57 protein-coding genes and 1 tRNA gene (2 of these 58 running past the window's edge) are annotated in these 55,851 nt (G+C 68.1%); 36 read left to right on the plus strand and 22 right to left on the minus strand.

All coding sequences use genetic code 11. The features are described from left to right. A protein-coding gene (locus FHU38_RS05790; protein WP_167167298.1) for an amidase crosses the window boundary here: on the plus strand, positions 1–503 show its 3' end. Its footprint begins 907 nt before the window's first position; the window shows 503 of its 1,410 coding nt (coding positions 908–1,410); its start codon lies beyond the left edge, outside the window; the stop codon is at positions 501–503. On the opposite strand, the gene FHU38_RS05795 is transcribed toward FHU38_RS05790, so the two are convergent. Continuing rightward, positions 504–1,874, minus strand: a complete 1,371-nt coding sequence (locus FHU38_RS05795) for a WS/DGAT/MGAT family O-acyltransferase (protein ID WP_167167300.1) — start codon at positions 1,872–1,874, stop codon at positions 504–506. A 79-nt stretch (positions 1,875–1,953) separates the two neighbouring features. Here FHU38_RS05795 and FHU38_RS05800 point away from each other — a divergent pair, with 79 nt between their 5' ends. The 6 genes from FHU38_RS05800 (at position 1,954) to FHU38_RS05825 (ending at position 8,353) form a co-directional block, all read left to right on the plus strand. Beyond that, positions 1,954–2,955, plus strand: a complete 1,002-nt coding sequence (locus tag FHU38_RS05800) for a glutathione S-transferase family protein (RefSeq protein ID WP_167167302.1) — start codon at positions 1,954–1,956, stop codon at positions 2,953–2,955. Positions 2,956–2,977: 22 nt separating this feature from the next. Further along, a complete protein-coding gene (locus FHU38_RS05805) occupies positions 2,978–4,609 on the plus strand; it encodes a thiamine pyrophosphate-binding protein (protein ID WP_167167305.1) in 1,632 nt (543 codons plus the stop codon). 66 nt (positions 4,610–4,675) lie between these two features. Further along, on the plus strand, positions 4,676–5,110 hold the full coding sequence (locus FHU38_RS05810) for a CoA-binding protein (protein WP_167167308.1): 435 nt from the start codon (positions 4,676–4,678) through the stop codon (positions 5,108–5,110). Further along, on the plus strand, positions 5,111–6,316 hold the full coding sequence (locus tag FHU38_RS05815) for an MFS transporter (RefSeq protein ID WP_167167312.1): 1,206 nt from the start codon (positions 5,111–5,113) through the stop codon (positions 6,314–6,316). 74 nt (positions 6,317–6,390) lie between these two features. Then, on the plus strand, positions 6,391–7,530 hold the full coding sequence (locus FHU38_RS05820) for an MFS transporter (RefSeq protein WP_167167315.1): 1,140 nt from the start codon (positions 6,391–6,393) through the stop codon (positions 7,528–7,530). A 43-nt stretch (positions 7,531–7,573) separates the two neighbouring features. Next, positions 7,574–8,353 carry a crotonase/enoyl-CoA hydratase family protein gene (locus FHU38_RS05825; protein ID WP_167175598.1) on the plus strand — a complete coding sequence of 260 codons (780 nt, stop codon included), beginning with the start codon at positions 7,574–7,576 and terminating at the stop codon, positions 8,351–8,353. Between the two features lie 9 nt (positions 8,354–8,362). Here the strand turns inward: FHU38_RS05825 and FHU38_RS05830 are convergent, their stop codons facing one another. Continuing rightward, a complete protein-coding gene (locus FHU38_RS05830; RefSeq protein ID WP_167167318.1) occupies positions 8,363–10,672 on the minus strand; it encodes a beta-xylosidase/alpha-l-arabinosidase in 2,310 nt (769 codons plus the stop codon). An 11-nt stretch (positions 10,673–10,683) separates the two neighbouring features. Beyond that, positions 10,684–11,670, minus strand: coding sequence for a LacI family DNA-binding transcriptional regulator (locus FHU38_RS05835; protein WP_167175601.1), 987 nt, complete (start codon positions 11,668–11,670; stop codon positions 10,684–10,686). A 196-nt stretch (positions 11,671–11,866) separates the two neighbouring features. On the opposite strand from FHU38_RS05835, the gene FHU38_RS05840 reads away from it, so the two are divergent. The 3 genes from FHU38_RS05840 to FHU38_RS05850 are packed head-to-tail and all read left to right on the plus strand — an operon-like array spanning position 11,867 to position 14,932. Beyond that, positions 11,867–13,174: an extracellular solute-binding protein gene (locus FHU38_RS05840; RefSeq protein ID WP_167167322.1), complete on the plus strand. Its 1,308-nt coding sequence runs from the start codon at positions 11,867–11,869 to the stop codon at positions 13,172–13,174. A 32-nt stretch (positions 13,175–13,206) separates the two neighbouring features. Continuing rightward, on the plus strand, positions 13,207–14,097 hold the full coding sequence (locus FHU38_RS05845) for a carbohydrate ABC transporter permease (RefSeq protein ID WP_167175604.1): 891 nt from the start codon (positions 13,207–13,209) through the stop codon (positions 14,095–14,097). 1 nt (position 14,098) lies between these two features. Then, a complete protein-coding gene (locus FHU38_RS05850; protein WP_167167325.1) occupies positions 14,099–14,932 on the plus strand; it encodes a carbohydrate ABC transporter permease in 834 nt (277 codons plus the stop codon). Here FHU38_RS05850 and FHU38_RS05855 read toward each other — a convergent pair. The 6 genes from FHU38_RS05855 to FHU38_RS05880 all read right to left on the minus strand — a co-directional run bounded on the left by FHU38_RS05855 (position 14,910) and on the right by FHU38_RS05880 (position 20,318). Beyond that, positions 14,910–15,497, minus strand: coding sequence for a TetR/AcrR family transcriptional regulator (locus FHU38_RS05855; protein ID WP_167167328.1), 588 nt, complete (start codon positions 15,495–15,497; stop codon positions 14,910–14,912). The genes FHU38_RS05850 and FHU38_RS05855 overlap by 23 nt on opposite strands. A gap of 9 nt (positions 15,498–15,506) precedes the next feature. Next, on the minus strand, positions 15,507–16,202 hold the full coding sequence (locus tag FHU38_RS05860) for an ABC transporter ATP-binding protein (RefSeq protein ID WP_167167331.1): 696 nt from the start codon (positions 16,200–16,202) through the stop codon (positions 15,507–15,509). Continuing rightward, a complete protein-coding gene (locus tag FHU38_RS05865; RefSeq protein ID WP_167167334.1) occupies positions 16,199–17,329 on the minus strand; it encodes an FtsX-like permease family protein in 1,131 nt (376 codons plus the stop codon). Before FHU38_RS05865 ends, FHU38_RS05860 begins: the two co-directional genes overlap by 4 nt. A gap of 90 nt (positions 17,330–17,419) precedes the next feature. Next, the gene (locus tag FHU38_RS05870) at positions 17,420–18,853 is read right to left on the minus strand and encodes a glycosyltransferase family 2 protein (RefSeq protein WP_167167337.1); all 1,434 of its coding nucleotides are present in this window, start codon (positions 18,851–18,853) and stop codon (positions 17,420–17,422) included. Then, positions 18,850–19,944 (minus strand): HEAT repeat domain-containing protein, encoded by a 1,095-nt coding sequence (locus FHU38_RS05875; RefSeq protein ID WP_167167340.1) that lies wholly within the window; start codon positions 19,942–19,944, stop codon positions 18,850–18,852. The genes FHU38_RS05870 and FHU38_RS05875 overlap by 4 nt, the downstream gene beginning before the upstream one ends. Then, on the minus strand, positions 19,941–20,318 hold the full coding sequence (locus FHU38_RS05880; protein WP_167167343.1) for a response regulator transcription factor: 378 nt from the start codon (positions 20,316–20,318) through the stop codon (positions 19,941–19,943). Before FHU38_RS05880 ends, FHU38_RS05875 begins: the two co-directional genes overlap by 4 nt. 193 nt (positions 20,319–20,511) lie before the next feature. Between FHU38_RS05880 and FHU38_RS27905 the strand changes: the two genes are divergently transcribed. Then, positions 20,512–21,729, plus strand: a complete 1,218-nt coding sequence (locus FHU38_RS27905; protein WP_167167346.1) for a sensor histidine kinase — start codon at positions 20,512–20,514, stop codon at positions 21,727–21,729. A gap of 93 nt (positions 21,730–21,822) precedes the next feature. Here the strand turns inward: FHU38_RS27905 and FHU38_RS05890 are convergent, their stop codons facing one another. After that, positions 21,823–22,269, minus strand: a complete 447-nt coding sequence (locus FHU38_RS05890) for a hypothetical protein (protein ID WP_167167349.1) — start codon at positions 22,267–22,269, stop codon at positions 21,823–21,825. A gap of 186 nt (positions 22,270–22,455) precedes the next feature. Continuing rightward, positions 22,456–23,055 carry a carboxymuconolactone decarboxylase family protein gene (locus FHU38_RS05895; RefSeq protein WP_167167352.1) on the minus strand — a complete coding sequence of 200 codons (600 nt, stop codon included), beginning with the start codon at positions 23,053–23,055 and terminating at the stop codon, positions 22,456–22,458. A 110-nt stretch (positions 23,056–23,165) separates the two neighbouring features. Between FHU38_RS05895 and FHU38_RS05900 the strand changes: the two genes are divergently transcribed. Continuing rightward, the gene (locus FHU38_RS05900) at positions 23,166–24,053 is read left to right on the plus strand and encodes a PhzF family phenazine biosynthesis protein (protein ID WP_167167355.1); all 888 of its coding nucleotides are present in this window, start codon (positions 23,166–23,168) and stop codon (positions 24,051–24,053) included. A gap of 82 nt (positions 24,054–24,135) precedes the next feature. Here the strand turns inward: FHU38_RS05900 and FHU38_RS05905 are convergent, their stop codons facing one another. From FHU38_RS05905 to FHU38_RS05920, 4 genes are all read right to left on the minus strand, one after another. Beyond that, positions 24,136–24,927: an ABC transporter permease gene (locus FHU38_RS05905; RefSeq protein WP_167167358.1), complete on the minus strand. Its 792-nt coding sequence runs from the start codon at positions 24,925–24,927 to the stop codon at positions 24,136–24,138. Continuing rightward, positions 24,924–25,886, minus strand: coding sequence for an ATP-binding cassette domain-containing protein (locus FHU38_RS05910; protein ID WP_167167361.1), 963 nt, complete (start codon positions 25,884–25,886; stop codon positions 24,924–24,926). The genes FHU38_RS05905 and FHU38_RS05910 overlap by 4 nt, the downstream gene beginning before the upstream one ends. Positions 25,887–25,916: 30 nt before the next feature. Further along, the gene (locus FHU38_RS05915) at positions 25,917–26,768 is read right to left on the minus strand and encodes a DUF4097 family beta strand repeat-containing protein (RefSeq protein ID WP_167167364.1); all 852 of its coding nucleotides are present in this window, start codon (positions 26,766–26,768) and stop codon (positions 25,917–25,919) included. Between the two features lie 76 nt (positions 26,769–26,844). Next, a complete protein-coding gene (locus tag FHU38_RS05920; protein ID WP_167167367.1) occupies positions 26,845–27,363 on the minus strand; it encodes a hypothetical protein in 519 nt (172 codons plus the stop codon). A gap of 146 nt (positions 27,364–27,509) precedes the next feature. Between FHU38_RS05920 and FHU38_RS05925 the strand changes: the two genes are divergently transcribed. Then, positions 27,510–27,968 carry a nuclear transport factor 2 family protein gene (locus tag FHU38_RS05925; protein WP_167167370.1) on the plus strand — a complete coding sequence of 153 codons (459 nt, stop codon included), beginning with the start codon at positions 27,510–27,512 and terminating at the stop codon, positions 27,966–27,968. A 10-nt stretch (positions 27,969–27,978) separates the two neighbouring features. Here FHU38_RS05925 and FHU38_RS27910 read toward each other — a convergent pair whose 3' ends face one another. The 3 genes from FHU38_RS27910 to FHU38_RS05940 form a co-directional block, all read right to left on the minus strand. Then, entirely contained in the window at positions 27,979–28,476 is a 498-nt protein-coding gene (locus FHU38_RS27910; protein ID WP_167167373.1) for a YcxB family protein, read from the minus strand. 94 nt (positions 28,477–28,570) lie between these two features. After that, entirely contained in the window at positions 28,571–29,113 is a 543-nt protein-coding gene (locus FHU38_RS05935) for a hypothetical protein (protein WP_167167376.1), read from the minus strand. 211 nt (positions 29,114–29,324) lie between these two features. After that, positions 29,325–29,397 (minus strand) — tRNA-Arg (locus FHU38_RS05940). Positions 29,398–29,622: 225 nt separating this feature from the next. Between FHU38_RS05940 and FHU38_RS05945 the strand changes: the two genes are divergently transcribed. Beyond that, entirely contained in the window at positions 29,623–30,537 is a 915-nt protein-coding gene (locus FHU38_RS05945) for a cation diffusion facilitator family transporter (RefSeq protein ID WP_167167379.1), read from the plus strand. A gap of 6 nt (positions 30,538–30,543) precedes the next feature. On the opposite strand, the gene FHU38_RS05950 is transcribed toward FHU38_RS05945, so the two are convergent. Both FHU38_RS05950 and FHU38_RS05955 read right to left on the minus strand, forming a co-directional pair. Continuing rightward, a complete protein-coding gene (locus tag FHU38_RS05950) occupies positions 30,544–31,269 on the minus strand; it encodes a DUF305 domain-containing protein (RefSeq protein ID WP_208416001.1) in 726 nt (241 codons plus the stop codon). A gap of 9 nt (positions 31,270–31,278) precedes the next feature. Next, entirely contained in the window at positions 31,279–32,112 is an 834-nt protein-coding gene (locus tag FHU38_RS05955; protein WP_167167385.1) for a DUF3105 domain-containing protein, read from the minus strand. Positions 32,113–32,213: 101 nt separating this feature from the next. Here FHU38_RS05955 and argS point away from each other — a divergent pair, with 101 nt between their 5' ends. The 9 genes from argS (at position 32,214) to prmC (ending at position 43,425) form a co-directional block, all read left to right on the plus strand. Continuing rightward, complete coding sequence (argS, locus tag FHU38_RS05960; protein ID WP_167167388.1) at positions 32,214–33,869, plus strand: arginine--tRNA ligase; 1,656 nt, start codon at positions 32,214–32,216, stop codon at positions 33,867–33,869. 19 nt (positions 33,870–33,888) lie between these two features. Continuing rightward, positions 33,889–35,328, plus strand: a complete 1,440-nt coding sequence (lysA, locus tag FHU38_RS05965) for a diaminopimelate decarboxylase (protein WP_167167392.1) — start codon at positions 33,889–33,891, stop codon at positions 35,326–35,328. Positions 35,329–35,348: 20 nt separating this feature from the next. Then, positions 35,349–36,644, plus strand: coding sequence for a homoserine dehydrogenase (locus FHU38_RS05970; protein WP_167167395.1), 1,296 nt, complete (start codon positions 35,349–35,351; stop codon positions 36,642–36,644). Beyond that, positions 36,641–37,723: a threonine synthase gene (thrC, locus tag FHU38_RS05975; RefSeq protein WP_167167398.1), complete on the plus strand. Its 1,083-nt coding sequence runs from the start codon at positions 36,641–36,643 to the stop codon at positions 37,721–37,723. The genes FHU38_RS05970 and thrC overlap by 4 nt, the downstream gene beginning before the upstream one ends. Then, positions 37,720–38,616, plus strand: a complete 897-nt coding sequence (gene thrB, locus FHU38_RS05980) for a homoserine kinase (RefSeq protein WP_313886670.1) — start codon at positions 37,720–37,722, stop codon at positions 38,614–38,616. Before thrC ends, thrB begins: the two co-directional genes overlap by 4 nt. A 320-nt stretch (positions 38,617–38,936) precedes the next feature. Beyond that, positions 38,937–40,880: a transcription termination factor Rho gene (rho, locus tag FHU38_RS05985; RefSeq protein ID WP_167167401.1), complete on the plus strand. Its 1,944-nt coding sequence runs from the start codon at positions 38,937–38,939 to the stop codon at positions 40,878–40,880. A 160-nt stretch (positions 40,881–41,040) separates the two neighbouring features. Then, positions 41,041–41,271: a 50S ribosomal protein L31 gene (gene rpmE / locus FHU38_RS05990; protein WP_167167404.1), complete on the plus strand. Its 231-nt coding sequence runs from the start codon at positions 41,041–41,043 to the stop codon at positions 41,269–41,271. 95 nt (positions 41,272–41,366) lie between these two features. Beyond that, entirely contained in the window at positions 41,367–42,437 is a 1,071-nt protein-coding gene (gene prfA / locus FHU38_RS05995) for a peptide chain release factor 1 (protein ID WP_167167408.1), read from the plus strand. 124 nt (positions 42,438–42,561) lie between these two features. Beyond that, positions 42,562–43,425 (plus strand): peptide chain release factor N(5)-glutamine methyltransferase, encoded by an 864-nt coding sequence (gene prmC / locus FHU38_RS06000; RefSeq protein ID WP_167167411.1) that lies wholly within the window; start codon positions 42,562–42,564, stop codon positions 43,423–43,425. Here the strand turns inward: prmC and FHU38_RS06005 are convergent. Then, complete coding sequence (locus FHU38_RS06005; RefSeq protein WP_167167414.1) at positions 43,422–43,787, minus strand: hypothetical protein; 366 nt, start codon at positions 43,785–43,787, stop codon at positions 43,422–43,424. The two genes, prmC and FHU38_RS06005, sit on opposite strands and share 4 nt — an antisense overlap. Before the next feature lie 100 nt (positions 43,788–43,887). Between FHU38_RS06005 and FHU38_RS06010 the strand changes: the two genes are divergently transcribed. From FHU38_RS06010 to FHU38_RS06065, 12 genes are all read left to right on the plus strand, one after another. Next, on the plus strand, positions 43,888–44,538 hold the full coding sequence (locus tag FHU38_RS06010; RefSeq protein WP_167167417.1) for an L-threonylcarbamoyladenylate synthase: 651 nt from the start codon (positions 43,888–43,890) through the stop codon (positions 44,536–44,538). 70 nt (positions 44,539–44,608) lie between these two features. Beyond that, on the plus strand, positions 44,609–45,772 hold the full coding sequence (locus tag FHU38_RS06015) for a glycosyltransferase family 4 protein (protein ID WP_167167420.1): 1,164 nt from the start codon (positions 44,609–44,611) through the stop codon (positions 45,770–45,772). Next, positions 45,769–46,236: a hypothetical protein gene (locus tag FHU38_RS06020; protein WP_167167424.1), complete on the plus strand. Its 468-nt coding sequence runs from the start codon at positions 45,769–45,771 to the stop codon at positions 46,234–46,236. The genes FHU38_RS06015 and FHU38_RS06020 overlap by 4 nt, the downstream gene beginning before the upstream one ends. Before the next feature lie 202 nt (positions 46,237–46,438). Continuing rightward, positions 46,439–47,221: a F0F1 ATP synthase subunit A gene (gene atpB / locus FHU38_RS06025; RefSeq protein ID WP_167167427.1), complete on the plus strand. Its 783-nt coding sequence runs from the start codon at positions 46,439–46,441 to the stop codon at positions 47,219–47,221. 88 nt (positions 47,222–47,309) lie between these two features. Beyond that, positions 47,310–47,561, plus strand: coding sequence for an ATP synthase subunit c family protein (locus FHU38_RS06030; protein ID WP_009155686.1), 252 nt, complete (start codon positions 47,310–47,312; stop codon positions 47,559–47,561). Positions 47,562–47,589: 28 nt separating this feature from the next. Then, positions 47,590–48,150: a F0F1 ATP synthase subunit B gene (locus tag FHU38_RS06035; protein ID WP_313886671.1), complete on the plus strand. Its 561-nt coding sequence runs from the start codon at positions 47,590–47,592 to the stop codon at positions 48,148–48,150. 7 nt (positions 48,151–48,157) lie between these two features. Further along, on the plus strand, positions 48,158–48,979 hold the full coding sequence (locus tag FHU38_RS06040; protein WP_167167430.1) for a F0F1 ATP synthase subunit delta: 822 nt from the start codon (positions 48,158–48,160) through the stop codon (positions 48,977–48,979). A 60-nt stretch (positions 48,980–49,039) separates the two neighbouring features. After that, positions 49,040–50,686 (plus strand): F0F1 ATP synthase subunit alpha, encoded by a 1,647-nt coding sequence (gene atpA, locus FHU38_RS06045; protein WP_167167433.1) that lies wholly within the window; start codon positions 49,040–49,042, stop codon positions 50,684–50,686. A 6-nt stretch (positions 50,687–50,692) separates the two neighbouring features. Continuing rightward, positions 50,693–51,625 carry a F0F1 ATP synthase subunit gamma gene (locus tag FHU38_RS06050; RefSeq protein WP_167167436.1) on the plus strand — a complete coding sequence of 311 codons (933 nt, stop codon included), beginning with the start codon at positions 50,693–50,695 and terminating at the stop codon, positions 51,623–51,625. Between the two features lie 3 nt (positions 51,626–51,628). After that, entirely contained in the window at positions 51,629–53,062 is a 1,434-nt protein-coding gene (gene atpD / locus FHU38_RS06055; RefSeq protein WP_167167439.1) for a F0F1 ATP synthase subunit beta, read from the plus strand. A 123-nt stretch (positions 53,063–53,185) separates the two neighbouring features. Beyond that, positions 53,186–53,551 carry a F0F1 ATP synthase subunit epsilon gene (locus FHU38_RS06060; protein WP_167167442.1) on the plus strand — a complete coding sequence of 122 codons (366 nt, stop codon included), beginning with the start codon at positions 53,186–53,188 and terminating at the stop codon, positions 53,549–53,551. 23 nt (positions 53,552–53,574) lie between these two features. Continuing rightward, entirely contained in the window at positions 53,575–54,009 is a 435-nt protein-coding gene (locus tag FHU38_RS06065; protein ID WP_167167446.1) for a DUF2550 domain-containing protein, read from the plus strand. 6 nt (positions 54,010–54,015) lie between these two features. Here FHU38_RS06065 and FHU38_RS06070 read toward each other — a convergent pair whose 3' ends face one another. Beyond that, on the minus strand, positions 54,016–54,588 hold the full coding sequence (locus FHU38_RS06070) for a cob(I)yrinic acid a,c-diamide adenosyltransferase (protein ID WP_167167450.1): 573 nt from the start codon (positions 54,586–54,588) through the stop codon (positions 54,016–54,018). Positions 54,589–54,750: 162 nt separating this feature from the next. Here FHU38_RS06070 and murA point away from each other — a divergent pair, with 162 nt between their 5' ends. Beyond that, positions 54,751–55,851, plus strand: the 5' portion of a protein-coding gene (murA, locus tag FHU38_RS06075) for a UDP-N-acetylglucosamine 1-carboxyvinyltransferase (RefSeq protein ID WP_167167453.1). It continues 192 nt past the right edge of the window; the window shows 1,101 of its 1,293 coding nt (coding positions 1–1,101); the start codon lies at positions 54,751–54,753; the stop codon falls past the right edge of the window.

A 55,851-nucleotide genomic window follows, 5' to 3' on the forward strand; every position in this document is an offset into this window, starting at 1 on the left:
TCTCCGACCCGGTCGAGCCGTTCCAGGTGCTGTGGTCCACGGGTGCGGCCAAGTGGCTCGACACCTTCCCCGGCGACTGCGCCGACCAGGTGGACCCCGGGCTGCGGAAGGTGTGGGAGCAGGGACACACCTACTCGGCGTCCGACTACCTTGAGGCCAGCGCGGCGCGCGCCGCGCTAGGCATCCACATGGGCGAGTTCCACACGCGCTACGACGTGCTGCTCACCCCAACCATGCCGATCTCGCCGTTCGAGGTAGGCCACGACGTGCCGCCGGGAAGCGGGCTCGACTCCTGGCCACAGTGGACACGGTTCTCCTACCCGTTCAACATGACGGGGCAGCCGGCGATCACGGTGCCGGCCGGGTTCACCTCCCACGGCCTGCCGGTCGGGCTGCAGATCGTGGGCCCCCGCCACTCCGACGACCTGGTGCTGGCCGTGGCGAAACTGGTGGAGGAGATCCGCCCGTGGCAGACCGACAGGGCCGCGGGCACGCCACGCTAGCTACCTCGTCGCCGACTCCAGTTCGGCCAGCGCGGTGTCGAGGTGTATCAGCAGCCGTTGCAGGTGCGGGACGCTGCGGCGGCAACCGGTGATGCCGAAGTCCAGGTTGTCGCCGTTGTTGGTGAGCGTGATGTTCAGTGCCTGACCGTCCAGCAGGACGGAGGCGGGGTAGATCCCGTCGAGACCGGCGCCGTTCCAGTACATCCGCCGCGTCGGCCCCGGTACGTTGGAGATCACGATGTTGAACGGCGGAGGGGTGTTGTTCACGAATCCCGGCACCGGCGAGGCCGCCAGTGGTGCCACGTTCATCGCCGAGAGCAGCAGTATCTGCAGCGGCGACAGTTGCCGGAACAACCGCTTGCCGTCCGACATGGAGCGGGAGATCACGGCGAGCCGTTCGGCGGGGTCGGACAGGTTCGTACCGAGGTCGCACAGCAGCGCACCGATCTGGTTGCCGTGGGCCTCGCCGTGGTCGGCGCGGCTGCGCAGTGAGACGGGGACCATCGCCACCAGCGGCGAGTCGGGAAGCGAGCGCTGCTCGATGAGGTAGTCGCGCAACGCGCCCGCGCACATGGCCAGTATGACGTCGTTTCTGGAGGCGCCGGAGGCGGTGGCGATGTCACGGACCCGCTCGAGCGGCCACGACTGAGCCGCGAACCGTCGGGCGCCCCCGATCGGTACGTTCAGCATGGTTCGCGGTGCCTGTAGCGGCAGGGTGAGCCGCTGCTCGAGCAACGCTTCCGACGCGATCTTCACCGCGGCCGGCGCCAGTCCGGCCAGTTGCCGCACCACACCGGTGGTGCCCTTCAACAGAGCAGACGGGCGCGTTGGCATGCGGCGCCCCTCGACCTGCGGCCTGCGGGAACCCCACGGGGGAGGGCAGTCGAGGTCAGCCGCCTCGTCGCTGAGGATGCTCTGCAGGTGCCGCAACGCCGAGACACCGTCGAGCAGGGCATGGTGAACCTTGCTGTACATCGCGAACCGGCCGTCGTTGAGGCCCTCGACCAGGTGCACCTCCCACAGCGGCCGGTGCCGGTCCAGCAGTGTGCTGTGCCAGCGCGAGGTCAGTTCGAGCAGTTCTCTGATCCGGCCCGGTCGCGGCAGCGCGGAGTGGCGGAAGTGGTAGTCGAGGTCGAGGGCGCCGTCCTCGGCCCAGCCGAGGTAGCCCATCGTGTTCACCGGCCGGGCCGGGCGCTGCCGGAACAACGGACGCACACCGGTGTTGCGCAGCAGGTCCTCCCGCAACGTTCTGAGGTAGTCCGGGCCCGCGTCCTCGGGTGGGGTGAACAGTTGCAGCCCGCCGACGTGCATCGGATGCTCGCGGGTCTCGATGAGCAGGAACATCGAGTCGGTCACCGGCATCATCGGCATCAGCGCCTCACCTCGCACCTCGGTCCTACCGGTGCTCGCACACCCCGGACCCGCGAGTCTACGTACTAGGGTCGGGGTCATGACCATCCCGACGGACCCGGAAACCGGCGAGTTCCACCGGGCGCCCAACAGGTTCACCGACCGGATCACCGCGGACGGTCGCGACGGTTGGCCCGTCGAACCCGGCAGGTACCGACTCGTCGTCAGCCGAGCCTGCCCTTGGGCCAGCCGTGCGCTCGTGGTGCGCAGGCTGCTGGGGCTGCAGGACGTGCTGTCCGTGGCGGTGGCCGACCCGATCCAGGACGAGCGCAGTTGGCGGTTCACCCTCGACCCGGAGGGGCGCGACCCGGTGCTGGGTATCCGGTTCCTCGCCGAGGCGTATCACAAGACCGATCCCGACTACACCGGCGGCATCAGCGTGCCCGCGATCGTTGACGTCCCCAGCGGCAAGCTGGTGACCAACGACTATCCGCGGATCACGCTCGAGCTGTCCACCGAGTGGACGGCGTACCACCGCGACGGCGCGCCCGACTTGTACCCCGAGCCGCTGCGCGAGGAGATCGACCGGGTCAACGACGAGGTGTACGCCGACGTCAACGCGGCGGTGTACGAAGCGGGATTCGCGACCAGGCAGGCGGCCTACGACGACGCCTACCAGCGGCTGTTCTCCCGCCTAGACCGGCTCGCCGAGCGGCTCGCGGGCAGCCGGTACCTCGTCGGTGACACCATCACCGAGGCGGACATCAGGCTGTTCACCACACTGGTCCGGTTCGACGCCGTCTACCACGGGCATTTCAAGTGCAACAGGAACAAGCTCACCGAGTCGCCGGTGCTGTGGGCCTACGCGCGTGACCTGTTCCAGACCCCCGGTTTCGGCGACACCGTGGATTTCGACCACATCAAGCGGCACTACTACCAGGTGCACGAGCAACTCAACCCGACGCGGATCGTGCCGAAAGGTCCGGACCTCTCCGGCTGGCTCACCTCACACGGGCGGGAATCCCTTGGTGGCAGGCCATTCGGTGACGGTACGCCGCCTCCGCCACCACCACGGCAGGAGACCCTGCCGCCGCAGTGGTGACACTCCTCGTATTCTCGCCCTCGTGCCACAGACCGGAGCCCGCAGCCTCGTCGACGCACTTTCCGAACTCGGTGTCGAAGTAGTCTTCGGCCTGCCCGGCGTGCACAACCTGCCGATCTGGGACGAGCTGGAAAGCACCGGAATCCGGCTCATCGGTGTGCGCCACGAGCAGGCGGCGGGCTATGCGGCCGACGGTTACGCCCGTACCACGGGCAAGCTCGGCGTCGCGCTGGTGACAACGGGTCCCGGAGCCGCGAACACGCTCGCGGCGGTCGGCGAGGCCTACGCGTCCGCCTCCGCCGTGCTGGTCATCGCGACCGACATCCCCTCGACCCTGCGCAGGAAGGGAACCGTTCGGGGGGTGCTGCACGAGACGAGTGATCAGCGGGCACTGTTCGCCCCGATCACCAAGGGCGCGATCAACGTCGACCACCCCGACGCCATCGCGGCGGCGGTGCGCAGGGCGGGACGGCTGGCGCGGCGCCCGCAGAGCGGACCCGTCTACCTCGGCATTCCCACCGATTTCCTGCGCGAGCAGGTGGTGCGCCGGCACGACGTCGAGCCGACCGAGCGACTGCCCGCGATCGCCTTCGAGGATCTCGACGCCGCGCGCGACGTGCTGTCCTCGGCGGCGCACCCACTGATCTGGGCAGGCGGGGGTGCGCTGCGTGCCGGCGCGGGCGAGGTGATCGGGAAACTCGCCGAACGACTCGCCGCGCCCATCGTCACCACGTTCGCCGCGCGCGGGCTGGTGCCGCCGGACCACCCGTGCCTCGCCCCCAACCCGGTGCACACCCCGGAGGTCGGCGCGCTGTGGGACGAGGCCGACGTGGTGCTGGCCGTCGGAACCGACTTCGACGGCCTGATGACCCAGAACTGGCACATGCCCCGGCCGGGCAGGCTCATCGCCGTCAACGTCGACGCGGCCGACGCGAAGAAGAACTACCCGCCCGACTTGCTGCTGCAGGGCGACGCGCGGGACGTGGTGGAGCAGTTACTCGTCGGCCTCGCACCGAGAAGTGGCATCAACGAGTTGACCCGCCGCCTCGACGAGATCGAGTCGCGGGTGCGCAGGCGGGTGCGTAAGGAGGAGCCGCAGGCCGCCGAGTTCCTCGCGGCATTGAAGGAGACCCTTCCGGAGGGCGCCGTGCTCGTGGCGGACATGTGCGTGGCGGGGTACTGGATCGGCGGCTTCTACCGTGTGGCTGGACCCCGGCAGCTGGCCTACCCCATGGGCTGGGGCACGTTGGGCTTCGCTTTCCCGGCCTCACTCGGCGTTGCGGCTGCCGGGGCGAGCAGGGCGGTGTGCGTCACCGGCGACGGAGGGTTCCTGTTCGGCTGCGCCGAGTTGGCCACCGCGATCCAGGAGAAGCTGCCCATCACGGTGGTGATCGTCGACGACGGCGGTTACGGGATGCTGCGTTACGACCAGACCCGCGAGGGACTTCCGCACCGCGGTGTCGATCTGGCCACACCGGACTTCGTCGGCCTCGCGAAGTCGTTCGGTGTCTACGCCGACCGGGTCGACGGCTTCGGCAGGGCGTTTCGCAGACTGCTGCGTGAGTTCAGCAGGACCGACGAGCCGAACGTGCTGGTTGTCAGCGCGGAGCTGAGCCCACCGCTGAACACCTCGCCCCGCTGGTATCGAAAATAGGCTCCGCGCGGTTGCAGGGTGTGGGCGAGTTTGGAGAACGCCCTCGCTGACCCGGAGGATACGCGCATGGAGAGCATGGACGCCGAGTTGGATGTCGAGGCGGTTCGGATACTTCGCGAGTTCAGCACCATCGCGGTGGTCGGTTGCAGCAGGGACCCGGCCAAGGCCGCGCATTCGGTACCCGCCGCGATGCAGGCCGCGGGTTTTCGGATCATCCCCGTCAACCCGGTAGCCGACACCCTGCTGGGCGAGCGCGTGTATCGCGACCTCACCGACCTCGACGGGCCGGTGGATGTAGTGGAGGTGTTCCGGCCGGGAAGGGAAGCGCCCGCGATCGCTGAGCAGGCGGTGCGGATCGGGGCCAAGGCATTGTGGCTGCAACAGGGCATCACCTCCTCCCGAGCCCGTGAGATCGCGCGAGAGGCGGGGCTGGCCTACGTCGAAAACCGCTGCATGGCCGTGGTGCGCGCCGTCAACGGCATCCGCAAGGACGCCGGGTAGATGGCGGTCACCACGCAAGGCGGACCCGAGGCGGCGGGAAGGGTGCACACGGCCGCGTTCTGGCTGGTCGCGGTAGCGCTGTTCCTGCTCATGTTCGCCGCGAGCGCGCCCTCGCCGCTATACGTCGTTTACCAGCGGATGTGGGGCTTCACGCCCGCGACGCTGACCGCGGTTTTCGCCGTGTACGTGCTCGGCCTGCTGGTCATGCTGGTGTCGGCCGGTGCGCTGTCGGACTACGTCGGCCGCAAACCAGTGCTGGTCAGCGCCATCGTCGCCGAAGCGGGCAGCATGCTGCTGTTCGTGCTCGCCAGCGATGTCGGTTGGCTGTACGCGGCGCGGATTCTGCAGGGCCTCGCCACCGGTGCGGCGACAGGAGCCATCAGCGCGGCACTGATCGACCTCGAGCGCAAACCGGGTACGGGCGCGCTGGTGAACAGCGCGACACCCACCGCGGGCCTTGCCGTCGGCGCACTTGGGGTGGGGTTGCTCGTACAGTTCGCTCCCGCCCCGACGAAGCTGGTGTACATCCTGCTGCTGGTGGCGTTCATCGGCACGGTCATAGCGCTGCTGTTCATCCCGGAACCCGTGCGTCGAAAGCCCGGCGCGCTGCGTTCGCTTCGCCCTCGGCTCGGGGTTCCACCCGGCAAACTGCGTGCTTTCCTTGTGGCGCTGCCCTCGCTGGTGGTGCCGTGGATGCTCGGTGGCCTCTACCTGTCGCTCGGCCGCTCGCTCGTGGTCGACATTCTCGGCATCGCCAACCCGGTGGCGGGCGGGCTCGTCGTGTTCCTGCTCACCGGCACCGGTGCGGTGGCGTCCGTGCTGGCGAGGAACTGGGCACCGCAGGCCGCGATGACCGTGGGCGCGAGCGCGCTGGCGATCGGTGTGGCCGCGGTGCTGATCGCGCTCGCGGTGGCCTTCGCGCCGCTGTTCTTCGCCGCCACCGTACTTGGCGGGTTCGGCTTCGGTGTCACGTTCCTCGGCGCGTTCCGCACCGCCACCGGACTGGCCGAGCCCGGTGGCAGGGCCGCGCTCGTGGCGACCATCTACACGGCCTGCTACCTGTCCTTCAGCCTGCCCTCGCTCGCGGCCGGGCTCGCGGCCACCCACGTCGGCCTTCCGGCGACGGCCACCTGGTACGGGCTCATGGTGATCACCTTTGCGGTCGTCGCGATCGTGGCGAGGCGGTTCTCCCAGAGGGTACGGTAGGGCACATGCCGTTTCTTTGACGTCCGGTACCTGAGACCGCCCGGCCGCTCACCCGGCTGATCCGGCTGTGGGCGGTGCTGGCCGACGCCGTACCGCTGTACACGCTGCTCTTCGCCGAAACCGGGCTCACCGAGGCGCAGATCTCGGCGCTGTTCGCCCTCTGGTCCGTTGTGGGCGTGCTGGGGGAGGTGCCGACGGGGGCGCTGGCCGACCGGTTCTCCCGCAGGACCGCGCTCGTGGCTGGGTCCGTGGCGCAGGCCGCCTGCTACGCGCTGTGGACCGCCTACCCCGGGTTCCTGGCATTCGCCGCCGGTTTCGTGTTGTGGGGACTTGGCGGCACTCTCGTCTCAGGGGCGCTCGAGGCGCTGCTGTACGACGGGTTGACCGCCGAGGGGGCGGGTGAGCACTTCGCCCGCGTCTACGGCGACGTCCACGCCCTGGGGTTGGTCGCGCAGTTGCCCGCCGCCGTGGCCGCTACGTTGCTCTACCCGGTCGGCGGTTTCGCGCTGGTCGGCTGGGCCAGTGTCGGTATGTGCCTCGCCGCCGCGTTCGTCGCCTCTCGGCTGCCGGAGCCGCCCAGGGCCGTTGCCGAGCCTGTTGCCGAGCCTGCTGCCGAGCAGCGGACCCGGTACCTGTCCACCCTGCGCACGGGCATGCGGGAGGCGTTACGCCGTCCGCTGGTGCGTGGCGCCGTGCTCGCGGTCGCGTTGCTGGCCTCGCTCGACGGGGTGGAGGAGTACTTTCCGCTGCTGGCCGGGCAGTGGCAGGTGCCGGTGACGTGGATTCCGCTTGCGGTGGTGGCCATCCCGCTGGCTGGCGCGGCGGGTTCGGCGCTGGCAGGAAGGCTGGGGCTGTACCGGCTGCGGGCAAGCAGGCTGGCGCTGCTGCTCGCGGCGTCCGTACCGCCACTGCTGGTGGCATCGGTGCTGGCGCGGCCAGGGGGCCTGGTCGCGGTGGCGGCCTGCTACGCCGTCTACCGTGCCGTGCTGGTGGTTGGCAGTGCCCGGCTGCAGGAGCGAATCGAGAGCACGTCGCGAGCCACCGTGACCTCCGTCGCCGGGCTCGGCACCGACCTCGCCTCGCTGCTGCTGTTCGGCGCGTGGGCGCTGGCAGGCCTGCCAGCCGTGGCCGTACTGGCGCTGCTGGTGGCGGCCGCGCTGCCGTACGGATTGCGGACGGTGGGCTCGAGAGTCCGCGGCCGGGCGCCAACGTGAGATCATGCTCCGGTCGGCGCCGTTCCGGGAGGAGGCAGCAGCGATGTCCGATGATCCGGTACGGGTGGAACGGCAGGGACAGGTGGCGACGGTGATCCTGTCGCGGCCGGGGGCGCGCAACGCCGTGGACGGACCGACCGGCGCCGCGCTCGCCGACGCGTTCGCCGCTTTCGAAGCCGACGACTCGTTGTCGGTGGCCGTGCTGTGGGGCGAAGGAGGCACCTTCTGCGCTGGGGCCGATCTCAAGGCCATCGGCACACCTAGTGGAAACCGGGTGGAGCCGGACGGTGCGGGTCCGATGGGGCCGACAAGGATGCGGCTGAGCAAGCCGGTGATCGCGGCGGTACGTGGTCACGCCGTCGCGGGCGGGTTGGAGCTCGCGTTGTGGTGCGACCTGCGGGTGGCCTCGGAGGACGCGGTCTTCGGGGTGTTTTGCAGGCGCTGGGGTGTGCCGCTCATCGACGGCGGGACGGTGCGGCTGCCGAGGTTGATCGGCGCGAGCAGGGCGATGGATCTGGTGCTCACCGGCCGTGCCGTGGACGCCGATGAGGCGTTGCGCATCGGGCTGGTCAACCGGGTCGTGCCGGACGGCGAGGAGCGGGCGCGGGCCGAGGAGCTTGCCGCCGAGCTGGCCCGCTTCCCGCAGACCTGCCTGCGAAACGATCGGCTTTCCCTCCTCGAGCAGGAGGGCCTGCCGCAGCAGCAGGCGATGGCGGTGGAGTGGCGGCACGGGATGACCTCGCTCGCCGCCGACGCCGAGGCTGGAGCTCGCCGGTTCGCATCCGGCGCGGGAAGGGGCGGCTCGTTCTCCGACCTCGGCTGAGCACCGGCTTCAGCCGGAAAGCACCGTCACCTCGGCTGGGGTTGTCAGCACCCGGTCGGGCCCGACCTGACGCAGTGGACCGGTCAACTCGAACCGGCCCGAGCACGGCAGGTCCGCCACGGAGGCACCCACGAAGACCTCCACCGTGCCCGGTTCGACAATCCTGCGAAGGTCGGCCCCGGTGAAGCTGGTTCGGTCGGCGTGCAGCCGGAAGGTCACCCTGGCCAGCCCGCCCGCGGGCAGGCGCAGCCGCGCGTACCCCGCCAGTTGTCGCACCGGCCTGGTCACCTGTGCCAGCACGTCCCGCAGGTACAGCTGCACCACTTCCTCGCCCGCTCGCTCACCGGCGTTGCGGACCTCCACCGAGATCAACACCTCGCCGTCGGTGGGCACGCGTTCCGCGCTCAGCCGCAGCCGCTCGTAGCGGAACTCGGTGAACGACAGCCCGTGCCCGAAGGGGAACAGCGGGGTGGGGTCGAGGTTGCTGATGCCCTGACTGTTGCCGCCGAGCGGCGGGTGCAGGTAGGTGGCGGGCTGGCCACCAGGGTCGCGGGGAAGCTGCACCGGAAGCCTGCCGCTCGGGTTGATCCGGCCGCTGAGCACACCCGCCACGGCGGGGCCACCCTCCTCGCCCGGCAGGAACGCCTGCACCAGCGCGGCCGCGCGGTCGGTGTACCTGCCCAGCGCGTACGGCCGCCCCGAGACCACGACCACGACAACCGGTGTTCCGGTTGCCAGCAACTCGTCGAGCAACCGGTCCTGCACACCGGGAAGACTCAGGTCGGCTGCGTCGCAGCCCTCCCCCGAGGTGCCGCCGCCGAACATGCCCGCCCTGTCGCCCACCACGGCCACACAGATGTCGGCCTGCTTCGTCACCGCGACGGCATCGGCGATACCGGAGGTGTCGGCTTCGCTGACCGGGCAACCCAGGCTCGCGGTGACGTCGGCGTCAGGTAGCTCCGCCCGCAGCGCCGCGACCAGTGAGGGCACTTCGACACCGAGGTCCAGTTCCGGATACCTCGGCAGCACGTGGTTGGGGTAGGAGTAGCAGCCCAGGAACGCCTGCGGGTCATCGGCGCAGGGTCCCACCACGGCGACGCGCCCGGACTCGGCCGCCAGCGGCAGCGTGCCGTCGTTGGCGAGTAGCACCACGCAGCGTTCGGCGAGCTGCCTCGCCAGTTCCCGGTTACGCGGAGAGTCCAGGTCCACGCGAGCGCCCGGGTCCGGTTGCGGGGCCCAGTCGGGGTCGAGCAGGCCGAGCTGTGCCTTCTGCCGTAGCAGGCGCGACACCGAACGGTCGACGACGTCCTCGGCGAGTTCCCCGGAACGCACCAGTTCGAGCAGTTCCTTGCCGTAGCACAGGGTGTGCGGCAGCTCCACGTCGATGCCCGCAGCCAGCGCGAGCGCGCCCGCGCCCGCGGAGGTGTCCGCGACACCGTGCATGGTCCGCAGAAACGGGATCGCCCAGTAGTCGGACACCACGACGCCGTCGAAGCCCCACTCTTGCCGCAGCACCGTCGTCAGCAACTCGCCGCTGGCGGCGACGGGCACACCGTCGAGGTCGACGTATGCGTTCATCACCGAGCGTGCGCCGCCGTCGCGGATCGCCAGTTCGAAGGGAGGCAGCAGCACGTCGCGAAGCTCACGCGGACCGATCGACACCGGGGCGTGGTTGCGGGCGGCGCGGGAGGCGGAGTAGCCGACGAAGTGTTTCAGGGTCGCGATGATCCCGCCGTCCTCCAACCCACGCACATACGCGGTGCCCATGGTGGCCACCAGGTACGGGTCCTCGCCCATGGTCTCCTCGACGCGTCCCCACCTCGGATCGCGCACGACGTCGAGTACCGGCGAAAGACCTTGGTGCACTCCCACTGATCGCATGTCCTCGGCGATGGCTGCCGCCATCCGCTCGACAAGGCCGGGGGCGAACGTCGCGGCGCAGGCCAGCGGGGACGGGTACACGGTGGCGCCGTAGGTGGTGAACCCGGTGAGGCATTCCTCGTGCACGATCGCGGGGATGCCCAGCCGCGTGTTGTCGACGACCTCGCGCTGCAGGGCGGCGATCCGGTTCACCCCCTGTGCCGCGCTGACCGGCGCGGTGCCGAACACGCGGGTGAGGTGACCGAGGCCGTGCTCGCCGTTCGATCCACCGCGCGCGAACACTTCCTGCATGGGTGCGACGTTGCCGCTGATCTCGTCGTTGCCCGGCCACACGCTGCCAAGCTGGGCCAGCTTCTCCTCCAGCGTCAGCTCGGCCAGCAAGGCTTCCGCGCGCCGCCACGCGGGCAAGGAAGGGTCGCGCCACGTCGGTTCCGTCATCGTTCTCCCTGTCATGAGATGGCTGCCGTCGAGTCGCGCACGACGAGTTTCGTGGCGAGTTCGACGTGGTGAGAGTCCAGACTTTCGCCGTCGATCAGGCGCAACAGCGTGCGCAGCGCGACCCGGCCCATGTCCGGCAGCGGCTGCCGGACGACTGTCAGCGCGGGTGTGGCGAGCGTGGCCAGGATGGTGTCGTCGAAGCCGACGACGCTGAGGTCTTGCGGCACCCGCAGGCCACGCCGTCTGGCGGCCTCCATGACTCCCACCGCCGTCGCGTCGCTGGCCGCGAACACGGCGGTTGGTCGTCGTGACAGATCCAGCAGCCGCCCGCCCATCTCGAGGCCGTCCGGGTAACCGAACGCGCCGTGCAGCACGAGCGAGTCGTCCGCGGCGACCCCGGCCTTCTCCAGCGCGGCGCGGTAGCCGTGCAGCCTCGCGCGTGCGCAGGACGCCTGCCGCGGTCCACCCGCGAACGCGATGCGCCGGTGCCCGAGCGAGAGCAGGTGTTCGGTAGCGGCCAACCCCCCTGACCAGTTGGTGGCTCCGACACTGGTCACCTCTACCCGCGGCAGGTTCAGTGGGTCGATCACCACAAGCGCGATGCCCGCCTTGGCGAAGGCCTCGACCTGTTCCAGGCTCAGCTCGGAGGTCACCACGATCAGGCCCTCACGCCCGCCTGTCCTCAGTTTGCCTGCCCAACTCGCCGCTTCGGCCGCCTTGCCTGTGGGCGCTCTGCCGACGACCACGTCGACCCCCGCCTCCGCGCCCGCCTGCGTGACCCCGCGCAACACCTCGAGCGAGTAGGGGCTGACCAGATCGTCGAAGACCAGGTCCACGATCCGGTTCTGGTTCGCGTTGCGGCGACCGGACGCGGGCACATAGCCCAATTCCCTCACCGCCTTCTCCACCCTGCTGCGGGTGGCCGCGGCGACGTCTCCCCTGCCGTTCAGCACCTTCGACGCCGTCGGCAGCGACACGCCCGCGGCTTCGGCCACCATGGCCAGGGTTGTCCGCTGCCCGGCACCAGCTCGCACAGCAACCTCCGCAACTATTTCTCGAAAACTTGCGGCCACTATAGCCCGAGTTCGCTGCCTGGCCAGTGTCTTGACTGGCGCGTTTCCTCGCCATATGGTGCGCTGCAACTCTTTTGGACTTTTCCGAAAAGTTTCGATCCTTCGATGAGGAAGGAACACCATGAGACTGGGCAACCGGCGCTCGGCGTTACTGGCGGGGGCTGTGACCGTGCTGCTGACGCTGGTCACCGCCTGCGGTACGAGTGGTCCCGGCGCGAATTCCGGTGCGTCGGCGTGGGCGCTCACCGGCGGCGACGAGCAGACCATCCGCACGTCGTTCGAGTCGTGGAACGAAGGTCACCCCGACTCGGCGATCAACGTGGAGTTCTTCGCCAACGACGCCTACAAGCAGAAGATCCGCACGGCGATCGGCGCGAACGACGCACCGACCCTGATCTTCGGCTGGGGCGGCGGCACGCTCAAGGAGTGGGTGGCGGGCGGCAAGGTCGCCGACCTCAGTGCCGAGATCGACAAGTCGCCGCAGCTCGTGGACAAGTTCCTGCCCTCGGTACTTGAGACGGGCAAGGTGGAAGGCAAGACCTACGCGTTGCCCAACAACGGGATGCAACCCGTGCTGCTGTACTACAACAAGGACGTCTTCGCCAAGGTTGGTGCCGAGCCGCCGAGGACATGGCAGGACCTGATGGCGCTGGTGCCGAAGTTCAAGCAGGCAGGCATCGCCCCGCTGGCGATAGGTGGGCAGAGCAAGTGGCCGCAGCTGATGTGGGAGGAGTACCTCGTCGACCGCATCGGTGGGCCCGAGGTGTTCAACGCCATCGCGGCCAACGAGCCGGGGGCGTGGTCGCATCCCGCGATCAAGCAGGCGAACCGCATGATCCAGGAACTCGTCGCCGCCGGCGGTTTCGTGAAGGGCTTCAACTCCATCGCCTCCGACAGCGCCGCCGACTCCGCACTGCTCTACACCGGGAAGGCGGCGATGCTGCTGATGGGCTCCTGGGCGTACCCCACGATCAAGGAGTCGGCGCCGGACTTCATCGCCGAAGGCAAGCTGGGTTACACCACCTTCCCGACCGTCGAAGGTGGTAAGGGCGACCCCGCGAACATCGTGGGTAACCCCGCCAACTTCTGGGCGGTTTCGGCGCAGGCCAGCGACGAGGACAAGCGCGTGGCGCTGGAGTACCTCAGCAACGGCATGATGAACGACGCCTATGTGGACACCCTGCTCTCTGGTGGTTCAGTGCCGCCGGTCGCGGGCATCGAGGACAAGTTCGCCGGTACCGACGAGCCGGAATACCTCTCCTTCGTCTACGAGTTGGCCAGCGATGCGCCGAGTTTCCAGCTGTCGTGGGACCAGGCACTGTCGCCGAAGCAGGCTGACGCGCTGCTGAACAACCTGGAGCGACTGTTCCTCAACGAGATCACACCGGAGCAGTTCTCGGCGAACATGGACAAGACGATCGAACGGTGAGCGCCGTGGTCGACCACTCCCCGGCGGTGGGGATGAAAACCGGTGCGGTCGAAACCGGCCGCACCGGGCCTCACCCGGTCATGGCGGCGCCCGCGCTGGCGTTCTTCGCGGTCTTCGCGCTGGTGCCACTCGGTGGGGTTGTCGTGTTGAGCATGCTGAACTGGGACGGCATCGGCGCGATGACCTGGGCGGGCCTGGCGAACTGGGCGAGCGCGCTACGCGACCCCGGCACCTACCACGCGCTCTGGCTGTCCGTGCAGGTGATGGTGCTGAGCTGGCTGGTGCAGACCCCCATCTCGTTGCTGCTCGGCGTGCTCGTCGCGGCGCGTGGCCGCTACCGTGCCGTGCTCGGAGTGCTGTATTTCCTGCCGATGCTGCTGTCGTCGGCCGCGATCGCCATCGCCTTCAAGGCACTGCTGGACCCCAACTTCGGGATGAGCCTGGCCTTCGGTGCCGAGTGGCTGTCGCAGGACTGGCTGGGTGGCGCCGATCTCGCACTCTACGTGGTGGTGTTCGTGATCGCCTGGCAGTTCGTGCCGTTCCACACCCTGCTGTACCAGGCGGGTGTGCGGCAGATCCCGCGGTCGTTGTACGAGGCGGCGGAGATCGACGGCGCGGGCCGGATGAGGCAGTTCCTCCACATCACCCTGCCGCAGCTGCGCTACACGATCATCACCTCGTCAACGCTCATGCTTGTCGGTTCGCTCACCTACTTCGATCTGGTCTACGTGCTTACCGCGGGTGGCCCTGGCGAGGCGACCCGCATCCTGCCGCTCGACATGTATCTGCACGGCTTCTCCGCCAACCAGATGGGGTTGGCGAGCGTGCTCGCGGTGATCCTGGTCGGCGCCGGGCTGGCGCTGGCGCTGGGACTGTCCAAGCTGGCGAGTTTCGGTCGCGGCAGTCAACTGGAGGGTGCCTGACATGGCGGCGGCGCGGGCCTCGAACCGGCCCAACGTCCTCGGCGGGCTCGGCGGCCTGCTGTGGCTGCTGATCGTGCTGCTGCCGGTCTACTACGTGGTACTCACCAGCCTGCGCAGCCAGACTGGCTTCTACAGCTCGAACCCGCTGCTGCCGCCCGATGAGCCCACATTGGACAGCTACCGGCTGGTGCTGGAGAACGACTTCCTGCGCTACCTGTCGAACAGCCTGGTCGTGACCTTCGCCACTGTCGCCATCACGGTGTCGGTCTCGCTGCTGGCCGCGTACTACGTTGTGCGGGGCAGCGGGCGGATCGCCGGTCTTACGTACAAGGTGTTCCTGCTCGGTCTGGCCATCCCGTTGCAGGCCGTGATCATTCCGGTGTACTACCTCATCACGCGGGCCAGGCTCTACGACACACTGCTGGCGATCATCCTGCCCTCCGCCGCGTTCGCGATCCCGCTCACAGTCGTCATCCTGGCCAACTTCCTGCGCGATGTGCCCGGCGAGCTGTTCGAGTCGATGCGGCTGGACGGCGCGGGCCACTGGCGGATGCTGGTGAGTCTCGTGCTGCCGCTGGTCCGGCCAGCGGTGATCACCGTTGCTGTCTACGACGGGCTGACGGTGTGGAACGGCTTCCTGTTTCCGCTGATTCTCACGCAGAGTCCCGACCAGCGCGTGCTACCGCTGGCGTTGTGGAGTTTCCAGGGACAGTTCCAGGTCAACATTCCGGCGATCCTCGCCGCCGTGGTGCTGTCCACGCTGCCGGTACTGGCGCTGTACATCCTCGGTCGCAAGCAGTTGGTCAGCGGGCTCACCGCGGGTTTCGGCAGGTGAGGTAGGGCGCGAGCAACTCGCTGGTGTGCGCGACCGCGCTGCGTTCGGGCATGCCCGACTCCACCATGCGCGAGGCGGCGTACACCACTGACTGGATCAGCTCCGCGATGGCCTCCGGGTCGCTCGCGCCGAGTTCGCGCAACGCGTCGACCACCGGGGCGAGCAGTGCGTTGTGCATGTCACGGCTCGACTGCGCCAGCGGTTCCCGAGGAGCCACCTCTGCCAGCGCTCGAGCGATCGCGTGCTCGCCGGTGGCCACCAGATGCAGGTTCGCGGACACGTAGGCCAGCACCCGGCCGCCGGGATCTTCGGCCTGCTGCATCCGGGCGGTCACGTAGTCGGCCCAGCGCGGCAGCACGTCGGCGATCACGGCGGTGAGCAGGTCGTCGCGGGAATCGAAGTACTGGTAGACGCTGGAGCGTGCCAGGCCGGTGCGCTTGGCGACGTCCGCCAGGCTCGGCGAACCGTGCCCGTTCTCGGCGATGATCTCTCGCGCGGCATCCAGGATCGCCCTGCGTTGCCGAGCCCGATGCTCGGCAACGGTGGCGGCGCTGATCCTGGGCACGGGCCCCTCTCAAGCTGACGCGGCTAACCTGCCGTCGACCATCTCGTAGACGCTGTCACAGTATCCCAGCACGTCGTGGTCGTGAGTGACCAGCACGGTCGCCACACCGAACTCCCGGGTCTCCTTGGCCAGCAGTTCCACGACCTCGTGGCTGCGCGAGCGGTCGAGCGCGGCGGTGGGTTCGTCGACGAGCAGCAGGTTCGGACCGAGTACCAGCGCCCTCGCGATGGCCACTCGTTGCCGCTCACCGCCTGACAACTCGTGCGGCCTGCGCCGCGCCTTGTCGGACATGCCAACACCGGCGAGCAATTCGTGTGGGTCGCGAGCTGCGCGGCGCTTGGCGAACCGTGAGGGAAGGCGAAGCTGGTCGACGGCGGTCAGTGCGGGCAGCAGGTTCCCGGACTGGAACACGAACCCCACCGACTCCCTGCGGAACCGGGTGCGGCGCCGATCGCTTAGCCGGGTGATGTCCACGCCGCCCACCGTCACGGTGCCCGACGTCGGGGCGGACAGCCCCCCAGCGACCGCGAGCAGGCTCGACTTGCCCGAACCCGAAGGCCCGACCACGGCGACGAACTCGCCGGGCGACACCGTGAGGTTCACGTGGTCGAGCGCGGTCACCGTCTCGGTGCCGTCGCCGAGCGTCTTGCTGACATCGCTGAGCCGCAACCCGCCCGTGCCGGTGGTGTCGGAGTTGGCGGTCATCGGTTTCCTCCGAGTGCGGTGAGTGGGTCGACGGCCGTGATGCGTTTGATGGCGGTGGCCGCGCCGAGCAGGCCGAGCGTCACCAGCAGCACGGCGGCCAGCAGGACGGCCAAGGGGTCGAGCGCGAACGGCATCCCACTGCCGTCGAGCAGGCTGCCGCCGCCGACGCCGATCGCGACGCCGACGGCCGTGGCGGCCACCAGCAGGATCAGCGCCTGAGCCAGCCCGTCGCGCAACAGGTAGCCGGTGGAGGCGCCGATCGCCCGCAGCACGGCGAGCTCGTGCCGCCGCTGGATCGTCCACACCGTGAAGAAGGCGCCGACCACGAGCGCCGAGATGGCGTAGAGGAAGACCTGGATGAGCGTCAACGTGGAGGTCTCCGCGGTGTAGCCGGGGGAGGCGCCGAACGACTCCTCGACGGTCATGCTCTGCGTCCCGGCGGCCCGGTCGCCAGCCGGTAGGTCGAGCGTCGCGCCGTCCTTCGCGGCGATGGCCACCGCGGTGGCGGCCGAGTAGGCGCGCTCGGGCACCGGCTCGCCTGGCCTGCTGCCCGCGTGGATCTCCTGCCAGGTGCGAAGTGGCACGTAGCCGACGTCGACGTGGCCGAACGTGTGCTGGTCCGAAAGCGACCCGACCACCCGCAGTTGGGTGCCGAGCCGGTCGACGACAACCGTGTCGCCGACAGCGATACCCGCGTCGATCGCCGTCGAACTGACGACGATCTCGCCTGGGCCGGTCATCCGCTCACCGGTCGCCGCACCGGGGTCGAGGTAGGACCCCGGCCGCACGCCGAACAGCGCGAGGTCGATCTGCACACCGTCGCCGTTGCGGGCGTTGACCAGCATGTTGCCGAACGGTTCCGCCTCGGCGACCCCGTCCTGGCCCTTCCATACGCTCGCCGTCCGGGTGTCGATCTCGCTGCGGGAGAACGCGGAATCGCGCTGCACCCCTTCGGCGAAGGCGAACGTCGTGACGGGCAGCCGTTGCAGGCCGGAGACACCGTCGTTGACCAGGCCGGTGGAAAGGCCGGAGAGCAGCACCATCAGCACCGCGATGAGCGCGACGACGGCCCCCATGAGCCCGAAACGGGCACGGGCGAACCGTAGTTCGCGGACGGCAAGGAACATCGATTACCCGATCGCCGAAGTTTGCGGACAGACTGTCGGCATCATACCAACGCCATGTCGGCAAAATTCGAGGGCGGTCGACAACCGAACTCAGCGGTGTGACTCGGCCTCGGTGAAGCCACGCCGCGTCATCTCACCCCAGGTGGCGGGATGCTGCCTGATCGCGGCCCACAGGCCCCGCAGCCGCGCCCACGCGGTGAACTGCCGGTAGCCGATGTTCTCCAACAACGCGGCGATCGCGGCGACGACCACGTCGCTGGTGCGGTTGAACCGGTGGTAGATGATCTCTTCGATCAGCATCGAGGACACGGTGACGAGCGTCGCGTAGGCGTAGGCCAGCAACAGAAACTGCCACGCGAAGTCGACGTTGACGGCCCCGAGCAGGATGCCCGCCGGGATGAGGATCAGGCCGGCCAGTTCCACGATCGGCGCGAGGAGCTCGAAAAGCAGGTAGAACGGCATCGACATCATCCCCACCTGCCGGTATCGCGGGTTGCCGATCATTTTCCGGTGGATGGACATGATCTCGGCGAGCCCGCGGTGCCAGCGCTTGCGCTGCCTGCCGAGGACATTGAACGTCTCTGGAGCCTCGGTCCAGGCGATCGGTTCACCGACGAATTCGATCCGGTAGTCGGCGTGCTCGCGCAGCAACTTGTGGTGCAGACGTACGACGAGTTCGGCGTCCTCGCCGACGGTGTCGTACCGCAACCCGCCTGAGTTGACCACGAGGTCGCGCCGGAACACCCCGAAGGCACCTGAGATGACGATCAACCCGCCGATCCGTGACCACCCGGTGCGGCCGAACAGGAACGATCGCAGGTACTCGACCACCTGGATGCGCGCCAGCCAGCGTCGGGGCATCCGAACGTCCACGACCCTGCCCGCGATCACGGTGCAGCCGTTGGCCAGCCGGACGACCCCGCCCGTGGCCACCACCCGAAGCGGGTCGTCGGCGAACGGCTTGGCTGCCCACAGCAGCGCTCGGGGGTCGAGTATGCCGTCGGCGTCCACCATGCACACCAGGGGATAGCTCGCCACGTTCAGGCCGACATTGAGCGCATCGGTCTTGCCGCCGTTGTCCTTGCGCACGACCACCAGCCGGTCCTGCCTCAGCCGGGGAACATGCGTCGAGTTGATTCGCTTCCTGGTTGGCACGTCGTCGGGGACCATCATGGGTATCTCCACGAGGTCGTACTCCTCGCGAAGTCGCTCGAAGGTGTCGTCGGTCGACCCGTCGTCCACCACCACTACCTCGTGCTCCGGGTAGCGAAGCGAGAGCATCGCGCGCACCGATTCGATGATTCCCGCGGACTCGTTGTGCGCCGGGATGAGCACGCTCACCGGCCGGGTCAGCGGGCTGCGGTAGATCTCTTCCAGCCCGGAGAACCGTTCGCGTCGCACGTGTGCTGCGAGCTCGGCAGAGCCGATGATCACCAAAGCCGCGTACACGGAGTTGAGCACCGCGAAGTAGACAAGCACAAGCAGGTCGGTTGTCTGCAGTAGTACCCGCAGCGCCTCGGTCACAGCTCACCTCCCGCGCCTGCCGCCACCCCCGCCGCCCGCAGCCGTTCCGCCCTGAGTTCGTCGCGGGCCAGCGCCTCTCGCGCGTGCCCCATCGCCGGTTCGACGCCGAGGCCGACGGCCTCGCGCAGCCCCGCCCTACCCGCCTCACCGAGTTCGAGCAGTGACTCCGCGGCGTTGTGTGCTATCTGATGCACCCGCTCGGACAGCAACTCCACCAGTCGTGGGGCGGCAAAGGGATCACCCAGGTCACCCAGCGCACGAGCGGCCACAGTACGAAGCGGTGTCGCCTCGCCTCGCTCCGTCGCCGCCAGCAACGGACTCAGCGCGGCACGGCTGCCGATGCGACCCAGTGCCCGCACCACCCGCACCCGCACCTCCAACACCGGGTCCTGCCACAGCAACTCGACGAGCGCGGGCACCGAGCGCAGTGCCCTGGAGAGCCCGAGCACCTCCACCACGGTCGCCCTGGCATGCGGCCCCGTGGTGGCGAGCGTGTCCAACATTGGACGCTCGGCCTCCTGGCCGAGGCCGAGCAACGCGTGAGCGATCACCTGCTGTGGCGGGCCCGCCCGGTCCAGACTTGCCACGAGCGGCCCGACGGCCGCCATCTCACCGATCCTGCCGAGTGCTCGCGCTGCCACCACCCGCACCTCCGGTGCCGGGTCGTCCAGCAGTACGCACAACGGCGCCAGCGCCTCTCTGCGTCGCATCGCGCCGAGCACTTCAGCCGCGGAGGCCCGCCGCACAGCCGACCGGCTACGCACCTGCCGCATCGCCCGCTTTGCCACGCCCCTGCCTTCGAAGACCCGGATGAGCGAGTCACGCGATTCACCCCTGAGCTTCTCGATGAACCGCGTCGCGGTCGGTTCGGCCGCCCGCCATGACCGCTCCGGCAGCCGCAGCAACTCCTGCTCGGCACCGCGCTCGCCCGAGGCGAGCGCGACGAGCAACCTCCTGCCGGGCGCTTCCCGGATGGCATGTCGTCGCTGCCGCCGCCTGCGGACCAGCTGCCAGCCGATCAGAGCAAGCACCAGCGCCAGCGCGACCGCACTGGTGCCGACGGCCATGAGGCCGGTGGCCGACAGCCTCATTGCCTGCGGGCTCTGCCGAGCAGGGCGGAGACCCGGCGGAGGAGTTCCTGCGGGTTGAACGGCTTGACGACGTAGTCGTCGGCGCCCGAGCTGAACCCGGTGTCGACGTCGCGGTCCTGCGCCCTCGCTGTGAGCATGATGATCGGCAGGTGTCTCGTGGCGGGTTCTTCTCGCAGTTGGCGGCAGACGTCGTAGCCGGACATCCCGGGCATCATCACGTCCAGCACAACCAGATCGGGCTGGTTGTCGGCGATCGCGGACAGTGCGGCTGGCCCGTCGCCGACGGTGTTGACGTCGTAGCCGGACATCTCGAGCTTGAACGCGACCAGGTCCCGGATGTCGGCGTCGTCGTCGACGACCAGAATCGTGGTCATGCCTCGCTCCCGGGGCCCGCCGCGTGTGCCAGGTGGTTCGCCACATCGGCGTTCCCGCTGCCGCCGTGCTGACGCGCGAACCGGGTGCGTATCACCTGATTCGGTAGTCACGGTGGCCTCGATGTGGGACAGCTCCCCTCGCCGTCCCGGCGAAGGCGGCAGAGGGCCGTGGCGAGCGCTTACAGTCGCGATTGTGCCCAACGGGTATTTCAGGCAACTGTGGGCCAGCGGCCCCGGTGCGGCAGGCCGCCAAGCCGGGCTGCTCTTCACGCTGGCCGCCGCGGCCACCGCCCTCGGAGTCCTCGTCTACACCGAGCAAACCCTGTTGCTGGCCTCGATCGCGGGCGCCAACCTGTTCTGCGGGCTGCTGGCGTGGTCGATGCCGTGGCAGCGGTGGGGCGAGCTGTGGCCCGCCGTTCTCGTCCTCCCGGCTTTCGCCTTGATCGCGATGGCCACGCTCGGTATGGGCAGCTATGCGGCGGTCGCGGCACCCTTCCTGCTGCTGGTCTTCATCTGGCTGGGCCTGCATTTCCCGTACTGGGTGACCTTGGTCGCGGCCCCGCTCGGCACCGTCGCCTATCTGGTGCCGTTGATCCTCGCCGAGCGGCCCACCGTGGTCGTGAGCACCGTCTTCGTGATGATCCCTGTGATCGTGGGGGTGGCACTGCTGGTGACAAGCCAGGTTGGCTACCTGAACCAGGCTCAGGAGGAACTTCGGCGCACCGGACAGTGGCGGGAAGCGCTCACCACCACCCTCGCCCACGACGTGCGGTCGCCGATCACCGCGCTCGACCTCGCACTCGACGCGCTGGAAGCGGGCGAGCTGTCCCCGCAACGGCGCCACGCGATGGTCGACATCGCCAGGCGGCAGACGAGACGGTTGAACCGGCTCGCCGGCAGCCTGCTCGACCTTTCCCGCGTCGAGGCCGGTGGCGAGCTGAAGCTCGAACTGGCCGACGTGCCACTTGCCGAGGCAGTCGCAGACGCGCTCGGGTACTTCTCCGAGCGAAACGACATCGTCGTGGACGTCGATCCTCGGCTCAGGGTCAGGGTGGACCCAGAGCGCTTCGAGCAGATCATCCACAACCTGACGCAGAACGCGCTGCATCATGCGGGACCGCCGGTACACATCGCTGCTCGCGCCGAGGGCGACCGGGTGCGCGTGGAGGTCAGGGACTTCGGCCCCGGAGTTCCCGACGAGCTGGTGTCACAGCTGTTCGACCGATTCGTTACGGGCGATGCGGCCCGATCGTCCGGCCTCGGCCTCTGGATCGTGCGGCAGCTGTGCGAGGCGCAAGACGGGGACGTGCACTACGAGCCAACCGAAGACGGAGCCGCCTTCGTGGTCACCCTGCCCGCGGGGCAGCGCGGCAGAGCGGGTCAGCTGCACGACGCGGGCAAGCCGGGGTGAACCCATCGGTGGTTACTCCGCGCGCGGCGGGTGTGTGGTCGTGCCGCGACGCTGGTTGCTTTGTCGCCACCAGGGTCGCGGCACGGCTCTCGGTCAGGCTTCGCCGCGGTACCAATCGGTGCAGCCCAACCCTTCGGCACACACCGCCAGCCACACGGTGGTGTTCTCGGCGATGCTGAGGTTGCGGTGTCCGCAGCCGCTGGCGGCTCCGTTGCTGTCACCCACGCTCGCCCTCGTCGCACCGTCCCAGTACAGGTACGCGGTCACGCCGCTGCCGTCGGAACGCTCGTCGCAGGCGTAGAGGTGCTCTCCGTGCGCGGTGAAGTGGCCACTGCCTCTGAGCTGGTTCGCCGAGTCGTAGGCGTAGACGGAGACGTCCCGACTCGCCAGCGTCTCCGGGTCGTCCGACGTCGAAGACGACGCGATGGGGGAGTCGTCCAGCGGCGGCGGGTCCGCCTGCGCCAATGCGGCCTGGCCCGCACCGACCAGTGTGCCTGTGAACAGGGTGACCACCACCATGCCACGCAGTTTGCCGCGCATCGTGAGTTCCTTTCGTCGGGAATGGAGTGGAGCGCGGTCGAGCTCCAGCCTGCGCTTAACACAGAACGCACACGTCAAACCTCGGATAGTAACTACTGCCCGAGTGGGTATGGGCCGGGTCGATAAGAGCCTTGGCACGGGGTGGCCGCGAAACTGGACGCCCGCGGCAGCCTCGGGTCGCGCCGGTCACGATGCCGATGCGGTTCCCGAACTCGCTCGCCGTTGGGCAACCTCGGCCAGCGGAATCTCGCACGAGTCGGAGAAGCCCTGCGACTCGATTCCCAGCGCCGCGTTGTTCCTGGTCACCAGATTGGCGAACGCGATGTACCCGGCGAGCTCGACCATGCCGCCGGGGCCGAGCCGTTCGAGCAGACGCGCGGACAGTTCGTCGGTGACCGTCGGCGGCGTGTTCGTCATCGCCTCGGCGTACTCGAGCACGTCCCGTTCCAACGGGGTGAACACGTCGGATTCGCGCCAGCGCGGTACCTGGCTGGCCTTGGCCAGGTCCAGTTTCTCGTTCTGTGCCTTGAAGTAGCCGAAGTCCAGGCACCACCCGCAGCCGACCTGCGCCGCGACAGCCATGTGCGCGAACGACTTCAGGCTTTCCTCGACGGCGTCCCACTTCTCCAGCTTGGTCTCCAGCGACATGGCCGTCCTGAGCACCTTGCGGTTGTGCCACGCCACCTCGACGGGTTCAGCCACCTTGCCGAGCATCTTCCGGCTCATCAGTTTGATCACGCGGCCGGTGAAGCCGGTGAGCTGTGCTTTCGGAACACGCGGTGCCATGTGTCCTCCTCGAGCGATTGGCCGTTCACCATTGGACACCGCGCGGCATCGAAATGTGACAACCGGAGATCCGCTCGACAAAGGCAGGGTGTGCGCAGCATCGTGGTCGCATGACGATGACCGAAGCGAGCGAGAGCGAGCCCCTCACCGGCGTGCTGCGCTACGCGGCTTTCGACGTAGCGGGGCGAGGTGGCAACCCGGCGGGCGTGGTCCTCGACGCGACCGGGATGAGTGAGGCACACATGCTGCGCATCGCGGCCGAGGTCGGGTTTTCGGAGACGGCCTTTCTGCTGCGCGATCCTGCCGAGACGGCCGCGGATCGGTTCCGGGTGCGCTACTTCAGCCCGCTCGCCGAGGTCGACTTCTGCGGTCATGCCACGATCGCGACGGCGGTGGCGCTCGCCGATCGCAGCGGAACCGGTGAGCTGTCGCTGGCCACGCGCGCGGGTGAGGTGTCGGTGCGCACCGACATGGAGAACGGGCGCGTTCGGGCCACGCTGACCAGCGTGACGCCGAGCGTCCGAAAGGTAGCTGACACCGATCTCGACGCCGCCCTGGCCGCGCTGGGGTGGGACCCGGCCGAGCTGGACCCGGCGTTGCCGCCGCGCATCGCGAACGCGGGCAACGACCACCTGGTGTTGGGGGCCGCGACCAGGTCGCGGCTGGCCGAGCTGAACTACGAGCAACGGGCTCTCGGCGCGCTCATGGCCGACCGCGGTTGGACGACGGTCCACCTGGTGTGGCGCGAGTCGGCCACCATGTTTCACGCGCGGGACCCGTTTCCTCCAGGTGGAGTTTTCGAGGACCCGGCCACGGGTGCCGCGGCGGCGGCGTTCGGTGGCTACCTCAGACAACTGCGCCTGATCGATCCGCCTGCCACGATCCACATCCGTCAGGGAGAGGACATGGGCCGCCCAAGTGACCTGCACGTGGGAATCAGCGCCGATCCAGATGCGGGCATCGCGGTAAGTGGTACGGCCGCGGCGATGCCGGACTGACTCTCCGCGCGGCGCCGTGCGACCCGCCCCGCATGCGAGGCCGGCGGCCCGACCGGGTCGAGCCGCCGGCTGTGACATCCGGTTAGACCTTGCGGTTGTAGAGCCGCTTCGCCCAGAAGTAGCCGGCCAGTGCGATGCCCGTGCACCAGGCCAGCGCGATCCACAGCTCGTTGCCGAGCGGCCGGTCCAGCAGCAGCGCCCGGATGGATTCCATGATCGGGGTGAACGGTTGGTACTCGGCGAACCAGCGCACACCCTCGGGCATCGAGTCCGTCGGCACGAAGCCGCTGCCGAGGAATGGCAGGAACATCAGCGGCATCGGCAGGTTGCTGGCCGCCTCGACGGTCCGCGAAGCCTGGCCGAGCGCCACGGTCAACCAGACTAGTGCGAACGTGACGGCGGTGAGCAGACCCCCGAGGGCCAGCCAGTCACCGAAGTCGGCGTGCGGTTCGAAACCGATCAGCAACGCCACCCCGGTCACCACCGCCAGGCTCAATAGCGCCTGGACGATACTGCCGATCACGTGCCCGGTCAGCACCGAGACCCTGGCGATGTTCATGGTGCGGAACCGGGCGATGATTCCTTCGGTCATGTCCATGGCAACGGATATCGCGGTGCCCTGGACGGTGGTCGCGATAGTGATCACCAGGATCGCGGGCACCACGTAGTTGACGTACTCGGCACGGCCGCCGGAAGCCCCGCCGAGCCCGGCGCCGAGCGTGCCGCCGAACACGTACACGAACAGCAGCAGCAACAGCACCGGCATGGCGATGAGCTGCACGGTCATTGACGGGTAACGCACCATCCGTCTCAGGTTGCGGCGCACCATCGTCGCCGAATCGCGCAACGGGTGGCTCGCGATCGCGGTGGTCATCGGGCTGTCACCTTCTTGTCGTCGGAATCGCCGGTGAGGGCGAGGAAAACGTCATCCAGGTCCGGCGTGTGCACGGAAAGCCCGTCCACCTCGATCGACTCACTGTCGAGCCGGTCCAGCAGCGCCTTCAGCTCCCGGACGCTGCCGTCGTTAGGCACCCGCAACGACAGTGCGTCGCCGTCGCTGTACGCGGCCCGGCCGAGAAACCGTTGCGCGGCTTGGAAGTAAACGAGTTCGGTGAACCGAAGCTCGACATGGCCGCCGGGAATCCGGCGCTTCAGCTCCTCCGAGGTGCCCTCGGCGACAAGCTTGCCGCCCTCCAGGACCGCGATCCGGTCGGCCAGTTCGTCGGCCTCCTCCAGGTACTGCGTGGTCAGAAAGACGGTGACGCCGCCGTCCACAAGCTCTCGGACGATCTGCCACATTCCGCGCCTACTTCGCGGGTCCAGCCCGGTGGTCGGCTCGTCCAAAAAGATCAGTCGAGGGTTGCCCACCAGTGTCATGGCCAGATCCAGCCGCCGGCGCATACCACCGGAGTACGTGGCCACCGGTTTCCGCGCCGCTTCGGCGAGTCCGAACCGCTCGAGCAGTTCGGCCGCCGCCCGCCTTCCATCCGTTTTGGACAGATGATTCAGGTCGGCCATCAATCGCAGGTTCTCCTCACCGGTGAGCAGGTTGTCCACCGCGGAGAACTGGCCGGTCACCCCGATCGCCGCTCGCACCGAGTCCGGGTCGCCAGTCACGTCGTGCCCGGCGACCTCGGCCCGGCCGTCATTCGGGGCGAGCAGTGTGGACAGGATCTTGACCATCGTCGTCTTGCCCGCGCCGTTCGCGCCAAGCAGCGAGAAGATCGTTCCCCGAGGAACCGTCAGGTCGATTCCGTCCAACACCACCTTGTCGCCGAACGATTTCCGCAGCCCCCTCACCGTGATCGCAGGCCGGGCGGTCTTGTTCGTCATAGAGATCCCCTTAATCGTCGCGAACCGGGTTCAGGCCCGGTGTATGGCGATGTCGCCGAATCCGGTGTGCGCGCGTACTTCCACCGTCTCGCCTGTTTTCTCCGACGGCTCCGACGTCTCTTCCAGTGCGTTGCGCAGCTGCCCGAAGTTGGTCCTCGCATCCAGCCATGCCGAGACACCCGCACCGACGCCGATTTCCAGGTCGCCGGTCGAGGTTTCGAGCACCACGGAACCGTGGGTGACCTCACCGATGCGGATGGACCCGTTGGCGGTCTTCGCGTTCACTCCGCCACTGGCTCGCTCCACCGCGATGTCGCCGTTCGCCGAGCGCACCCGAGCCTCGCCACCGATCGCGCCGATGTCGGTGTTGCCGTTGGAGTTCTTGATCGTGGCACCGCCGTCGATCGCACCGATCCGGATTCGTCCGGTTCCTGTGGTCACCTCGGCATCGCCGGCGACACCCTCGACCGAGACGTGCCCGGCGGAGGTGTTCAGCCGTAGCGGCCCGGTGCGGTCGAGCCGTGCGTGGCCTGCCGAGGATTTGAACCGGCATTCGCCGAGCCGGCCGGTCGACTGGAACTCACCGACGGCCGCGTCGGCCTGCACCTGGGAGCCCTCGGGTAGTTCGATGGTCAGGTCCACCGACCAGCTCTTGGTTGACAGGTGCTCGAACGGGCGCGGGTTCCTACCCTTGATCAGCAGCGTGCCCGCCGAGTACTCGACGCGCACCTGCTTGGCCGCCTTCACATCCGATGGTTCGTTCTCGTTGGTCGGGGTCACCTCGACCACCGTGTCGGTGCGATCGCTCGCGATGAACCGTACGTTGGCGACACTCAGATCGAGGGTCACGATGATCGGTTCCGGCGTATCGAATTTGGGCATAGCTGTCCCCTTCTAACAGGTGAGATGGACGTTCTCGCTGGTGAGAACGCTTGAGAAAGTGGTGCCTGCCGGGCGGCTAGCTGACCCAGCCGGTGTAGTGCTGCTTGCCCCTGCCGCCGCGCTGTTCCATGGCTCGGTTCTGGGTGGGTTGCCGCAACGCGGCCGAGGCGACCCGGCCGAGCCACGCGTTGACCGAGCGGCCTTCCTTCGCTGCCGCTTGTTCGATCGAGGTCTTGAGGTGTTCAGGGAGCCGGAAGTTGATCCGAGCGGTGGCGGCTTCGTCGGCGCTCGCCGCTGCGGTCTCCGGGACCGGCGCGGGCTCCGGCGTGGCCGGGGCGGGTGTGGACTCCGAAGGCGGGGGCGTCACCACGAACTGCGGGTCGCGGCCCCGCAACCGCACCTCCACCGAACCCGGCGCGAGGTCACGGGTGATCTCGTCGGCGGCGGCCGACAGTGCCTCCAGCAGGGTCAGCCGCAGTGCCGACTCGACCGGCCCTGCCAACCGCTCGGCCAGCGCGCGGGCCTCCTCGCCTCCGGCCTCGGCGGCGGTCGCCAGTTCCCGGCCGAGGAAATCCACATACGGTGTCAAGTCCATGGCGCCACTATGGCACATATATGGCGCCATGACAAGCCACGGTGGCGCCACCTGTCGCCACTGCGGCGACTGCCTGGTCCAGGCACCATCGCGGATGGTTCCATGCGGTGGTCGGATGTGAGGCGCTTCGGAAGAGCGAGAAGGGGATGGTTCCGATCGAGGTCCCGCAAGCACACGGGAAGCCTTCATATGACTCGGAAGAGGAGATCTGGCGTACGCTTTGCGCCTATTGCGAGGCTATCGATACCGCCGACTTCGAGGGTGTCGCGAGGCTGTGGGAGCACGGGACGTGGCCGTTCGCCGATGAGTCGGGTTCGGAGCCGGCTCGCCGCTGGCTTGCCGATCACGTGATTCTCTACGACGGACGACCGCACACCAAGCACCAGCTCACGAACGCCGTAATCGATGTCGACGACGAGGCAGGGACTGCTTCCTTCACAAGCTACGCCAGCATCTGGCAGGCACTTCCGGACTTCCCACTGCAACCGATCATCTACGCGCGTTTCAACGGCACGTTCGAGCGTGTGGACGGACGGTGGTGGTGGAGGACGCTCGAGCTGATACCGGACCTGGTAGGCGATACCAGCAGGCATGTTCGCGGATGAGTGAGCGCGCCTACTTCTTGAGAGTCGCGGCGAACTGGCCGAACGCGGCCTGCTCCTCGGTGGACATCGCGTTCTTGGGCAGCAACTGAACGTGCGACTTGCCGAACAGCGCGTACCAGCCCTCGGCGGTCTCCACGATTTCTTCGGCCCAGGACCAGTGCATCCGTGACTCGCAGCCCGTCGAACTCACGGTGAGCCATTCGCTGTCGATCAGCACCTGCTGGTCCAGTCGAAAGTAGCCGGGAAGTGTCCGCATTGCCGAGCGAACCGAAATCCGTGCGATGAAGAACATCATGACCCCACACGAGATCAGCGCGGACGATGCCCAGAACAGCAGTGCGCTGTCACTGAACATGTCGGTGAACTTGGCGGCGCCGACGCCTACACCGCCGAGGGCCACAAGAGCCACGCCCTGCGGCCGCGCCGAGGGCATCCGACGCTCGAACAGGAACCGGAGTGTCCGTCGCAGCTGACTCTCGTCGTAGGGAACCTTCATCGAAATTTGCACGCGGGCAGCCTAGACCGCTTGGTGGGCTCGCATGGTGGGTGCCGCGCGCCTGGCCAGCCATGGGTACCCGCCCACATCGGCGCACGGGCCGGGATCATCGCCAACCGCCGGTCGGGTCCAGCTCCTCGCCGTCGTCTTCGTCGTCATCGAAGGGCTGGTCGAAGATCGACGACAGCGTTTCCTCTACAGGGTTGCCGACCTCGTCCTGAGTGAGGAGGATTCGGCGGAGCACGTTCAGCGGGTACAGGTAGCTTTCCGGGTCATCGGGGGCACCGACGCAGGGGTGGTCGAGCGCCGACGTCTCCCCGGCCGCGTCGAAGAACGGCTCAAGCTCCCCGCTGACGATGTCGGGGATGTACTTCCACACCATCTTTCGGTGGCGGCGGAACACCTCTCCCACGTACCAGATCGCGCCCTGGATGAAGGCCGTCATGCGCTGGTCGGTGAGCTCTTCCATGCTGTTCGCGAATTCCCGGATCAGATCGTCCACGATCCCCAAGGACGCCGGGGTAAAGTCCAGCACGCCCGCGTAGGAGGTCTGTTCGGCCCACCTTTCGTGGTCGTGCTGGCGCTCACCAATCCACCTGAGCAGGTCGGGGTGCCTGGTCGGGTCGTACGTCTTGTCGGGTTCGGTCATTTCCCAAGCCCTGTCCGCGTGAGTTCCGTGACGATGCCGTCGCGGTGGCCTGTCGCGGCGAGACGCCGTCAAGCCACCGGGGAGCTGTCCAGGCATTGTCCACGGCCACCCGTGGTCGGCGGAGTCCGTCCGTGTTCGCCCTGGCAGCAAAAAACCCGCCTCTACCGGCGTTCCTGCTGGTGGTGGCGGGTTTGTGCATATCAGCAAGGGGCGCCCTCGGCAGGATTCGAACCTGCGACACCTGCCTCCGGAGGGCAGTGCTCTATCCACTGAGCTACGAGGGCCCATCGCTGTGCGACCAGTGCAGCTTAGCGCATCACCCTGTGGCCTCCCATGGGTGGGCCTGGGTTTGGTCACTACACCTTAAGGGCGTATGCGTGTGCTGTTCCTCCCGCGATCGGGTACGTCAGCAGTAGGGTCAGTAGGCCAGCCTCACCTGTATTGCACTTATGCGCATACCAATATATGTTCCTTGGTGGGACTGCTGAACCGATGAAGGAGGCGAGGCGATGGGCCACGGCCACGGGCACCTGCCTGCGGCGGGTAGCGCATCAGGGCGCTACGTACGCCAACTGGCCGCCGCCTTGGTCATCGGAGCCGCGTTTCTGACGCTCGAGTTGGTTGTCGGTCTTGCGACCTCCTCGCTGGCGCTGATCTCCGACGCCGCCCACATGCTGACCGACGTGCTCGGCGTCGGCATGGCGCTGACCGCGGTGCTGCTCGCGCGCCGCAGCGGCCCCACGTTCAACCGCACGTTCGGCATGTACCGCGCCGAGGTGCTCGCCGCGCTCGGCAACGCGGTGTTGCTGTTCGGCGTCGCCGGATACGTCACCTTCGAGGCGGTCGCCAGGATCGGCGACCCACCCGCCGTTCCCGGGCTTCCGGTGCTGCTGGTCGCCGTCGCGGGCCTGTGCGCCAACGTGGTCGCCTTCCTGCTGCTGCGCGGCGGCGCGAGGGAGAGCCTCAACGTCAGGGGCGCCTACCTCGAGGTGATCGCCGACCTGATCGGTTCGTTGGGGGTGTTGGTCAGCGGCACCGTCACCCTGCTCACCGGCTGGCGCTACGCGGACCCCATCGCGGGTGTGGCCATCGGGTTGTTCGTGCTCCCGCGCACCGTGGTGCTGGCACGCAGGGCGTTGCGCATTCTCTTCCAGCACGCGCCGCAAGGGGTGGACGTCGCCAAGCTGAACGCCGAACTCGCTCGCCTGCCCGGTGTGGAGGACGTCCACGATCTGCACGTCTGGACGCTCACCTCCGGCATGGAGGTGGCCTCGGCACACCTGACCGTCCACGCGGAGACCGACACACCCGCTGTGCTGGCCGCCGCGCAGAAACTGCTCTCGACGGGCTACTCGATCGAGCACGCCACCTTGCAGGTCGAGCCGAGGGAATCCGCCCGCCGCTGCGCGCAACTCTCCTGGTGAGCCCGCTCAGGGGAACGGGAGCGGTTTCGCGCCGCGCTCGGCCAGCAGCTGCCGCATCAGCTCCATCTCCGTACCCTGCGACTTGAGCATGCTGTCGGCGAGCGTGCGCACGGCAGGAATTTCGGCGTGGTCGTAGGCGTACCGCGCCATGTCGGCCCCACCTTGGTGATGGCGCAGCATCAGCTGCAGGAAGTACACGTCCAGTTCCTTGCCGGACAACGAACGCAGCTTGGCCAGCTCGTCACTGGTGGCCATACCCGGCATGGGCGCACCGCCTCGGGAGCCGGCGTCACCGCCGGAGCCCGCGTCGTGCCCGCCGTGTCCCTGTGGCTGCTCCATCCAGGTCATGGGCTCACCCAACAAATCCTCGGGCTGGTCCCACAGCATCAGCCAGCCCTTCATCCGCCCGACCTGCTCCAGCTGCGTGCTGCCGATGTCGAAGGCGAGCTGGGCGATCTTGCCATCGGTGCTGCGGTCGCGTGCCAGGTTCGCCATGGTCACCGCCTGCAGGTGATGCATCGACATGTCCTGGGCGAAGCCGACCTCCACCGACCCCGCAGCCGGCGTCGGTGCCTGCTCGGACTGCCTTGCCTGCGTGATCAGCATCCCGACCGTGGCCCCGATCAACAGCACGGCCAAAGCCGCCGCGCCGAAGATCACCACACGTGACCAGGTGGTGGTGCCCGCCAGCGACCCGTCGTCCCCGGTCTCGGTCTCCTGCGGCTGTGTCAAGGTCACGGCTCAGCTTCCCGCGGGCGAGCCCGGTTGGGGCTGGTTGCTGCCCATATTGTCCTGCGCGGCGCCCTCGGTGCCCTTGTAGTCCATCGGCTTGGCGTCCGGTCCTGGCGGTTGCGGGTTGAACGCGGGCGGGTTGGCGACGTCGAACTGCTGGGAGTCGCAGGTAGCCCCCACCTCGGGGTAGGTGCTGGCATTGCGTCGCAGCGCCGCGATGAACTGGTCGATGCGCTCGTCCTCCGCGCTGTCGACCTTGAGTTGGTGGCCCCACGACTGCAGCGAGATCGGGGAATCGAGGCCGGGGTATGGCGACAGCATCATGAACGGCTTGCCGTCCACCCGCACGCGGAGCTGCTCCAGTGCCTCACCGTTGATGTGGTCGGGGTTGTAGGCGATCCACACCGCCCCGTGTTCGAGTGAGTGCACCATGTTCTCGGTGCGCACGGCGTTGGGGTACACCACACCGGAACAGGTGGCCCAGACGCCGTCGTGCGGGCCTCCGAACGGTGGATTCTTGTCGTAGGCGACGCGCTCTGTCGGCAGCACGTGGGCTCCACCCGCGTACTGCTCGGTCTTCACACCCTGGATGCCCTTCGACGGGTCGGGGTTGCGCTCGGAGGGCGTGAACGACGCCGCGGCGGCCTCTTCCCGGTCGCGCTGCTCCCGCTTGTCGCTGGACGCGACGTAGTAGTAGCCGAAGACCCCCACCGCGAGCAGCAGAATGGCGACGACGGAGATGATCGTGCCCCACGGGGTGTGCTTCTTGGCGACCACCGAACCGCGGGCCGCCTTGACGGCACTCGACTTGGAGGTGCCTTTTCTCTTCGTGCCGCTGGCCATGGCTCCTGCGTTCCGTCCGAGGGATATGCCGCCTACGAAGTGTAGGGACCGGCCATGTGGTCGGTGTCAACGCCCGCCGCCGCGGCACATACACTCGCCTGGTGACCCCCGCTGCTCTCGCTGACCAGGTTCGTTCGTCCGCCACGAAGGTGCTACGGGCGCGCGGCGTCGATGCCGACGTCCTGCCCGGCACCATCACGGTCGAGCGACCGCGCAACCCTGAGCACGGAGACTACGCCACCAACCTGGCGCTGCAAGTGGCGAAGCGGGCGGGGCTGCGACCGCGCGAACTGGCGCAGGCGTTGGCGGAGGAACTGGCACTGGCCGATGGGATCGCCTCGGCCGAGGTGGCAGGCCCCGGTTTCGTCAACGTCCGGCTTGCCGCCGACGCGCAGGGTCGGCTCCTGCGCGACGTGCTCGCGGAGGGGGAGCGCTACGGCCGCGGTGACGACCTGGTGGGCAAGAAGATCAATCTGGAGTTCGTCTCGGCCAACCCCACCGGCCCGATCCATCTGGGCGGCACGCGCTGGGCGGCGGTGGGCGACGCGCTCGGCAGGCTGCTGTCCGCGCAGGGCGCCGGGGTCACCCGCGAGTACTACATCAACGACGCCGGAGCGCAGATCGACCGCTTCGCCCAGTCGCTGATCGCTTCCGCGCTCGGCGAACCCGTCCCGGAGGACGGCTACGCGGGCAGCTACATCGACGACATCGCCGCCGAGGTCCTGCGCAAGGAACCGAACGCGCTTTCGCTGCCGGAGCAGCAGCGGCACGCGACGTTTCGCCGTCTCGGCGTTGAGCTGATGCTGGAGGAGATCCAGCGCAGCCTGCACCAGTTCGGCACCGACTTCGATGTCTACTTCTCGGAGAGTTCGCTGCACGACTCGGGCGCGGTCACCGGGGTTGTCGAGGAATTGAAGGGCGCGGGCAGCCTGTACCTCGAAGCGGACGCGTGGTGGCTGCGCTCCACCGAGCACGGCGACGACAAGGACCGCGTGGTGATCAAGCGCGACGGCACGCCGGCCTACATCGCCGCTGACATCGCATACCTGCGCGACAAGATCGACCGTGGCTTCGACCTGTGCGTGTACATGCTCGGCGCCGACCACCACGGCTACATCGCCCGGCTCAAGGCCGCCGCCGCGGCGCTCGGGCACAGCCCCGACACCGTCGAGGTACTGATCGGTCAAATGGTGAACCTCATCAGCGGTGGTAAGCCGGTGCGGATGAGCAAGCGGGCGGGCAACGTCGTCACCCTTGACGACCTCGTGGAGGCGGTGGGGGTCGACGCCGCACGCTACGAGCTGTCGCGCTACTCGGTCGATTCCGTGGTGGACATCGACCTGGACCTGCTGCGCAAGCACACCAATGACAATCCGGTGTTCTACGTGCAGTACGCCCACGCCCGATTGGCGTCACTGCAGCGCAACGCGGCCGAGTTGGGCCTGCATACGAGGGCGGACGCCGATGTCAGCCTGCTGACCCACCCAAGGGAAGGGGACCTCATCCGCACCATCGGTGAGTTCCCCACCGTGCTGAAGAAGGCGGCGGGGCTGCGCGAACCGCACCGCGTCGCCCGCTACCTGGAATCGCTCGCGTCGGCGTACCACAAGTTCTACGACGTGGCGCGGGTGCTTCCCCAGGGCGACGAGGAAGCGACCCCGCTCACCTACGCCCGCCTTGCACTGTGCGAAGCCACCCGACAGGTGCTCGCCAACGGACTCTCGCTGCTCGGGGTCAGCGCCCCGGAACGGATGTAGCGTAAAGGAAACGCGGTAAATGTGCGCACACCCGGCGGGGCCGCGGCACGCGGAGGTTCACCCGCACGCACCACAGTCAGGTCTCCCACCGTCTACTTCGGAAGAGCTGGATCGGCTGTACCCGAAGGTATGGCCTCGTAACGCCTTCCGCGCCCCCGACGGTGTCGTGCGGATCGCGGGCGTCGACGTCCGCGAGCTGGTACGCACCTACGGCACACCACTGTTCGTCATCGACGAGGCCGATTTCAAGGCGCGCTGCGCGGAGTACGCCGAGGCTTTCGACGATCCGGCGCTGGTGCACTACGCGGCGAAGGCGTTCCTGTGCACCGAGGTGGCGCGCTGGGTCAAGAACCAGGGACTGAGCCTGGACGTGAGCAGCGGCGGGGAGTTGGCCATCGCCTTGCGGGCCGACTTCCCACCGGAGCGAATCGCGTTCCACGGCAACAACAAGTCGGTCGAGGAACTCCAGACGGCTGTCGAGGCCGGGGTCGGGCTGATCGTGCTCGACTCCTTCTACGAGATCGCACGGCTCGCGGAGGTCGCGGCGAGCCGCGACGTCGTGCAACCCGTGCTGGTGCGCGTGACCGTCGGGGTCGAGGCACACACGCACGAGTTCATCGCGACAGCCCACGAGGATCAGAAGTTCGGGTTCTCGCTGGCGGCCGGTGACGCGGCCGAGGCCGTGCGCAGGGTGCTCAACACGCCGTCGCTGCGGCTCGTCGGCCTGCACAGCCACATCGGCTCCCAGATCTTCGACGCGGACGGCTTCGAGGTAGCCGCGCGCAGGGTTATCGGCCTGATCGCCGACCTGCGCAAAGAACACGGTCCCGAGCTGACCGAACAATTGTCTACTGTGGATCTTGGTGGTGGCTTCGGGATCGCTTACACCGAGCGGGACAACCCGCCACCGCCCGCACAGATGATCACGCAGATCAGGGACATCGTTCGCAAGGAATGCGAGTTCGCCGATCTGCCTGTGCCGCGTATCGCGGGAGAGCCGGGCCGTGCCATCGCGGGTCCGGGAACGGTGACGCTCTACGAGGTGGGCACCATCAAGGATGTGGTGCTCGGCGACGACGCCGTTCGGCGGTTCGTCAGTGTCGACGGCGGGATGAGCGACAACATCCGTACCGCGCTCTACGGCGCGGCCTACGACTGCAGGCTGGTCTCCAGGGCGAGTGACGACGGCCAGCCGCAGGAGGTCGGCGCCGCGATGTCCAGGGTGGTGGGCAAGCACTGCGAGTCCGGCGACGTGGTCGTCCGGGACTGCTGGCTGCCCGACACGCTCACGCCCGGCGACCTGCTGGCGGTGGCGGCCACGGGTGCCTACTGCTACTCGATGGCGAGCAACTACAACCGGCAACCGCGGCCGCCGGTGGTCGCCGTGCGCAACGGCACGCACCGGCTGCTGCTGCGGCGGGAGACGTACGAGGACATGCTGCGCCTGGAGGTGCCGTGAGCGAGGATGGTGGGTTTGGCGTGAGCGACCCGGTTAGAGTCGCGCTGCTCGGCTGTGGCACGGTGGGCAGCGAGGTGGTTCGCAGGCTCATCGAGGACAGCGAGGAGTTGGCGGCGCGGGTCGGTGCGCCGATCGAGATCGCGGGCATCGCTGTTCGCCGCCCCGACAAGCATCCGGAGCTTCCGCAGCACCTGCTCACGGCGGACGCCGGTGAACTCGTCGAGTCCGATGTGGACGTTGTCGTTGAGCTGATCGGCGGCATCGACCCCGTGCGCGGCTGGCTACTCACCGCGCTGCGTAAGGGAAAGTCGGTTGTCACCGGCAACAAGGCGCTGCTGTCGGAGTACGGTGCGGAGCTGTCCGAAGCGGCGGACGCGTCCGGAGCCGACCTGTACTACGAGGCGGCCGTCGCGGGGGCGATCCCACTGCTGCGGCCACTGCGGGAATCGCTCGCCGGTGACCGGATCATGCGCGTGATGGGGATCGTCAACGGCACGACGAACTTCATCCTGTCCGCCATGGACTCCACCGGCGCAGGGTACGCAGAGACACTGGACGAGGCGACCAGGCTCGGCTACGCCGAGGCCGACCCCAGCGCCGATGTGGACGGATACGACGCGGCGGCCAAGGCGGCGATTCTCGCCTCGCTCGCCTTCCACAGCCGCGTGACGGCGGCCGATGTGCACCGCGAGGGCATCGCGGGCATCAATGCCTCCGACATCGCGGCGGCGAAGCTGTTCAACCGCACGGTGAAACTGCTCGCGATCTGTGAGCGGGTGGTCGCCGACGACGGCACCGAGTCGGTCTCGGCGCGGGTGCACCCAGTGATGATCCCGCGCAGCCACCAACTCGCCGGGGTCGGTGGCGCGTTCAACGCCGTCTACGTGGAAGCGGAGGCGGCGGGGGAGCTGATGTTCTACGGCCAGGGCGCGGGTGGCGCTCCCACGGCGAGCGCGGTGCTCGGCGATCTCGTCGCTGCCGCACGCAACCGGGTCGCGGGCGGGCGTGGTCCGCGCGAGTCCGCGCACGCCGCCCTTCCGGTACGGCCCATGGGGCAGACCCCTACGAGGTATCACGTGAGCCTCGACGTGGCCGACCGTCCCGGGGTGTTGGCGCAGATCGCGCAGGCGTTCGCCGTGCACGACGTGAGCATCGCCGCCGTGCGGCAGCGCGACCGGCTGTCGACGGCGAGCCTGGTGATCGTCACCCACCTCGCGCCCGACGCGGCGCTGCGGGCGACGGTGGAACAGATCGGCAAGCTGGACGTCGTCCGCGAGGTGGTCAGCGTGATGAGGGTGGAGGGCGAGGATTCGTGAGTACCGCCGAGGCGGCCTCCGCGCGGGCGGGTTGGCCTGGCATCATCCACGCCTACTCCGCTCGCATCCCGATTCCGCAGGGCGCGGAGGTGGTCACTCTTGGGGAAGGCAACACCCCGCTGCTGCTAGCGCCGCACCTTTCGGAACTGACCGGTAGCACCGTGTACCTGAAGGTCGAGGGCGCCAACCCCACCGGTTCGTTCAAGGACAGGGGCATGACCGTCGCGATCACCCACGCGCTCGCGAGTGGGCTGCGGGCGGTGATCTGTGCTTCCACGGGCAATACCTCGGCTTCGGCTTCGGCATACGCCGCAAGGGCTGGGCTCACCAGCGCGGTGCTCGTGCCACAGGGCAAGATCGCGCTGGGCAAGATGGCACAGGCGGTGCTGCACGGCGCGCGGATCCTTCAGGTCGACGGCAACTTCGACGACTGCCTTGAACTCGCCCGTAAGACGGCGGCCGACTACCCGGTCACGCTGGTCAACTCGGTCAACCCGGTGCGGTTGGTCGGGCAGAAGACCGCGGCGTGGGAGATCTGCGACGTGCTCGGCGACGCACCCGACATCCACTGCCTGCCGGTGGGCAACGCGGGCAACATCACCGCGTACTGGGCCGGCTACACCGAGTACGCCGCCGACGGGGTGGTGAGCAAGACGCCACGTATGTTCGGTTTTCAGGCCGAAGGTGCGGCTCCGCTGGTGCTGGGCGAGCCGGTGAAGAACCCCGAGACGATCGCCACCGCGATTCGAGTCGGCAGCCCGGCTTCGTGGGAGTCCGCCGTCAAGGCCCGCAACGCCAGTGGTGGGTTTTTCGACGCCGTCAGCGACGAGCGCATCCTGGAGGCTTACCGGTTGCTCGCCCGCAGGGAAGGTGTGTTCGTGGAACCCGCTTCGGCCACCAGCGTCGCCGGGCTGCTTGCCGCGGCCGCCGACGGCAGGGTGCCGAGGGGGTCGACGGTGGTGTGCACCGTGACAGGGCACGGGCTGAAGGACCCGGCCACTGCCCTGGAGGGAAATGTGGAGGTGGAGCCGCTCGCGGTGGACCCGAGGGCTGTCGCCGTCGCACTGGAGCTGTCGTGACCGCGGGGACGCGCACCGTGACCGTGACAGTGCCAGCTTCGACGGCCAACCTCGGCCCCGGCTTCGACAGCTTCGGGATGGCGCTGGGCCTCTACGACGTCGTCGAGGTGCGCCTGGCCGACTCGGGCCCGCTGGTAGAGGTGATCGACGCCGGTGCTGGCGACATGTCGGACGTGCCGACCGACGAGACGCATCTGGTGTTCGCAGCGCTGCGGCGGGCATGTGCGCACTTCGAACTGGATCTGCCGGACGTGCGGTTGCGTTGCCACAATGCGATCCCGCACGCCAGGGGCCTTGGTTCCTCGGCCGCCGCGGTGGTGGCGGGGATCGCCGCCGGGTACGCGCTCGCGGGCAAGGATGTCGACCACACCGCACTGCAACTCGCCGCGGAGTTCGAGGGCCACGCCGACAACGCCGCGGCGAGCCTGTTCGGCGGGTTCGTCGTCGCGTGGCAGGAGGGCACGCGCTTCCACGCCGAACGGCTGCGGCCGCACCCGTCGATCCGGCCGGTCGTGGCTGTGGCTGCCGAGCGTTCCTCAACGGGGCAGACCAGGGGTCTGCTGCCGGAGCGGATCGCGCACACCGACGCCGCGTTCAACGTCGGTAGGGCGGCGCTGGCCGTGCACGCGCTCACGGCGCGGCCCGACCTGTTGCTGACGGCCACGGAGGACCGGCTGCACCAGGACTACCGCGCGCCCGCGTTCCCAGGGACCATCCGGCTAGTGCGAGCGCTGCGGCAGCGGGGCGTGGCAGCCGCGGTATCCGGTGCGGGACCGTCCGTGCTCGCGCTCACCACCACGGGAATACTCCCGGGGTCTGTCGATGTTTCAGATTTTGACGTCCTTGAACTGCCGGTCGATTCGGCCGGCGTGAGGATCGCCACGAGCGAGTAACGTGAGGCACGCCACGCAGGGGGTGGTTGTTGCACCGCGACCTTGGGCGGTCTACCCTCGGGGGCGTTCGGTCACCGTGCATTTCCGCACCCGGTGCTGGTTCCGGATCTTTCCGGATCGGATCTTCCGTTCGTTCTAGACGGGTTCCCGGTAGACACGGTGGTCGGCCCATTCCCGTGAAGGCGGCTCCGCCGCTTGTGTCCCGCACTCTGGCGTCGGACCCGTCTGCACTGGGAACCTCAGCAGCCGTCTCGCAATCGGACGCGGGCGGCGGTCCGCTGGTCCACCGTGGAGGCGTGGATCGGTCAGGAAGGACATGTGTGAGCAACACCGATCTTTTGAGCGGCGACGTGGAGGCCCAGGCCGCGAGCCAGGGTGAAGGGGAGCAGGCGCCGCAGGCCAACGGCACGGGCACGGCACCGAAGCGGCGGCCGGGGGGTCTCTCCGGCATGGTCATCGCCGACCTGCGCGCGCTGGCCGGTGAGCTCGGCATCACCGACACCACCGGTATGCGCAAGGGAGACCTCATCGCCGCTATTCGTGAACGTCAGGGCAAGACGAAGCGGGTGAAGGCAACGGCCAACGAAGGTAACGAGACGCTGCCACTCGACGGCGTCAGCGAGGCGCGGTCGGCAGGCAAGGCCGACATGGAGGCCAAGGGGGAGAAGAGCGAGCAGCGCACCTCCTCACGGCAGGCCACGGGCGAGCGGTCGCAGCCGACCGGTTCCGAGTCCGCTAAGGGCTCCGAGTCGGCTCCCGCCGCCAAGCAGGGTGACTCGGCCACGGACACCAGGTCCGGCGACGGCCAGCAGGAGGAAGGCTCCGGCCGGAGCAGGCGCAGGCGTGGTTCGTCCCGCCAGGGCGCAGGAGCCGATGGCAACGCGGGGCAGCGCGGCGACGAGGAGTCCGGCCAGCAGTCCGAGCAGCGCGGCGACGGGCAGGGCGAGCAGCGCAAGCAGAACGGCGGGCAGCGCGGTCAGCAGGGCAATGGTGGTCAGGGCGGTCAGGGCACCCAGGACGACGACGAGCGAGGCGGCCGCAGGGGCAGGCGGTTCCGCGACCGCCGCCGCCGCGGTGGCCGCGGTGAGGGCGGCGGTGGCGCCGACACCGAGATCCGTGAGGACGACGTGCTGCTCCCGGTGGCCGGAATCCTCGACGTACTCGACAACTACGCGTTCGTCCGCACCTCCGGATACCTGCCGGGGCCCAACGACGTTTACGTGTCGCTGTCGCTGGTGCGCAAGTACGGGCTGCGCAGGGGCGACGCCATCACCGGTGTGGTGCGCCAGCCGAGGGAGGGCGAGCAGCAGCGGCAGAAGTTCAACCCGCTGGTGCGGGTGGACTCGATCAACGGGCTCGACCCCGAGGTCGCCAAGAAGCGCCCGGAGTTCCACAAACTGACCCCGCTGTACCCCAACGAGCGGCTCCGGCTTGAGACCGCGCCGAACAAGCTGACCACGCGCGTCATCGACCTGGTGATGCCGGTGGGCAAGGGGCAGCGTGCGCTGATCGTGTCTCCGCCGAAGGCGGGCAAGACCACGATCCTGCAAGACATCGCCAACGCGATCACAACGAACAACCCCGAGTGCCATCTGATGGTCGTGCTCGTCGACGAGCGGCCGGAAGAGGTCACCGACATGCAACGCTCGGTGAAGGGCGAGGTCATCGCCTCGACCTTCGACCGGCCGCCGTCGGACCACACCTCGGTCGCCGAACTGTCCATCGAGCGGGCCAAGCGCCTCGTGGAGATGGGGCACGACGTGGTGGTCCTGCTCGACTCGATCACCAGGCTCGGCCGCGCTTACAACCTGGCGGCGCCAGCTTCGGGCCGCATCCTCTCCGGTGGTGTGGACTCGACCGCGCTGTTCCCGCCGAAGCGGTTCCTCGGCGCGGCACGCAACATCGAGGACGGCGGCTCGCTGACGATCTTCGCCACCGCGATGGTTGAGACCGGTTCAACCGGCGACACCGTGATCTTCGAGGAGTTCAAGGGCACCGGCAACGCCGAGCTCAAGCTCGACCGCAAGATCGCCGAGCGCCGGGTGTTCCCCGCGGTGGACGTCAACCCGTCCGGCACCCGCAAGGAAGAGCTGTTGCTGTCGCCGGACGAGCTCGCGGTGACGCACAAGCTGCACAGGGTGCTGCACGCGCTGGACTCGCAGCAGGCCATCGACCTGCTGCTGGACCGACTGCGCAAGACCAAGACCAACATCGAGTTCTTGATGCAGGTGTCCAAGACCGCGCCTGGCGCGGACGACGACTAACAGTGTCAACTAGCAGTGTCAACTAGCAGTGTCAGCCAGCAGTGGGAACAAGGGCGCGGGCAGGAGCGTTGAAACGCTCTGGCAGAATCGCCCGCGTTGACGTCCGGCACCGGTTCACCTCCCCGCACGGAGGACCCGGCGGCCATCGAGAGAGGACACCATGAAGAGCGGTATTCACCCCGAGTACGTGGTCACCACCGTCACGTGTGGCTGCGGGAACACGTTCACGACCAGGAGCACGAAGGCTTCCGGCAATATCCAGGTCGAGATCTGCTCGAACTGCCACCCGTTCTACACCGGCAAGCAGAAGATCCTGGACACCGGCGGCCGGGTCGCGCGGTTCGAGGCTCGCTACGGCAAGCGGCGGGGAAAGAGCAAGGACGCCAAGTAGCTTCAACGGCGGCGCCCGATCCTGTCCCAGTCGGCAGGACGGGCGCCGTTTTCGCGTTCGGACCCGGTCTTCACGAGAGGTAGCCAGAGGTAACCGTGGAATCATCTTCCCTGCGTGGGCTGCTCGACGAGTACGCCGAGCTGGAGCAGCAGCTGGCGGACCCGTCGGTGCACGCCGACCAGGCCCGCGCCCGCAAGCTCGGGCGCCGCTACGCCGAGCTGGCTCCCGTGGTGAAGGCACTGAACGAGCTGGAGAGCGCCCGCTCCGACCTGGCGACGGCCAAGGAACTGGCGGTCGAGGACGAGGGCTTCGCTCAGGAGGCGAGCCAGCTGCAGGAGCGCGTTCCCGCTCTGGAGGCGAGGCTGACCGAACTACTGCTTCCGCGTGACCCCTACGACGCCTCCGACGTCGTGCTGGAGGTCAAGTCCGGCGAGGGCGGTGAGGAGTCGGCCCTGTTCGCCGCCGATCTGGTGCGCATGTATCTGCGCTACGCGGAGCGGCAGGGCTGGAAGGTCGAGATCCTGGACGCCACCGAGTCCGATCTGGGTGGATACAAGGATGTGACCGTCTCGGTCAAGGGCAGGGGCAACGAAGTCAATGGCGTGTGGTCGCGGCTGAAGTTCGAGGGCGGCGTACATCGCGTGCAGCGAGTGCCCGCCACCGAGTCGCAGGGCCGGATTCACACCTCCGCTGCCGGCGTGCTGGTCTACCCGGAACCGGAGGAGATCGAGGTCGAGATCGACCCGAACGAGCTGCGTATCGACGTGTTCCGCTCCTCCGGCCCAGGCGGGCAGAGCGTGAACACCACCGACTCCGCTGTGCGGGTGACGCACCTGCCCACCGGGATCGTGGTGTCCTGCCAGAACGAGAAGTCGCAGATCCAGAACCGGGCGAGGGCCATCCAGGTGTTGCAGGCGAGACTGCAGGCCATCGCCGAGGAGGAGGCCGCTGCGAAGGCGGCGGACGCCCGTCGTTCCCAGGTCCGCACCGTCGACCGCTCCGAGCGCGTGCGCACCTACAACTTCCCGGAAAACCGGATCTCCGATCACCGGGTCAACTACAAGGCCTACAACCTGGATCAGGTCCTCGACGGGGATCTCGACGGGGTCCTCGACGCGCTGCGCGCCGCCGACAGGGAGGAGCGGTTGGCCGCCGCGCAGTCGTGAGCCACCGCGTGGCGCGCGACGCGATCGTGTCCATTGTGCTCGCCCGGCACGACTCGGCGGTCGCGCGGTGCGTTCGCCGCGTAGGTACCCGGCAGCGGTTGGTAGTTGTGCCAGGCTTGAAGCCGTGAAGAGACAGCCCTTGCGACTGGCGATCCTTGAGGCGACCAGAATCCTCGAGCGGGCGGGCGTGGCGTCGGCGAGGACCGACGCGGAACTGATCGCCGCACATGTTCTGGGGGTCGAGCGCGGTAGGTTGCCGCTGGTGCCGCTGGTCGATCCGCCCGTCGTGGAGGCCATCGGCAGGCTCGTCACCGAGCGTGCGAAGCGGGTGCCGCTGCAACACCTCATCGGGTGGGCCGGAATCGGCGGGATAGCCGTCGATGTCGGACCGGGCGTGTTCGTACCACGACCGGAAACCGAACTGCTGCTTGAGTGGGGGCTGAAGCTGCTGAGGGGCCGCGAATACCCGGTCGTAGTGGATCTGTGCACCGGGTCGGGTGCGCTCGCGCTCGCGGTGGCACACGCGCGAGCAGACGCGGTCGTGTACGCGGTGGACAACGACCCCAGCGCGCTGGCATGGGCCCGGCACAACGCCGAAGCCCGCAAGCGCGCTGGAGACACGCCGATCCGCCTCTACTCCGGCGACATCAGCGACCCCACGGTGTTCGCGGAGTTGGACGGCCTCGTGGACCTGGTGCTGTGCAACCCGCCGTACGTTCCGGAAGGCACACCCGTGCCGCCCGAGGTCGCCGACTACGACCCGCCGCAGGCGGTTTTCGCCGCCGAGGGCGGCCTGGCGGTGATCCGGCACGCGGTGTCCGCGGCGGCGAGGCTGCTGCGGCCCGGCGGGGGCGTCGCGATCGAGCACGACGACACCCACGGCAAGGCCGTGCCGCCGTTGTTGCGGGCACGCAGCGTCCTGACCGACGTCGTAGACCACGCCGATCTGGCGGGAAGGCCGCGGTTCGTGACGGCTCTGCGGGTCTAGCGAACGCCGAACAGAATCCTGATCACCAGGAAGAACGGCAGCGCGAGCAGCACGAGCTTCCAGAACTCCCACTGCCGCTCGCTTCTGCGCGCGATCAGCCAGGTCGCCAGCGCAGCCACCACGGCGGGCACGATCATCGACCCGATGAAGGCCCCTGCGACTCGTGCCGAAGGCAGGCCACCGAGGATGGCGACGGCCACGAAGAAGTTGACCGGCACCCACACCAACGTGGCCAGCAACGTGGTGCCGAAGCCGTTGCGTCCACCGGATGTCCGCGGCGGTGGCGCCTGCTCGGCGGGGTTCACCGGCGGTGCCACCGGCAGGTGCGGTGGGACCGGTTCGGGGTGCTGCGGGCTGCTCATGGGTGTATTCCTACCGCACTCGTCGTTGGGCATGGTGTAGCGCTACCGCCGGTTGCCACCGCCGCCGGTGCGGTCGGGCGTGGCTCGCTAAGCTTCGGCCATGAGCGCGGTGTACGACTGCGGTGAACCGCAGACGAGGGCCGACGGCCTGCGGGCCGCCGCCGCGGCGGTGCGGTCGGGCAGGCTGGTCGTGCTGCCGACCGACACGGTCTACGGGATCGGTACCGATGCCTTCGACGGCGTCGCGGTACGGGGGCTGTTGCAGGCAAAACGCAGAGGCCCGGACATGCCCGTCGGCGTGCTCGTCGGCTCGTGGTCCACAGTGGACGGACTGGCGCTCGGTGTGTCGCGGCAGGCCAGGATGCTCATCGAGGCGTTCTGGCCGGGCGACTTGTCCATCGTGCTGCCGCACTCTCCCAGCCTGAACTGGGACCTCGGCACCACGAGAGGCACGGTCATGCTTCGGATGCCGCTGCATCCCGTCGCACTCGAATTGCTTCGCGAAGTGGGTCCGATGGCCGTCTCCAGCGCCAACGTCTCGGGTCAGCCACCCGCGGCGACCGCGCAGGAGGCGCTCGACCAGCTCGGCGATTCCGTGGCGGTCTACCTCGACGGCGGTCCGAGCGGGGAACCCGTTCCGTCAACGATCGTCGATCTCACCGGTGAGGAGCCGGTGCTACTGCGCGAGGGTGCGGTGAGTGCCGAGGCCGTTTCCGAGGTCCTCGGCGTCGAGGTCGGCCCCCGCTCGTGACCGTTTCCGGTAACGGTAGCGTTGCGCACCGTGATCCCGCAGAGTCCCGTCGGCAGGGGATGACACATCCGTGACCCCCGTTGTGACCGCAGGCTTGCCCATCCGCGAGTACATCCTCGTCGGACTCGTTTCCGCGGCCCTGACCTTCCTGCTGACCGGCGTCGTGCGCCGCTTCGCCATCAAGGTCGGTGCCGTGGCGGTGCCGCGCAAGCGCGACGTGCACGTGTTGCCTATCCCGCGCATGGGCGGGCTTGCCATGTACCTCGGGGTGCTCGGTGGCATGGCGATGGCCCACCAGTTGCCGGTGCTGCGGCGAGCCTTCGAGTACTCCTACGACCCGGTCGCCGTGCTCGTCGGCGGTGGCGTGATCGTGCTGATCGGTGCGCTCGACGACCGGTTCGAGCTGGACGCGTGGACCAAGCTCGCAGGGCAGGTGATGTGCGCGGGCATCCTCGTGTTGTTCGGCCTGCAGTGGGTGTCGTTCTGGGTGCCGTGGGGCGGTGACGCCGACGCGATCGGCCAGGTCATCATCCTCGATCGCAACCAGGGCGGTCTGCTGGCCGTGCTGCTGGTCGTGGTGATGGTCAACGCCATGAACTTCGTCGACGGCCTCGACGGGTTGGCAGGCGGCCTCGGCCTCATCGCCGCCGCTGCCACGCTGGCGTTCTCGCTGGGTCTGCTCGCCTCGTCAGGAGGTGATGTCGGCACCTACCCGCCCGCGCTGATCGCGGCGACCCTGGCGGGTGCCTGCCTCGGGTTCCTGCCGCACAACTTCCAGCCCGCGAAGATCTTCATGGGCGACTCCGGGTCGATGATGATCGGCTTGATGCTCGCGGCGGCCAGCACGTCGGCGTCGGGCAAGATCCAGTACCAGCTGTTCGACGCCACCGACGTGGTCGCGTTGCTCTCGCCGCTGTTCGTGGTGGCCGCGGTGCTGTTCCTGCCGTTGCTCGACCTTGTGCTCGCGGTGGTGCGGCGAACCCGGCGCGGTGAGAGCCCGTTCGCCGCCGACAAGATGCACCTGCACCACCGGTTGCTCGAGATCGGTCACTCGCAGCGCAGGGCGGTGCTGCTGATCTATCTGTGGGCGGGGCTGCTGGCGTTCGGTGCTGTCGCGGCGACACTGTTCGACACCTGGGCAGTGTTCTGGATCACGTGTGCCGGGTTGCTGGTGGCCGCGCTCATCTCGGCGGTCCCTAGACTGAAGTCCAGAAACCAGCAGGGAGCCCCATGACCAACGACAACTCCGGCGACAGGACCGACACCGGCAAACCCAACCCGCACGCACAGCAGGTGCTCAAACTCGCCGACGCGATGCTGCGCACGGCGCTGTGGCCCGCGGTCGTCGCGGTGCTGCTCGGGATGATCGTCGCGACCGTCCTCGTCGGGCTTCCCGGGCTGTTCGGCGCGGCTGTCGGCGGCGCGGTCGCGTTCGCGTCGTCGCTGGTCACACTGTGGCTGATGCGCAAGACGTCGAACATGGACCCGATGGCCGTGATGGCACTCGCACTCGGCGGCTACATCCTCAAGCTGCTCGTGCTGCTGGGCGTGATGACCCTGTTGAAGGGCATCGACGCGCTGCACCCCTACGCGGTCGCTTTCACCTTCCTCGCGGTGGTGCTGGTCTGGGCCGCGGCCGAGGCCATCGCGTTCCGCCGAACCAAGATCCCGACGATCATCCCGGACTCCGGCGAGTAGGCGGGGAACCGGTAAAGGAGTACGGCCGTACGGAGTGGCTTGGAAGGCTGGTATCGTCCGCGCCATGGGGCGGTCACGGTTGGTCCGACGACAGCCGCCAGCCGCTTCCAGGTACCCGATCTGTATCGGGTACGTTAAGTCCAGATCGTGACGATTCCCCCGGCGGAGTGAACGCCGGCCGGGAGAACCGGAAGGAGCCCAGTTGGGCGCGCTGGTACTAGCCGAAGGTGGCGAGTTCGCCCCTCCTGGCGCCGGAGACTTCAACCTGCCGCCGATTTTCCTCGGCATCACCAAGCCCATGCTGCTTGTGGTGCTGTCGGTAATCATCATCGGGGCGTTCTTCCTGCTGACCTCGCGGAACCTGAAGATCGTACCGGGCAAATGGCAGTTCGCCGCGGAGTCGGTGTACGACTTCGGCCGTAACAACATCGCGCGAGAGCAGATCGGATCGAAGGACTTCCGGCCGTTCGTGCCGCTGATCCTCGCGTTGTTCACGTTCATTCTCGTGAACAACATCTTCGGGATCGTCCCGCTATTCCAGTTCCCGACGATGTCGCACATCGGATTCCCGCTGGCACTTTCCGTGCTGGTCGTGTACCCCGTTTACCACTTCGTGGGAATCAAGCGGCACGGCCTCGGCGGGTACCTGAGGAACCAGTTGGCCCCCGCTGGCGTACCGAAGCCGATCTACCTGCTGCTGACGCCGATCGAGTTCCTGCAGAAGTTCATCATGAACCCGATCACGCTGGCGATCCGAGTTTTCGCCGCGATGTTCGCAGGGCACCTCATTCTGCTGGTGTTCACCATCGGCGGCGAGTATCTGCTGTTGGAGGCGGCCCCGGCGTTGAAGGCGATGTCGGTGGTGTCGTTCGCCTTCGCCATTCTGCTCACCTTCGTGGAGGCGCTGATCCAGGTTATCCAGGCCTACGTGTTCGCGGTGCTGTCGGCGGGCTACATCGGCATGGCACTGGCTTCCGACCACTGACGGGCCGCATGAGCGCGACCACGAGCAGGAACTGACGCAAAGCCCCCGATCCGCAGAGGCTGCGGACCGAGTTGAAAGGGATATGTAAGTGAGCAACATTGTTCTCGCGCAGGCCGCGGAGGCCGCGGTCGACATCAACCCGGGTCTTGCCGCTATCGGCTACGGTCTCGGCGCCATCGGCCCCGGTATCGGTGTCGGTCTGATCTGGGCGGCAGTCATCAACGGCACCGCGCGCCAGCCCGAGGCCCAGGGCAAGCTGATGGGTATCGCCTGGACCACGTTCGTGCTGACCGAGGTGCTCGCGCTGATCGGCCTGGTCATCTACTTCATCTCCGCCTGAGCCGGCCTGCGGCTGTTTGGGAGACGCTGTGCTCAAGACATCGATGATCCTGGCCCAGGAAGAGGAGCCGAGTCCGGTTCTGCCGCACCTGTCCGAGGTCATTCTCGGCCTGGTGGCCTTCCTGATCCTGCTGTGGCTGCTCAAGAAGTACGCGGTGCCGCGCTTCGAGAAGCTCTACGAGGAGCGGACCGCCAAGATCGAGGGCGGCATCGAGAAGGCCGAACACGCTCAGGCCGAGGCCGAGCAGGCGCTGGCGCAGTACAAGGCGCAGCTCGCCGAGGCGCGAACCGAGGCGGCCAAGATCCGCGACGACGCGCGGGTGGAGGCCGAGCAGATCAAGGAAGAGCTGCGGGAACAGGCCCAGGAAGAGGCACGGCGGATCGTCGCGCAGGGTGAGGCCCAGCTGCAGGCCCAGCGCGCGCAGATCGTGGCCGAGCTGCGGGCCGAACTCGGACGCAACGCCATCGAGCTGGCCAGCCGGATCGTCGGCGAGTCGCTCGAGGACGAGGCGCGCCGCCGCGGCACCGTCGACCGGTTCCTTGCCGAACTCGAAGCCAGTGGCAATGGTGCGGCCGGAGCGAGGAAGTAGGGCGTAGATGACGCTGCATGCTGCGAGCCGCGAGGCTCTGAGCTTCGCCGAGGCTCGGCTCGACGAGGTGCTCGGCGACGCGGGCGCTGACCCGTCCGCGGTCGGGGAGGAGCTGCTCTCCGTGGTGGGCCTGCTCACCAGGGAGATCGGGCTACGGCGGGCCGTCTCCGACGGCTCGTCGGACCCCGAGGCCCGCAAGCGGCTGGTCAGGAGCCTGCTGGAAGGCAAGGTCTCCGACCCCTCGCTCCGGGTGCTCGACGCCGTCGTCGGCAACCGCTGGTCCAGCTCGCGCGAGCTGGTGGACGGTATCGAGGCACTAGGGCAGACCGCGCTGCTCACGGGGGCCGAAAAGGGCGGCAAACTGGACACGGTAGAGGACGAGCTGTTCCGAATCGCCCGTATCCTGGACACGGAACCTGAGCTGGAGCGGGCACTGTCGGACAAGACAGCTCCCGCTGACGCGAAGCGGACCCTGATCCGCAACCTCGTCGCGGACAAGGTCGACCCGATCACCGCGGTGCTGGTGGAGCAGGTCGTTGTCCGCCCGCGTGGGCGCAGCGTCGCGAGCGGCGTTGACAGGCTCGTCGAACTCGCCGCGGCGCGCAGTCAGCGCTCGGTCGCATACGTCAAGAGCGCGACGGAGTTGACCGGTGAGCAGCGGGAGCGGTTGGCGGCAAAGCTCGGGCAACTGTACGAGCGGTCGATCGCGTTGCACGTCGAGTTCGACCCGAGCATCGGGGCCGGCCTGGTCGTGCGGGTCGGCGACGAGGTGATCGACGGCAGCGCCGCCGGTCGGCTCGACGCACTGCGCAGGCAGCTGACCGGCTGATCGCCCGGTGAGCGAACAAACTTTGCATACTGGCAGGAACGAAGTGAGAGCGGGAACGACATGGCGGAGCTGACGATCTCCTCGGATGAGATCGCCAACGCGATCGAGAACTACGTCTCGAGTTACTCCCCGGACGTGAGCCGGGAAGAGGTCGGCGTCGTCGTCGACACCGGTGACGGCGTTGCCCACGTCGAGGGACTGCCGTCCACCATGGCCAATGAGCTGCTGGAGTTCCCCGGCGGCATCCTGGGCGTCGCGCAGAACCTGGAACCGCGTCGAATCGGCGTCGTCATCCTCGGTGACTACGAGTCCATCGAGGAGGGCCAGGAAGTCAAGCGCACCGGCCGAATCCTGTCGATTCCGGTTGGCGACAACTTCCTCGGCCGCACCATCGACCCGCTCGGCAAGCCGATCGACGGCCTCGGTGACATCGAGGCCACCGAGCGGCGCGCTCTCGAACTGCAGGCCGCCTCGGTCGTCGAGCGGCAGCCGGTTGGCGAGCCGCTGCAGACCGGTATCACGGCCATCGACGCGATGACTCCCATCGGCCGCGGTCAGCGTCAGTTGATCATTGGTGACCGCAAGACCGGTAAGACCGCCGTCTGCGTCGACACGATCATCAACCAGAAGGCGAACTGGGAGAGCGGCGACCCCACCAAGCAGGTGCGCTGCATCTACGTCGCGGTCGGCCAGAAGGGTTCCACGATCGCGTCGGTGCGCCAGTCCCTCGAGGACGCGGGCGCCATGGAGTACACGACGATCGTCGCGGCGCCGGCGTCCGATTCGGCCGGTTACAAGTGGCTGGCTCCCTACTCCGGCTCGGCACTCGGCCAGCACTGGATGTACCAGGGCAAGCACGTGCTGATCGTCTTCGACGACCTCACCAAGCAGGCAGAGGCCTACCGCGCGATCTCGCTGCTGCTGCGCCGCCCGCCGGGCCGCGAGGCGTTCCCCGGTGACGTGTTCTACTTGCACTCCCGCCTGCTCGAGCGCTGCGCGAAGCTGTCGGACGAGCTGGGTGGCGGTTCGCTCACCGGTCTGCCCGTGATCGAGACCAAGGCGAACGATATCTCCGCCTACATTCCCACGAACGTGATCTCGATCACCGACGGGCAGTGCTTCTTCCAGTCCGACCTGTTCAACTCCGGCCAGCGGCCCGCCGTCGACGTGACCACGTCGGTGTCGCGAGTCGGTGGTGACGCGCAGATCAAGGCGATGAAGACGGTGTCGGGTTCGCTGCGGATCGACCTGTCCCAGTACGAGGAGCTGAAGGCGTTCGCCGCCTTCGCCTCCGACCTGGACGCGGCTTCGAAGGCCCAGCTCGACCGAGGCGCGCGGCTCTACGAACTGCTCAAGCAGCCGCAGTACTCGCCGATCCCGGTCGAGCAGCAGGTGGTGACCGTGTACCTCGGTACGAACGGGTACTTCGACGAGGTCCCGATCGAGGACACCGCCCGCTTCAACAGCGAGCTGCTGCAGAACCTGCGGCACAAGCACGACGACATCCTGGCCGAGATCCGGGACAAGGGCGTGTGGAGTGACGATCTCGCCGAGCGGATCGTCGCCGCGGTCGCCGAGTTCAAGAAGGGCTTCACTACCTCCGGGGGTGGCCAGCTTTCCACCGGACCGGAGGCCGAGCCCATGGAGGCCGACAAGGTGGGGCAGGAATCCGTCAAGGTGCACCGCCCGGCCCCGACGAAGAAGTAGGCAGCGATGGCCGCGCAACTTCGTGAGCTCCGGCAGAAGATCCGGGCGACCAAATCCATCGGCAAGATCACCAAGGCGATGGAGCTCATCGCCACCTCCCGCATCAGCAGGGCGCAGGCGAGGGTGGAGGCGTCGAGGCCGTACGCGACGGAGATCACCAACGTGCTCTCCGCGCTCGCGGGCGCCTCGGCCAACCTGGACAACCCGCTGCTGGTGGAGCGGGAGAACCCGAGGCGAGCCGGCGTGCTGGTGGTTACCAGTGACAAGGGGCTGTGCGGCGCCTACAACGCCAACGCGTTGCGGACGGCCGAGGAGTTGCTTTCACTGCTGCGGGAGCAGGGCAAGCAGCCACGGCTGTACGTGGTCGGCGGCAAGGGCCTGAACTACTTCCGGTTCCGTGGCCGCGAGGTGGTCGACAGCTGGACGGGCTTCTCCCAGCAGCCGCACTACGACAACGCCGCCGAGGTCGGGCAGACCCTGGTCAAGGCGTTCCTCGCCGGTGCGGACGACGAGGGAGACAGGCCTGGTCCCGACGGCGTGCTCGGGGTGGACGAACTGCACATCGTCTACACCGAGTTCCGCTCGATGCTCACCCAGACCCCCGTCGCCCGCAGGATGGCGCCGCTGGAGGTCGAGTACACCTCGGAGGCGGAAACGATCCCACCCGCCTACGACTTCGAGCCCAGTGTCGACGTACTGCTCGGCGCGCTGCTGCCGAAGTACATCAACACGCGAATCTTCGCGGCGCTCCTGGAATCGGCGGCTTCTGAGCTAGCCGCCCAGCGCAACGCCATGAAGTCCGCGTCGGACAACGCCAGCGAACTGGTCGACACCTACACCCGGCTGGCGAACCAGGCGCGCCAGGCACAGATCACCCAGGAGATCAGCGAAATCGTCGGTGGGGCCGATGCACTCGCCGCCACAGGAAGTGATGTGTAAGCAATGACTGCCGTCCAAGACACAGCAACCGCGACCAAGGGCCGCATCGTCTCCGTGACCGGGCCGGTCGTCGACGTCGAATTCCCCCGTGGCGCGATTCCCGAGTTGTACAACGCGCTCAAGGTCGAGATCGAGTTCGAGGAGCTGCGCAAGACCGTGACCCTGGAGGTCGCGCAGCACCTCGGTGACAACCTGGTCCGTACCATTTCCTTGCAGCCGCAGGACGGCCTTGTGCGTGGCGCGGAGGTGACCAACACCGGCGGTCCCATCTCCGTTCCCGTCGGCGACAAGGTCAAGGGCCACGTCTACAACGCGCTGGGCGAGTGCCTCGACGAGCCCGGCTACGGCGCCGACCTGGAGCGCTGGAGCATCCACCGCAAGCCACCGGCGTTCGACCAGCTCGAGGGCAAGACCGAGATGCTGGAGACCGGTCTGAAGGTCATCGACCTGCTCACCCCGTACGTGCAAGGTGGCAAGATCGGCCTGTTCGGTGGTGCCGGCGTCGGCAAGACGGTGCTCATCAAGGAGATGATCACCCGTGTCGCCAGGAACTTCGGTGGTACCTCTGTGTTCGCGGGCGTCGGTGAGCGCACCCGTGAGGGCACCGACCTGTTCCTGGAGATGAGCGAGGACGGGGTCATCAACGACACCGCTCTCGTCTTCGGCCAGATGGACGAGCCTCCCGGTACCCGACTGCGGGTCGCGCTGTCCGCGCTGACCATGGCGGAGTACTTCCGCGACGTGCAGAACCAGGACGTGCTGCTGTTCATCGACAACATCTTCCGGTTCACCCAGGCGGGCCAGGAGGTGTCCACCCTGCTGGGCCGGATGCCTTCCGCGGTGGGTTACCAGCCGACACTGGCCGACGAGATGGGCACGCTGCAGGAGCGGATCACCTCGACGCGAGGCCGGTCGATCACCTCGATGCAGGCCATCTACGTGCCCGCGGACGACTACACCGACCCCGCGCCCGCCACCACGTTCGCGCACCTCGACGCCACCACTGAGCTGTCGCGGTCGGTGTTCCAGAAGGGCATCTTCCCCGCGGTGGACCCGCTGGCCTCCAGCTCCACCATCCTCGACCCCGCGATCGTCGGTGAGGAGCACTACCGGGTGGCTTCCGAGGTCATCCGGATCCTGCAGAAGTACAAGGAGCTGCAGGACATCATCGCGATCCTCGGTATGGACGAGCTGTCGGAGGAGGACAAGCTGACGGTCAACAGGGCCCGCCGCATCGAGCGGTTCCTGTCGCAGAACATGCTTGTCGCCGAGGTGTTCACCGGCCAGCCGGGCTCGACGGTGCCGATGTCGGAGACCATCGAGGCCTTCGACCGGATCGCCAAGGGCGACTTCGACCACTACCCGGAGCAGGCGTTCCTGGGTATCGGTGGACTCGATGACCTGGAGAAGAAGTACAAGCAGATCACCGGCAAGTGATTTCCGCGAGCGGCGGGGCGGCGTCCACTGTGGATGTGGCCCCGTCGTTCGTGTATCACCTGCCGCTACCGCCGGTACGCCTATTACACTGGGTGGACCACGCGCCAGTCGAAGGAGAGCTACGTGGCTGAGATGTCCGTCGAGGTTGTGGCCGTCGAGCGCCGCCTGTGGTCCGGTACCGCCACGTTCGTGGTCGCCCAGACCACGGAGGGTGAGATCGGCGTGATGCCCGGCCACGAGCCCGTACTTGGGCAGCTGGTCGAGGGCGGCATCGTCAAAGTGACCACCACCGGCGGCGACATCATCACGGCCGCCGTGCACGGTGGCTTCCTGTCGATCACCTCTGACAGGGTCAGCGTACTCGCGGAGTCCGCAGAGCTCGGTGAGGAGATCGACATCGAGGCGGCGCGGCGAGCTTTGACCGGCGAGGACGAGACAGAGCGCGCTAGAGCCGCGGCGCGGCTTCGGGCGGCTGGTCAGTCGGTCTGACGGACGATGAGCGGGAGCCGGCCATGGACATCGCGATCGTAGTCCTCGCCCTCCTGCTCGTGCTGCTGGTCCTGTCCGGCTGGTACGCGCTGCGCTGGTTGCGCATGCGCAGGCTGGGCGGCGTCAGCGTGGCATTGCGCTGGCAACCCGACAGGGAGCGGTCCGGCTGGCACCTCGGTATCGGCAGGTACCAGGGCGAGGAGTTCGTCTGGTACCGGGTGTGGAGCCTGCGGACCGGGCCCGATCGGGTGTTCCGCAGGGAGCACCTGCAGGTGGCCAACCGCAGGGAGCCGGTGGGTAACGAGTCGTACGCCGTTCCTGCCGGTTCCACCGTGCTGCGCTGCGGGTCGGACCGGCAGGAGCCCATCGAGATCGCGATGGGGCCGGGAGCGCTGACCGGCTTTCTCTCCTGGCTGGAGTCGGCGCCACCCGGCCGCCGCATCCCGCGCGCGAGCTGACAGCGCTCACCGGCCCCCGCCGGGCTGCCACAGCACGTCGCCGTCCGGGTTAGCGATCCTCGCCAGAATGAACAGCAGGTCGGACAGCCTGTTCAGATACTTGACCGCCAACGCGTTCGTGCGTTCGGCGTCGGCCTCGACCAGCAGCCAGCCGGAGCGCTCCGCTCGCCGCGCGACCGTGCGGGCCTGGTGCAGCAGCGCGGCGCCCGCTGTGCCGCCCGGCAGGATGAACGACGTCAGCTTGCCCAGCCGGTCGTTGAACTCGTCACACCAGTTCTCCAGCCGCTCGATGTACTGCTCGGTCACCCGCAGCGGGGGAAATTCCGGGTTCGGCGTCACCGGGTTCGACAGGTCCGCGCCCACATCGAACAGATCGTTCTGCACTGCCCGCAGCACGTCGCTGACCTCGGAGGACAACCCGCCGAGTGCGATGGCGACCCCGACGACGGAGTTGGTCTCGTCGACGTCGGCGTACGCGCCGAGGCGTGGGTCGGTCTTGGGGACTCTGGAACCGTCGCCGAGCGCGGTGGTGCCGGTATCGCCGACCCTGGTGTAGACGCGGTTGATCCGTACTGCCATGCCGGGAGTCTACGGCGAAGGGAGATCCGTGATCGCCTGCCGACCACTCGCAATCGTTCGCGGGCTCGCGAACGTTTCACCTGTGACCACCGTTGTGACCAGGTTGTGTCAAGCCATGCCCCGGCGCGGGTCACACCGGGCAAGGCGGCATGATGGGCGACCATGAGTGAGCACTTCGACGTGCACGGCGGCGCACGTCTGGTCGGCGAGGTCGAGGTTGTCGGCGCCAAGAACAGCGTGCTCAAGCTGATGGCCGCGGCTCTCCTGGCGGAGGGCACGACGACCATCACCAACTGCCCGCAGATCCTCGACGTCCCGCTCATGGCCGACGTACTGCGCAGCGTGGGTTGCGAGGTTGAACTCGACGGCGACGTAACGAGAATCACGACGCCCTCGGAACTGTCGCACCGTGCCGACTCGCCCGCGATGGGCAAGCTGCGCGCGTCGGTGTGCGTGCTCGGCCCGCTCGTGGGCCGGTTGAAGCAGGCCGTCGTGGCGCTGCCGGGTGGCGACGCGATCGGCTCCCGCCCGCTCGACATGCATCAGAACGGGTTACGCAAGCTGGGTGCCACAAGCAGCATCGAGCACGGGTGTGTGGTCGCCGAGGCGGACGGCCTGCGTGGCTCGCAGATCTGGCTGGACTTCCCCAGCGTGGGCGCCACCGAGAACATCCTGATGGCTTCGGTGCTGGCGAAGGGCACCACGGTGATCGACAACGCCGCCCGCGAGCCGGAGATCATCGACGTCTGCACGATGCTCACCGAGATGGGCGCCAAGATCGACGGCGCTGGAACGTCCACGCTTACAGTCGAGGGGGTCGAGCGGCTGCACCCGACGGAGCACCGGGTGATCGGCGACCGGATCGTCGGCGCGACGTGGGCGTTCGCGGCCGCGATGACGCGTGGCGACATCACGGTTACCGGGGTCGATCCCCACCACCTCGACCTGGTGCTGGAGAAGCTGCGGCTAGCGGGCGCCGACGTGACCACCTACGACGGGAAGGGTTTCCGCGTCGTGCAGGAGGGCCGCCCGCAGGCCGTGGATTTCGTGACCCTGCCCTACCCGGGGTTCGCCACCGATTTGCAGCCGTTCGCGGTAGCGCTTTCTTCGGTGTCGGAGGGTACGTCGATGATTACCGAGAACGTCTACGAGGCACGGTTTCGCTTCATCGAGGAAATGGTCCGGCTCGGCGCCGACGCGAGGACCGACGGTCATCACGCGGTCGTGCGTGGGGTGGACAAGCTGTCCAGCGCACCGGTGTGG

It is taken from the genome of Saccharomonospora amisosensis, from assembly GCF_011761185.1.
GTDB classification, from domain to species: Bacteria; Actinomycetota; Actinomycetes; order Mycobacteriales; family Pseudonocardiaceae; genus Saccharomonospora_A; species Saccharomonospora_A amisosensis.

What these genes read in the sequence shown, in the direction of transcription:
- FHU38_RS05795 (WP_167167300.1), bottom strand. Translation starts at nt 1,874, where the DNA reads ATGCCGATGATGCCGGTGACCGACTCGATGTTCCTGCTCATCGAGACC.
- FHU38_RS05800 (WP_167167302.1), top strand. Translation starts at nt 1,954, where the DNA reads ATGACCATCCCGACGGACCCGGAAACCGGCGAGTTCCACCGGGCGCCC.
- FHU38_RS05810 (WP_167167308.1), top strand. Translation starts at nt 4,676, where the DNA reads ATGGAGAGCATGGACGCCGAGTTGGATGTCGAGGCGGTTCGGATACTT.
- FHU38_RS05815 (WP_167167312.1), top strand. Translation starts at nt 5,111, where the DNA reads ATGGCGGTCACCACGCAAGGCGGACCCGAGGCGGCGGGAAGGGTGCAC.
- FHU38_RS05825 (WP_167175598.1), top strand. Translation starts at nt 7,574, where the DNA reads ATGTCCGATGATCCGGTACGGGTGGAACGGCAGGGACAGGTGGCGACG.
- FHU38_RS05830 (WP_167167318.1), bottom strand. Translation starts at nt 10,672, where the DNA reads ATGACGGAACCGACGTGGCGCGACCCTTCCTTGCCCGCGTGGCGGCGC.
- FHU38_RS05835 (WP_167175601.1), bottom strand. Translation starts at nt 11,670, where the DNA reads ATGGTGGCCGAAGCCGCGGGCGTGTCGCTGCCGACGGCGTCGAAGGTG.
- FHU38_RS05840 (WP_167167322.1), top strand. Translation starts at nt 11,867, where the DNA reads ATGAGACTGGGCAACCGGCGCTCGGCGTTACTGGCGGGGGCTGTGACC.
- FHU38_RS05845 (WP_167175604.1), top strand. Translation starts at nt 13,207, where the DNA reads ATGAAAACCGGTGCGGTCGAAACCGGCCGCACCGGGCCTCACCCGGTC.
- FHU38_RS05850 (WP_167167325.1), top strand. Translation starts at nt 14,099, where the DNA reads ATGGCGGCGGCGCGGGCCTCGAACCGGCCCAACGTCCTCGGCGGGCTC.
- FHU38_RS05860 (WP_167167331.1), bottom strand. Translation starts at nt 16,202, where the DNA reads ATGACCGCCAACTCCGACACCACCGGCACGGGCGGGTTGCGGCTCAGC.
- FHU38_RS05865 (WP_167167334.1), bottom strand. Translation starts at nt 17,329, where the DNA reads ATGTTCCTTGCCGTCCGCGAACTACGGTTCGCCCGTGCCCGTTTCGGG.
- FHU38_RS05875 (WP_167167340.1), bottom strand. Translation starts at nt 19,944, where the DNA reads ATGAGGCTGTCGGCCACCGGCCTCATGGCCGTCGGCACCAGTGCGGTC.
- FHU38_RS05880 (WP_167167343.1), bottom strand. Translation starts at nt 20,318, where the DNA reads ATGACCACGATTCTGGTCGTCGACGACGACGCCGACATCCGGGACCTG.
- FHU38_RS05890 (WP_167167349.1), bottom strand. Translation starts at nt 22,269, where the DNA reads ATGCGCGGCAAACTGCGTGGCATGGTGGTGGTCACCCTGTTCACAGGC.
- FHU38_RS05895 (WP_167167352.1), bottom strand. Translation starts at nt 23,055, where the DNA reads ATGGCACCGCGTGTTCCGAAAGCACAGCTCACCGGCTTCACCGGCCGC.
- FHU38_RS05900 (WP_167167355.1), top strand. Translation starts at nt 23,166, where the DNA reads ATGACGATGACCGAAGCGAGCGAGAGCGAGCCCCTCACCGGCGTGCTG.
- FHU38_RS05905 (WP_167167358.1), bottom strand. Translation starts at nt 24,927, where the DNA reads ATGACCACCGCGATCGCGAGCCACCCGTTGCGCGATTCGGCGACGATG.
- FHU38_RS05910 (WP_167167361.1), bottom strand. Translation starts at nt 25,886, where the DNA reads ATGACGAACAAGACCGCCCGGCCTGCGATCACGGTGAGGGGGCTGCGG.
- FHU38_RS05915 (WP_167167364.1), bottom strand. Translation starts at nt 26,768, where the DNA reads ATGCCCAAATTCGATACGCCGGAACCGATCATCGTGACCCTCGATCTG.
- FHU38_RS05920 (WP_167167367.1), bottom strand. Translation starts at nt 27,363, where the DNA reads ATGGACTTGACACCGTATGTGGATTTCCTCGGCCGGGAACTGGCGACC.
- FHU38_RS05925 (WP_167167370.1), top strand. Translation starts at nt 27,510, where the DNA reads ATGGTTCCGATCGAGGTCCCGCAAGCACACGGGAAGCCTTCATATGAC.
- FHU38_RS05935 (WP_167167376.1), bottom strand. Translation starts at nt 29,113, where the DNA reads ATGACCGAACCCGACAAGACGTACGACCCGACCAGGCACCCCGACCTG.
- FHU38_RS05945 (WP_167167379.1), top strand. Translation starts at nt 29,623, where the DNA reads ATGGGCCACGGCCACGGGCACCTGCCTGCGGCGGGTAGCGCATCAGGG.
- FHU38_RS05955 (WP_167167385.1), bottom strand. Translation starts at nt 32,112, where the DNA reads ATGGCCAGCGGCACGAAGAGAAAAGGCACCTCCAAGTCGAGTGCCGTC.
- lysA (WP_167167392.1), top strand. Translation starts at nt 33,889, where the DNA reads ATGTGCGCACACCCGGCGGGGCCGCGGCACGCGGAGGTTCACCCGCAC.
- rpmE (WP_167167404.1), top strand. Translation starts at nt 41,041, where the DNA reads ATGAAGAGCGGTATTCACCCCGAGTACGTGGTCACCACCGTCACGTGT.
- FHU38_RS06005 (WP_167167414.1), bottom strand. Translation starts at nt 43,787, where the DNA reads ATGAGCAGCCCGCAGCACCCCGAACCGGTCCCACCGCACCTGCCGGTG.
- FHU38_RS06010 (WP_167167417.1), top strand. Translation starts at nt 43,888, where the DNA reads ATGAGCGCGGTGTACGACTGCGGTGAACCGCAGACGAGGGCCGACGGC.
- FHU38_RS06020 (WP_167167424.1), top strand. Translation starts at nt 45,769, where the DNA reads ATGACCAACGACAACTCCGGCGACAGGACCGACACCGGCAAACCCAAC.
- FHU38_RS06040 (WP_167167430.1), top strand. Translation starts at nt 48,158, where the DNA reads ATGACGCTGCATGCTGCGAGCCGCGAGGCTCTGAGCTTCGCCGAGGCT.
- atpA (WP_167167433.1), top strand. Translation starts at nt 49,040, where the DNA reads ATGGCGGAGCTGACGATCTCCTCGGATGAGATCGCCAACGCGATCGAG.
- FHU38_RS06050 (WP_167167436.1), top strand. Translation starts at nt 50,693, where the DNA reads ATGGCCGCGCAACTTCGTGAGCTCCGGCAGAAGATCCGGGCGACCAAA.
- atpD (WP_167167439.1), top strand. Translation starts at nt 51,629, where the DNA reads ATGACTGCCGTCCAAGACACAGCAACCGCGACCAAGGGCCGCATCGTC.
- FHU38_RS06065 (WP_167167446.1), top strand. Translation starts at nt 53,575, where the DNA reads ATGGACATCGCGATCGTAGTCCTCGCCCTCCTGCTCGTGCTGCTGGTC.
- FHU38_RS06070 (WP_167167450.1), bottom strand. Translation starts at nt 54,588, where the DNA reads ATGGCAGTACGGATCAACCGCGTCTACACCAGGGTCGGCGATACCGGC.